Annotated in this window: 53 protein-coding genes and 1 pseudogene (2 of these 54 running past the window's edge); 24 read left to right on the top strand and 30 right to left on the bottom strand. The window is 57.4% G+C overall.

From position 1 onward, the window contains the following. The 4 genes in view from IM273_RS14680 to narI are tightly spaced (each overlapping or abutting the next) and all read left to right on the top strand, a layout consistent with a single transcriptional unit that may run on beyond the window. A protein-coding gene (locus IM273_RS14680; RefSeq protein ID WP_193051559.1) for a nitrate reductase subunit alpha crosses the window boundary here: on the top strand, positions 1-2,785 show its 3' portion. 956 nt of this gene lie to the left of the window's left edge; only the last 2,785 of its 3,741 coding nucleotides appear in the window; its start codon lies beyond the left edge, outside the window; it ends in the stop codon at positions 2,783-2,785. Then, complete coding sequence (gene narH, locus IM273_RS14675) at positions 2,782-4,326, top strand: nitrate reductase subunit beta (RefSeq protein ID WP_193051558.1); 1,545 nt, start codon at positions 2,782-2,784, stop codon at positions 4,324-4,326. Before IM273_RS14680 ends, narH begins: the two co-directional genes overlap by 4 nt. Continuing rightward, on the top strand, positions 4,326-5,021 hold the full coding sequence (gene narW / locus IM273_RS14670; RefSeq protein WP_059357611.1) for a nitrate reductase molybdenum cofactor assembly chaperone: 696 nt from the start codon (positions 4,326-4,328) through the stop codon (positions 5,019-5,021). Before narH ends, narW begins: the two co-directional genes overlap by 1 nt. Next, entirely contained in the window at positions 5,018-5,698 is a 681-nt protein-coding gene (gene narI, locus IM273_RS14665) for a respiratory nitrate reductase subunit gamma (RefSeq protein ID WP_022648214.1), read from the top strand. Before narW ends, narI begins: the two co-directional genes overlap by 4 nt. A 78-nt stretch (positions 5,699-5,776) precedes the next feature. On the opposite strand, the gene nhoA is transcribed toward narI, so the two are convergent. Further along, positions 5,777-6,622 carry an N-hydroxyarylamine O-acetyltransferase gene (gene nhoA, locus IM273_RS14660; protein WP_059357612.1) on the bottom strand — a complete coding sequence of 282 codons (846 nt, stop codon included), beginning with the start codon at positions 6,620-6,622 and terminating at the stop codon, positions 5,777-5,779. Between the two features lie 108 nt (positions 6,623-6,730). Here nhoA and IM273_RS14655 point away from each other — a divergent pair, with 108 nt between their 5' ends. Together IM273_RS14655 and IM273_RS14650 are read left to right on the top strand one after the other, a co-directional pair. Further along, entirely contained in the window at positions 6,731-7,303 is a 573-nt protein-coding gene (locus tag IM273_RS14655; RefSeq protein ID WP_193051557.1) for a flavin reductase family protein, read from the top strand. Positions 7,304-7,811: 508 nt separating this feature from the next. After that, entirely contained in the window at positions 7,812-8,237 is a 426-nt protein-coding gene (locus IM273_RS14650; protein WP_193051556.1) for a DUF3828 domain-containing protein, read from the top strand. 69 nt (positions 8,238-8,306) lie between these two features. On the opposite strand, the gene fusA is transcribed toward IM273_RS14650, so the two are convergent. Then, positions 8,307-10,406, bottom strand: a complete 2,100-nt coding sequence (gene fusA, locus IM273_RS14645) for an elongation factor G (RefSeq protein ID WP_193051555.1) — start codon at positions 10,404-10,406, stop codon at positions 8,307-8,309. A gap of 160 nt (positions 10,407-10,566) precedes the next feature. On the opposite strand from fusA, the gene IM273_RS14640 reads away from it, so the two are divergent. Next, positions 10,567-10,881, top strand: a complete 315-nt coding sequence (locus tag IM273_RS14640; RefSeq protein ID WP_041909805.1) for a helix-turn-helix transcriptional regulator — start codon at positions 10,567-10,569, stop codon at positions 10,879-10,881. Between the two features lie 25 nt (positions 10,882-10,906). On the opposite strand, the gene IM273_RS14635 is transcribed toward IM273_RS14640, so the two are convergent. The 11 genes and pseudogenes from IM273_RS14635 to IM273_RS14580 form a co-directional block, all read right to left on the bottom strand. Then, complete coding sequence (locus IM273_RS14635) at positions 10,907-11,908, bottom strand: Kdo(2)-lipid IV(A) acyltransferase (RefSeq protein WP_192986998.1); 1,002 nt, start codon at positions 11,906-11,908, stop codon at positions 10,907-10,909. A 192-nt stretch (positions 11,909-12,100) separates the two neighbouring features. Continuing rightward, on the bottom strand, positions 12,101-12,331 hold the full coding sequence (pptA, locus tag IM273_RS14630; protein WP_028013275.1) for a tautomerase PptA: 231 nt from the start codon (positions 12,329-12,331) through the stop codon (positions 12,101-12,103). 37 nt (positions 12,332-12,368) lie between these two features. Beyond that, a complete protein-coding gene (locus IM273_RS14625) occupies positions 12,369-12,986 on the bottom strand; it encodes a glutathione S-transferase family protein (RefSeq protein WP_193051554.1) in 618 nt (205 codons plus the stop codon). 41 nt (positions 12,987-13,027) lie between these two features. Continuing rightward, a complete protein-coding gene (locus IM273_RS14620; protein ID WP_193051553.1) occupies positions 13,028-13,915 on the bottom strand; it encodes an ABC transporter substrate-binding protein in 888 nt (295 codons plus the stop codon). A 9-nt stretch (positions 13,916-13,924) separates the two neighbouring features. After that, positions 13,925-14,698 carry an amino acid ABC transporter ATP-binding protein gene (locus IM273_RS14615; protein ID WP_193051552.1) on the bottom strand — a complete coding sequence of 258 codons (774 nt, stop codon included), beginning with the start codon at positions 14,696-14,698 and terminating at the stop codon, positions 13,925-13,927. Further along, positions 14,682-15,608, bottom strand: coding sequence for an amino acid ABC transporter permease (locus tag IM273_RS14610; protein ID WP_028013278.1), 927 nt, complete (start codon positions 15,606-15,608; stop codon positions 14,682-14,684). Before IM273_RS14610 ends, IM273_RS14615 begins: the two co-directional genes overlap by 17 nt. Before the next feature lie 9 nt (positions 15,609-15,617). Further along, positions 15,618-16,127, bottom strand: coding sequence for a GNAT family N-acetyltransferase (locus tag IM273_RS14605; protein ID WP_028013279.1), 510 nt, complete (start codon positions 16,125-16,127; stop codon positions 15,618-15,620). Positions 16,128-16,136: 9 nt separating this feature from the next. Continuing rightward, positions 16,137-18,400 (bottom strand): annotated as a pseudogene (locus IM273_RS22485) (NtaA/DmoA family FMN-dependent monooxygenase). 16 nt (positions 18,401-18,416) lie between these two features. Then, positions 18,417-19,538, bottom strand: a complete 1,122-nt coding sequence (locus IM273_RS14590; RefSeq protein ID WP_193051549.1) for an amidohydrolase — start codon at positions 19,536-19,538, stop codon at positions 18,417-18,419. Beyond that, positions 19,535-20,536: an MsnO8 family LLM class oxidoreductase gene (locus IM273_RS14585; RefSeq protein ID WP_126325933.1), complete on the bottom strand. Its 1,002-nt coding sequence runs from the start codon at positions 20,534-20,536 to the stop codon at positions 19,535-19,537. Before IM273_RS14585 ends, IM273_RS14590 begins: the two co-directional genes overlap by 4 nt. 110 nt (positions 20,537-20,646) lie before the next feature. Next, positions 20,647-21,186, bottom strand: a complete 540-nt coding sequence (locus IM273_RS14580; protein ID WP_028013284.1) for an AAA family ATPase — start codon at positions 21,184-21,186, stop codon at positions 20,647-20,649. Between the two features lie 62 nt (positions 21,187-21,248). Here IM273_RS14580 and IM273_RS14575 point away from each other — a divergent pair, with 62 nt between their 5' ends. Next, positions 21,249-21,392 carry a hypothetical protein gene (locus IM273_RS14575; protein WP_154818592.1) on the top strand — a complete coding sequence of 48 codons (144 nt, stop codon included), beginning with the start codon at positions 21,249-21,251 and terminating at the stop codon, positions 21,390-21,392. Here IM273_RS14575 and IM273_RS14570 read toward each other — a convergent pair. Next, complete coding sequence (locus IM273_RS14570; protein WP_045260619.1) at positions 21,389-21,787, bottom strand: cupin domain-containing protein; 399 nt, start codon at positions 21,785-21,787, stop codon at positions 21,389-21,391. The genes IM273_RS14575 and IM273_RS14570 overlap by 4 nt on opposite strands. 108 nt (positions 21,788-21,895) lie before the next feature. Here IM273_RS14570 and IM273_RS14565 point away from each other — a divergent pair, with 108 nt between their 5' ends. Both IM273_RS14565 and ansP read left to right on the top strand, forming a co-directional pair. Next, on the top strand, positions 21,896-22,783 hold the full coding sequence (locus IM273_RS14565; RefSeq protein WP_045260620.1) for a LysR family transcriptional regulator: 888 nt from the start codon (positions 21,896-21,898) through the stop codon (positions 22,781-22,783). A gap of 331 nt (positions 22,784-23,114) precedes the next feature. Continuing rightward, a complete protein-coding gene (ansP, locus tag IM273_RS14560; protein ID WP_028013287.1) occupies positions 23,115-24,611 on the top strand; it encodes an L-asparagine permease in 1,497 nt (498 codons plus the stop codon). 51 nt (positions 24,612-24,662) lie between these two features. Here ansP and IM273_RS14555 read toward each other — a convergent pair whose 3' ends face one another. Next, positions 24,663-25,724 carry a YncE family protein gene (locus IM273_RS14555; protein ID WP_047368641.1) on the bottom strand — a complete coding sequence of 354 codons (1,062 nt, stop codon included), beginning with the start codon at positions 25,722-25,724 and terminating at the stop codon, positions 24,663-24,665. A gap of 243 nt (positions 25,725-25,967) precedes the next feature. Between IM273_RS14555 and pqqU the strand changes: the two genes are divergently transcribed. Next, positions 25,968-28,082 (top strand): TonB-dependent receptor PqqU, encoded by a 2,115-nt coding sequence (pqqU, locus tag IM273_RS14550; protein WP_193051548.1) that lies wholly within the window; start codon positions 25,968-25,970, stop codon positions 28,080-28,082. A 119-nt stretch (positions 28,083-28,201) separates the two neighbouring features. Here pqqU and IM273_RS14545 read toward each other — a convergent pair whose 3' ends face one another. The 3 genes from IM273_RS14545 to IM273_RS14535 form a co-directional block, all read right to left on the bottom strand. Then, positions 28,202-28,870: a GntR family transcriptional regulator gene (locus IM273_RS14545; protein ID WP_028013290.1), complete on the bottom strand. Its 669-nt coding sequence runs from the start codon at positions 28,868-28,870 to the stop codon at positions 28,202-28,204. A gap of 255 nt (positions 28,871-29,125) precedes the next feature. Next, a complete protein-coding gene (locus tag IM273_RS14540) occupies positions 29,126-30,166 on the bottom strand; it encodes an NADP-dependent oxidoreductase (protein ID WP_193051547.1) in 1,041 nt (346 codons plus the stop codon). A 65-nt stretch (positions 30,167-30,231) separates the two neighbouring features. Further along, the gene (locus IM273_RS14535; protein WP_028013292.1) at positions 30,232-30,807 is read right to left on the bottom strand and encodes an XRE family transcriptional regulator; all 576 of its coding nucleotides are present in this window, start codon (positions 30,805-30,807) and stop codon (positions 30,232-30,234) included. 135 nt (positions 30,808-30,942) lie between these two features. On the opposite strand from IM273_RS14535, the gene IM273_RS14530 reads away from it, so the two are divergent. Together IM273_RS14530 and IM273_RS14525 are read left to right on the top strand one after the other, a co-directional pair. Beyond that, a complete protein-coding gene (locus tag IM273_RS14530; RefSeq protein WP_045260624.1) occupies positions 30,943-31,461 on the top strand; it encodes a GNAT family N-acetyltransferase in 519 nt (172 codons plus the stop codon). Then, complete coding sequence (locus tag IM273_RS14525) at positions 31,458-31,907, top strand: DMT family transporter (RefSeq protein WP_028013294.1); 450 nt, start codon at positions 31,458-31,460, stop codon at positions 31,905-31,907. Before IM273_RS14530 ends, IM273_RS14525 begins: the two co-directional genes overlap by 4 nt. On the opposite strand, the gene IM273_RS14520 is transcribed toward IM273_RS14525, so the two are convergent. Both IM273_RS14520 and IM273_RS14515 read right to left on the bottom strand, forming a co-directional pair. Continuing rightward, positions 31,908-32,141: a YdcY family protein gene (locus tag IM273_RS14520; RefSeq protein WP_193051546.1), complete on the bottom strand. Its 234-nt coding sequence runs from the start codon at positions 32,139-32,141 to the stop codon at positions 31,908-31,910. 55 nt (positions 32,142-32,196) lie between these two features. Then, the gene (locus tag IM273_RS14515) at positions 32,197-33,795 is read right to left on the bottom strand and encodes an ABC transporter substrate-binding protein (protein WP_193051545.1); all 1,599 of its coding nucleotides are present in this window, start codon (positions 33,793-33,795) and stop codon (positions 32,197-32,199) included. Between the two features lie 283 nt (positions 33,796-34,078). Here IM273_RS14515 and IM273_RS14510 point away from each other — a divergent pair, with 283 nt between their 5' ends. The 3 genes from IM273_RS14510 to IM273_RS14500 are packed head-to-tail and all read left to right on the top strand — an operon-like array spanning position 34,079 to position 40,576. Then, positions 34,079-35,419 (top strand): SrfA family protein, encoded by a 1,341-nt coding sequence (locus IM273_RS14510; RefSeq protein ID WP_193051544.1) that lies wholly within the window; start codon positions 34,079-34,081, stop codon positions 35,417-35,419. 4 nt (positions 35,420-35,423) lie between these two features. Further along, a complete protein-coding gene (locus tag IM273_RS14505; protein ID WP_193051543.1) occupies positions 35,424-38,405 on the top strand; it encodes a virulence factor SrfB in 2,982 nt (993 codons plus the stop codon). Continuing rightward, positions 38,402-40,576: a virulence factor SrfC family protein gene (locus IM273_RS14500; RefSeq protein WP_193051542.1), complete on the top strand. Its 2,175-nt coding sequence runs from the start codon at positions 38,402-38,404 to the stop codon at positions 40,574-40,576. The genes IM273_RS14505 and IM273_RS14500 overlap by 4 nt, the downstream gene beginning before the upstream one ends. Before the next feature lie 56 nt (positions 40,577-40,632). Here IM273_RS14500 and IM273_RS14495 read toward each other — a convergent pair whose 3' ends face one another. Beyond that, positions 40,633-41,388 (bottom strand): alpha/beta fold hydrolase, encoded by a 756-nt coding sequence (locus IM273_RS14495; protein ID WP_028013300.1) that lies wholly within the window; start codon positions 41,386-41,388, stop codon positions 40,633-40,635. 86 nt (positions 41,389-41,474) lie between these two features. Next, a complete protein-coding gene (locus IM273_RS14490) occupies positions 41,475-41,648 on the bottom strand; it encodes a GhoT/OrtT family toxin (protein WP_014883956.1) in 174 nt (57 codons plus the stop codon). A 244-nt stretch (positions 41,649-41,892) separates the two neighbouring features. Between IM273_RS14490 and IM273_RS14485 the strand changes: the two genes are divergently transcribed. From IM273_RS14485 to IM273_RS14475, 3 genes are read left to right on the top strand one after another with little or no spacing between them, the layout of a single operon-like run. Beyond that, positions 41,893-42,219 carry a DUF1971 domain-containing protein gene (locus tag IM273_RS14485; RefSeq protein ID WP_028013301.1) on the top strand — a complete coding sequence of 109 codons (327 nt, stop codon included), beginning with the start codon at positions 41,893-41,895 and terminating at the stop codon, positions 42,217-42,219. Positions 42,220-42,246: 27 nt separating this feature from the next. Beyond that, positions 42,247-42,600 carry a DUF1971 domain-containing protein gene (locus tag IM273_RS14480; RefSeq protein ID WP_028013302.1) on the top strand — a complete coding sequence of 118 codons (354 nt, stop codon included), beginning with the start codon at positions 42,247-42,249 and terminating at the stop codon, positions 42,598-42,600. A 4-nt stretch (positions 42,601-42,604) separates the two neighbouring features. After that, positions 42,605-42,787 (top strand): DUF1869 domain-containing protein, encoded by a 183-nt coding sequence (locus IM273_RS14475; RefSeq protein WP_003856955.1) that lies wholly within the window; start codon positions 42,605-42,607, stop codon positions 42,785-42,787. A 39-nt stretch (positions 42,788-42,826) separates the two neighbouring features. Here the strand turns inward: IM273_RS14475 and patD are convergent, their stop codons facing one another. The 7 genes from patD to IM273_RS14440 form a co-directional block, all read right to left on the bottom strand. Beyond that, on the bottom strand, positions 42,827-44,251 hold the full coding sequence (patD, locus tag IM273_RS14470) for an aminobutyraldehyde dehydrogenase (protein WP_193051541.1): 1,425 nt from the start codon (positions 44,249-44,251) through the stop codon (positions 42,827-42,829). Between the two features lie 24 nt (positions 44,252-44,275). Further along, the gene (locus IM273_RS14465; protein WP_041909768.1) at positions 44,276-45,082 is read right to left on the bottom strand and encodes an ABC transporter permease; all 807 of its coding nucleotides are present in this window, start codon (positions 45,080-45,082) and stop codon (positions 44,276-44,278) included. Next, a complete protein-coding gene (locus IM273_RS14460; RefSeq protein WP_088205507.1) occupies positions 45,072-46,016 on the bottom strand; it encodes an ABC transporter permease in 945 nt (314 codons plus the stop codon). The genes IM273_RS14465 and IM273_RS14460 overlap by 11 nt, the downstream gene beginning before the upstream one ends. A 1-nt stretch (position 46,017) precedes the next feature. Beyond that, positions 46,018-47,031 carry an ABC transporter ATP-binding protein gene (locus tag IM273_RS14455; protein ID WP_136485703.1) on the bottom strand — a complete coding sequence of 338 codons (1,014 nt, stop codon included), beginning with the start codon at positions 47,029-47,031 and terminating at the stop codon, positions 46,018-46,020. 17 nt (positions 47,032-47,048) lie between these two features. Continuing rightward, positions 47,049-48,194 (bottom strand): putative ABC transporter substrate-binding protein YdcS, encoded by a 1,146-nt coding sequence (gene ydcS, locus IM273_RS14450; protein ID WP_193051540.1) that lies wholly within the window; start codon positions 48,192-48,194, stop codon positions 47,049-47,051. A 270-nt stretch (positions 48,195-48,464) separates the two neighbouring features. Further along, a complete protein-coding gene (locus IM273_RS14445; protein ID WP_049136489.1) occupies positions 48,465-49,874 on the bottom strand; it encodes a PLP-dependent aminotransferase family protein in 1,410 nt (469 codons plus the stop codon). 81 nt (positions 49,875-49,955) lie between these two features. Beyond that, complete coding sequence (locus tag IM273_RS14440) at positions 49,956-50,144, bottom strand: hypothetical protein (protein WP_028013309.1); 189 nt, start codon at positions 50,142-50,144, stop codon at positions 49,956-49,958. Positions 50,145-50,537: 393 nt separating this feature from the next. Here IM273_RS14440 and IM273_RS14435 point away from each other — a divergent pair, with 393 nt between their 5' ends. The 4 genes from IM273_RS14435 to hslJ all read left to right on the top strand — a co-directional run bounded on the left by IM273_RS14435 (position 50,538) and on the right by hslJ (position 53,640). Further along, positions 50,538-51,938: a cytochrome ubiquinol oxidase subunit I gene (locus IM273_RS14435; protein WP_063154243.1), complete on the top strand. Its 1,401-nt coding sequence runs from the start codon at positions 50,538-50,540 to the stop codon at positions 51,936-51,938. After that, positions 51,938-52,948, top strand: a complete 1,011-nt coding sequence (gene cydB / locus IM273_RS14430) for a cytochrome d ubiquinol oxidase subunit II (RefSeq protein ID WP_048999938.1) — start codon at positions 51,938-51,940, stop codon at positions 52,946-52,948. Before IM273_RS14435 ends, cydB begins: the two co-directional genes overlap by 1 nt. Beyond that, entirely contained in the window at positions 52,948-53,076 is a 129-nt protein-coding gene (locus IM273_RS14425) for a DUF2474 domain-containing protein (protein WP_008501283.1), read from the top strand. Before cydB ends, IM273_RS14425 begins: the two co-directional genes overlap by 1 nt. A gap of 126 nt (positions 53,077-53,202) precedes the next feature. Further along, a complete protein-coding gene (gene hslJ / locus IM273_RS14420) occupies positions 53,203-53,640 on the top strand; it encodes a heat shock protein HslJ (RefSeq protein WP_193051539.1) in 438 nt (145 codons plus the stop codon). On the opposite strand, the gene IM273_RS14415 is transcribed toward hslJ, so the two are convergent. Continuing rightward, positions 53,641-53,907, bottom strand: coding sequence for a DUF333 domain-containing protein (locus IM273_RS14415; RefSeq protein ID WP_028013313.1), 267 nt, complete (start codon positions 53,905-53,907; stop codon positions 53,641-53,643). Positions 53,908-54,178: 271 nt separating this feature from the next. Between IM273_RS14415 and nifJ the strand changes: the two genes are divergently transcribed. Continuing rightward, positions 54,179-56,841: the 5' portion of a pyruvate:ferredoxin (flavodoxin) oxidoreductase gene (gene nifJ, locus IM273_RS14410; RefSeq protein WP_193051538.1), read on the top strand. Its footprint extends 862 nt past the window's final position; only the first 2,663 of its 3,525 coding nucleotides appear in the window; its start codon is at positions 54,179-54,181; the stop codon falls past the right edge of the window.

Genomic DNA, 56,841 nt, shown 5'->3' with positions numbered 1-56,841 from the left:
CCTCGAGAACCCGAGCGATTACTTCCTTAACTACTGCCGCCGCTACACCGACATGCCGATGCTCGTACTGCTGGACGAGCAGGTTGACGGTCGCGTGGTGCCTGGGCGTATGCTGCGCGCCTCGGACCTTGTCGACTGGCTGGGGGAAGCCAATAACCCAGAGTGGAAGACCGTCGCCTTCGATATTGCCGGTAACCTGGTGGTGCCAAACGGCTCGATCGGCTTCCGCTGGGGGGAAAAAGGCAAATGGAACCTGGAGCCTCAGGCTGCGGGCCATGAAACAGAACTCACACTCTCACTGCTGATTACCCACGACAGCGTGGCGGACGTCGCCTTCCCCTACTTTGGCGGCAACGAAAACCCGCATTTTCGCAGCGTGAAGCAGGAGCCGGTGCTGACGCGCCGCGTGCCGAGCAAAACCCTGACGCTCGCCGACGGCAGCCAGAAACGCGTGGTCAGCGTTTACGATCTGGTGCTGGCGAACTACGGTCTCGATCGCGGCCTGGAAGACAGTAACGCCGCAGACAGCTATGACCAGATCAAAGCCTACACGCCCGCCTGGGGCGAGCAGATCACTGGCGTGCCCGCGTACCTGATCGAAAAAATTGCCCGCGAGTTCGCCGACACGGCGCACAAAACGCACGGTCGCTCGATGATCATTCTGGGTGCCGGGGTAAACCACTGGTACCACATGGACATGAACTACCGTGGGATGATCAATATGCTGGTCTTCTGCGGCTGCGTCGGGCAGAGCGGCGGCGGCTGGTCCCACTATGTCGGCCAGGAGAAGCTGCGCCCGCAAACCGGCTGGCTGCCGCTGGCCTTCGCGCTGGACTGGAACCGCCCGCCGCGCCAGATGAACAGCACCTCGTTCTTCTACAACCACGCCAGCCAGTGGCGCTACGAGAAGCTCACCGCGCAGGAGCTGCTCTCCCCGCTGGCGGACGCGTCGAAGTTCACCGGACATCTGATCGACTTTAACGTTCGCGCCGAGCGCATGGGCTGGCTGCCGTCGGCCCCGCAGCTCAACCTCAACCCGCTGCATGTCAAGGCGCGTGCGGACGCGGCGGGCATGACGCCGCAGGAGTACACCGTTCAGGCGTTGAAATCGGGCGATATCCGCTTCGCCTGCGAACAGCCGGACAACGGCAAGAACCACCCGCGCAACCTGTTCGTCTGGCGCTCTAACCTGCTCGGCTCGTCCGGGAAAGGCCACGAGTACATGCTGAAATACCTGCTCGGCACCGAGAGCGGCATTCAGGGGGAAGATTTAGGCTCAACGGACGACGTGAAGCCTGAAGAGGTGGAGTGGCAAACCGCCGCCATCGAGGGCAAACTCGACCTGCTGGTGACGCTTGATTTCCGCATGTCCAGCACTTGCCTGTTCTCCGATATCGTCCTGCCGACCGCCACCTGGTATGAAAAGGACGACATGAATACCTCGGACATGCACCCGTTTATTCATCCGCTTTCCGCCGCCGTTGACCCGGCGTGGGAATCGCGCAGCGACTGGGAGATCTACAAAGGCATCGCCAAAGTCTTCTCCGAGGTGTGCGTTGGCCATCTGGGCACAGAAACCGACGTGGTGCTCCAGCCGCTGCAGCATGACTCTCCGGCGGAGCTGTCGCAGCCGTTTGATATTCAGGACTGGCGCAAAGGGGAATGTGACCTGATCCCCGGTAAAACGGCACCGAACATCGCGGTGGTCGAGCGTAACTACCCGGAAACTTACGAACGCTTCACCGCCCTCGGCCCGCTGATGGACAAGCTCGGCAACGGCGGGAAAGGCATTTCGTGGAACACGCAGAACGAGGTCGATTTCCTCGGCAAGCTCAACTACGTCAAGCTCGACGGCCCGGCGAAAGGCCGCCCGCGCATTGAAACCGCCATTGACGCCTCGGAGGTGATCCTCGCCCTCGCCCCGGAAACTAACGGACAGGTGGCGGTGAAGGCCTGGGAAGCGCTCGGGGAACTGACCGGGCGCGACCACACCCATCTGGCGCTGAACAAGGAAGACGAGAAAATCCGCTTCCGCGACATTCAGGCGCAGCCGCGCAAAATCATCTCCAGCCCGACGTGGTCCGGCCTTGAGAGCGAGCACGTCTCCTATAACGCGGGCTACACCAACGTCCACGAGCTGATCCCATGGCGCACCCTTTCGGGCCGCCAGCAGCTGTATCAGGATCATCCCTGGATGCGCGCCTTCGGGGAGAGCTTGGTGGCCTATCGCCCACCGATTGATACCCGCAGCGTGACCCACATGCGCGAGATCCCGCCGAACGGCTTCCCGGAAAAAGCGCTGAACTTCCTGACGCCGCACCAGAAATGGGGCATCCACTCCACCTACAGCGAAAACCTGCTGATGCAGACCCTGTCGCGCGGGGGGCCCATCGTCTGGATCAGCGAAACCGACGCGCGCGAACTGGGCATAGAGGACAACGACTGGATCGAAGCCTTCAACGCCAACGGCGCCCTCACCGCCCGCGCGGTGGTCAGCCAGCGCGTGCCGCCGGGTATGACCATGATGTACCACGCCCAGGAGCGCATCCTGAACATTCCGGGTTCCGAGGTGACCGGTCGGCGCGGCGGGATCCACAACTCGGTCACCCGCGTCTGCCCGAAACCGACGCACATGATCGGCGGCTATGCCCAGCTGGCGTACAGCTTCAACTATTACGGCACCGTCGGCTCCAACCGCGACGAGTTCATCATGATCCGCAAAATGAAAAACATTAACTGGCTGGACGGCGAAGGTCGGGATCAGGTACAGGAGGCGAAAAAATGAAAATACGCTCACAGGTTGGCATGGTTCTGAATCTCGATAAATGCATCGGCTGCCACACCTGCTCGGTGACCTGCAAGAACGTCTGGACCGGGCGCGAAGGGATGGAATATGCGTGGTTCAACAACGTGGAGACCAAGCCGGGTATTGGCTACCCGAAAAACTGGGAGGATCAGGATGAGTGGCAAGGCGGATGGCTCCGCGGCATTCACGGCAAGCTGACCCCGCGCCTCGGCGGCAAAATGGGCGTTCTGTCGAAGATTTTCGCCAACCCCGTCCTGCCGCAGATTGACGATTATTACGAACCCTTCACCTTTGACTATCAGGATCTGCACCGCGCGCCGGAGGGGGATCATCTCCCAACCGCCCGCCCCCGCTCGCTGATCGACGGCAAGCGGATGGACAAAATCGTCTGGGGGCCAAACTGGGAGGAACTGCTGGGCGGCGAGTTCGAAAAGCGCGCCCGCGACCGCAACTTCCAGAAGATCCAGAAGGAGATGTACGGCCAGTTTGAAAACACCTTCATGATGTATCTGCCGCGCCTGTGCGAGCACTGCCTCAACCCGAGCTGCGTGGCCACCTGCCCGAGCGGCGCGATCTACAAGCGCGAAGAGGACGGCATTGTGCTAATCGACCAGGATAAATGTCGCGGCTGGCGCCTGTGCATCAGCGGCTGCCCGTACAAGAAAATTTACTTCAACTGGAAAAGCGGCAAGTCAGAAAAATGCATCTTCTGCTACCCGCGCATTGAGTCCGGCCAGCCGACTGTCTGCTCGGAAACCTGCGTCGGACGCATCCGTTATCTCGGCGTGCTGCTGTACGACGCGGACCGTATTGAAGAGGCCGCCAGCACCGAGCATGAAACCGATCTGTACGAGCGCCAGTGCGACGTGTTCCTTAACCCGAACGATCCGGCGGTGATTGAGGAAGCGCTGAAGCAAGGCATTCCGCAGAACGTGATTGATGCCGCCCAGCGTTCGCCAGTCTACAAGATGGCGATGGACTGGAAGCTGGCCCTGCCGCTGCATCCTGAATACCGCACCCTGCCGATGGTCTGGTACGTGCCGCCGCTGTCGCCGATTCAGTCCTACGCGGATGCGGGCGGTCTGCCGCAGAGTGACGGCGTCCTGCCTGCCGTGGAAAGCCTGCGCATTCCGGTGCAGTACCTGGCAAACATGCTCAGCGCGGGCGATACCGGCCCGGTGCTGCGTGCACTGAAGCGCATGATGGCGATGCGTCACTATAAACGCTCCCAGACCGTGGAAGGCGTGACCGATACCCGCGCCATTGAGGAAGTGGGCCTGACCGAAGCGCAGGTTGAGGAGATGTACCGCTATCTCGCCATCGCTAACTACGAAGACCGCTTCGTGATCCCGACCAGCCACCGCGAAATGGCGCGCGACGCCTTCCCGGAGAAAAACGGCTGCGGCTTCACCTTTGGCGACGGCTGCCACGGCTCCGACACCAAATTCAACCTCTTCAACAGCAGCCGCATCGACGCGATTAACATCACCGAGGTGCGCGAACACGGGGAGGGAGAATAATGCAGATCCTTAAAATCATCGCGCTGCTGATTGAGTATCCCGATGAGCTGCTGTGGGAAAACCGCGATGAGGCGCTTTCCCTTGTTGAGCAGGACGCGCCCATGCTGCTGCCGTTTGCGCAGCAGCACCTGAGCGCCCCGCTGCTGGATAAGCAGGCCGAATGGTGCGAAGTGTTTGAACGCGGGCGCGCAACGTCCCTGCTGCTGTTCGAGCACGTTCACGCCGAGTCCCGCGATCGCGGTCAGGCGATGGTCGACCTGATGAGCCAGTATGAGAAAGCCGGGCTGGAGCTGGACTGTCGCGAGCTGCCCGACTATCTGCCGCTCTACCTGGAATACCTCAGCCTCGTCACCGACGACGAGGCGCGTGAAGGATTGCAAAATGTCGCGCCGATCCTGGCGCTGATTGGTGGTCGCCTCAAGCAGCGCGGCGAGGCGCATTACCAGCTGTTTGACGCCCTGCTGACGATGGCCGGTACGCGACTTTCCAGCGACAGCGTGGCGAAGCAGGTGTCCGGTGAAAAACGGGATGATACCCGTCAGGCACTGGACGCCGTGTGGGAAGAGGAACAGGTGAAGTTTATCGAAGACAACGCCACATCGTGCGACAGTTCGCCGATGCAGCAATATCAACGACGCTTTAGCCAGGACGTCGCGCCGCAGTACGTGGACGTCAGCGCCGGAGGCCCAAAATGACGCATTACCTGAACGTGTTTTTCTATGATATTTACCCGTATATCTGTGCTACCGTTTTTTTCCTCGGCAGCTGGCTGCGCTACGACTACGGGCAATACACCTGGCGGGCCTCATCGAGCCAGATGCTCAGCAAGCGCGGGATGAACTGGGCCTCTAACCTGTTTCATATCGGGATTCTGGGGATCTTCTTCGGGCACCTGTTCGGCATGTTAACCCCGCACTGGATGTACGCCTGGTTTTTACCCGTCGCGGTTAAACAGCAGCTGGCCATGATTGCGGGAGGCATTTGCGGCGTACTGACGCTGATTGGTGGGTCAATGTTGCTGATCCGCCGCCTCTTCAACCAGCGGGTACGCGCCACGTCCACCACGCCGGATATTATCATCATGAGTATCCTGCTGCTTCAGTGCATCCTGGGGCTGTCGACCATTCCTTTCTCCGCGCAATATCCTGACGGAAGCGAGATGATGAAACTGGTCGGCTGGGCGCAGGGGATCGTAACGTTTAAGGGGGGCTCGTCGGAGATGTTGAGCGGCGTCGCGCCGATCTTCCGCGTCCATCTGGTGCTGGGGATGACGATCTTCCTCATCTTCCCATTCACCCGTCTGGTGCACGTGTGGAGCGCACCGTTTGAGTATTTTACCCGTCGGTATCAGGTGGTGAGATCGCGCCGTTGATTCTGTCGGGTGCGGCTACGCCTTACCCGACCTACGTTCACACTCCCGTAGGCCCGGTAAGGCGTAGCCGCCACCGGGCTATTTCCCTGCCTGCGGATGCGTATCAAACCCCGCCATCACTGCCGTCAGCTCGGCCAGTGTAAAGCCGTGTTTCGGATCATCAACGCCAAGGCCAAACCGCTCCTGCATCAGCTTATACAGCGCCTCCGCATCCGGCAAATGGATCTGCTCCTCCACGTGACCGTTCTGCCAGTGGGTAAAGTTGAAGTTAGTCAGCGTCAGCTTGCCGCCGTCCGGCAGGTGGCGACACATCAGCAGATGATGACGAAAATGGGACTGCGGCCAGTGCGCCGACCAGAAGTTCCCCATCACGTAATCGCTGAAATACTGCGTCGTCAGGTCAAAGTGGTACATCGACTGCCAGTGCTCGTGGTGACGGAACTGCAGCACCCAGTCGTTGCCTTCGCTCAGCAGTCGATACATACCGTGCGGCGTCCCCTGCTCCTCGTTGGCGAGCAGGCGAATCGGCGCCGTCAGCGTCTGTCCACCAAACCCCACGTCGGCAATCCAGCGCTCGCCGTTCAGCTCAACCAGCAGCAGGCGGTGCGTGCGCGGCGGCATCTGCGACGGATTTGCCAGTACGACCCGCCCCAGCACGCTGCGCACGTTAAACCCGACTTCACGCAACACGCGCTCGAAAAGGCCGTTTTGCTCAAAGCAATATCCTCCGCGTCGCGCCGTCACCAGCTTGTCGACCAGACATTGATCGTCAAGATGGATTTCGCGCGGCAGGACGACATCAATATTTTCGAACGGGATCGCACAGTTGTGGTGTAAATGCAGCGCGCGCAGGGTGTCTATATCAACCCGTGTCGGTTGCGCCCACCCAATGCGGGCAAAATAGTCAGTCAGAAAGGGGGACATACATCATTTTCCTTTGATTGTGATGTTCTGTTTATAAACTAATTTTACGCACTCACTTTGATTTACGTGCTTTTTCGTCATACTCATCGTTACAGATGAGGAGATCCTATGAGCCACTTTCGCCCTGTTGAATTACGTCATGCCAGCCGTCTGCTAAATCACGGCCCTACCGTGCTGATCACCAGCCGCGATGAAACCCTGGACAGACGTAACGTTATGGCCGCCGCATGGTCAATGCCCGTTGAGTTTGAACCGCCGCGCATCGCGATTGTGGTGGATAAAAGTACCTGGTCACGTGAGCTGATTGAGCACAGCGGGAAGTTTGGCATCGTCATCCCCGGCGTGGCGGCAGCTAACTGGACATACGCTGTCGGCAGCGTCAGCGGGCGCGACGAGGACAAATTCAACTGCTACGGGATCCCGGTCGTGAACGGCCCTGAGCTCGGGCTGCCGGTGATTGAAGAAAAATGTCTGGCGTGGATGGAGTGCCGGTTATTACCCGCCACATCCGCGGCAGAGAAATACGACACGCTGTTTGGAGAAGTGGTTTCAGCGGCAGCCGATGAGCGCGCGTTTGTCGCCGGGCGCTGGCAGTTTGACGGGGATAAGTTGAATACCCTGCATCATCTCGGCGCGGGGACATTTGTGGCAAGCGGGAGGATGGTGAAGGCGCTGGATTGATTTCCTAAATTATATCCTACTGAATTATAGTGAATTTCTATGGCATTTTATGTTTACTATTGCGTTGTAAAACGGAGGATATTTCCAGAGTTGCTGCATTAGCACTCTCGCGTTAAGGAAATATCAATGACATGGAATAAAGATGGCGCAATCGCGTATGCCAAATCACGCGCCCAACCGAAGAGTACTGGGTATTGTGCTCACTACGTCACCGAAGCGATCAGAACGGGTGGAAGATTAAAAATCCCCAATACGCGTCTGGCAAAAGACATGGGGCGGACATTGGTTAACGCTGGATTCCGCCTTGTATACGATCAACCCCATGCAGGCGACGTCGCAGTTATTCAAAATATTGTTGGTCATGATAGCGGGCACGTTTGCATATACGATGGTCAGCAGTGGATCAGCGATTTTGTTCAACGCACCCTGTACCCAGGGCAGGCTTACCGCAATATACAACCACATTACGAAATATACAACCACATTACGAACTGTTCAGGCATGACTAATGAAAACACTTTGGTTTTTTCTTTTTGCCCTTTCTCCGCTCGCGGCCGCAGAAAACGTTTATGCACCGGGTCAGGCGGCGCTTAAATTCAATCAATGGTATATCGCGCAGTTAGATCAGCACAAACCGCCCGTACTTAACCCAGATATTATGAATTATTACGTTGCCTCGGGGACAATTGCAGCAATAAAAGAGTTGTATTCAGGTGACAGTAACGAAAAAGATATGCCCGATGCGGATATGTTCATCAAATCACAGGATTGGGATGAGGACTGGAATCAGATAACCATCCTGCACTCTGATTTTGACGCCGTTTGCACAAACGTTTATATCGCGTTTGGTAAGAAGCAAGATCACGTTGTTGCAGATTGTCTTATTGAAGAACAAGGGAAATGGAAAGTCCGCTCGGCAACGCTAATTAAATAACATGGGTTATCTCCGTGTCGTAAAAAAAAGCACATGGTAGCCCACCGACTACCATGTGCAATTAATTAACTACTTCGCACGCCGCGCAATAATCTCATCCGCAACATTCCGCGGAGCCTCTGCAAAATGGTGGAATTCCATCGTGTACGTCGCGCGTCCCTGGGACATCGAGCGCAGCGTCGTGGCGTAGCCAAACATCTCGGCCAGCGGCACATCGGCGCGGATAATCTGGCTTCCGTACTGCTCCGCCATTCCCTGCACCATGCCGCGTCGGGAAGAGAGATCGCCCATGATGTTCCCGGCGTACTCTTCCGGCGTTTCCACCTCCACGTGCATGATCGGCTCAAGGATCACCGGATCCGCCCTGCGAGCGCCCTCCTTGAAGCCGAGGATCGCCGCCATGCGGAACGCCATCTCCGAGGAGTCGACGTCGTGATACGAGCCAAACGTCAGCGTCGCCTTAACATCTACGACCGGATAGCCCGCCAGCACGCCGCTGTTCATCGCTTCCCGCAGCCCTTTCTCCACGGACGGGATATACTCACGCGGCACCACGCCGCCCTTGGTGGCATCTTCAAATACAAAACCACTTCCGGGCTCCAGCGGCTCCAGGCTCAGGACCACATGACCGTACTGCCCTTTCCCGCCGGACTGTCGGACAAATTTCCCTTCAATATCCCTCACCGCCTTGCGCAGGGTTTCCCGGTAGGTTACCTGCGGACGACCAATGTTCGCCTCGACGCTAAACTCACGCTTCATGCGGTCGACGATTATCTCCAGGTGTAACTCACCCATCCCGGAGATAATGGTCTGACCGGACTCCTCGTCAGTGTGCAGGCGGAAAGACGGGTCTTCCGCCGCCAGACGCTGCAGCGCAATGCCCATTTTCTCCTGATCGCCTTTGGTTTTCGGCTCAATCGCCAGCGAGATCACCGGATCCGGGAACTCCATGCGCTCAAGCGTAATGACGGCGTTCGGATCGGTGAGCGTGTCACCGGTGGTCACGTCTTTTAACCCGACACAGGCAGCGATATCCCCGGCGCGCAGTTCATCCACCTCATGGCGATCGTTGGCATGCATCAGCACGATGCGCCCGATGCGCTCTTTCTTCTCTTTCACCGGGTTATAGACCGCGTCGCCTTTGCGCAGCACGCCAGAGTAGACCCGGATAAAGGTCAACTGCCCGACGTACGGATCGCTCATCAGCTTGAACGCCAGCGCCGAGAACGGCTCATCATCACTCGGATGACGCTCCGCGTGCTGTCCTTTTTCATCCACGCCATCAATGGCCGGCACGTCCAGCGGGGACGGCATCAGCTCAATCACCGCATCCAGCATGCGCTGCACACCTTTGTTTTTAAAGGCGCTGCCGCACAGCATCGGCTGGATTTCGCCCGAGATAGTGCGAATGCGCAGCCCCTGGACAATTTCCGCCTCCGTCAGGTCGCCCGTTTCCAGGTACTTGTCCATCAGCTCATCGCTGGCTTCCGCCGCCGCGGAGACCATTTTTTCCCGCCACTCCTGGGCGGTACTGACTAAATCGTCCGGCACGGGGGCATAGGTAAACACCATACCCTGCGTCGCATCGTCCCACAGAATGGTGCGCATCTTGATAAGATCGACCACGCCGGTGAAATGATCTTCGGCACCCACCGGGATGACAATCGGCACCGGATTGGCCTTCAGGCGCTCCTGCATCATCCGCACGACGCGGAAGAAATCGGCACCCGGACGGTCCATTTTGTTGACGAAGGCCAGACGCGGTACGTGATATTTATTGGCCTGACGCCAGACGGTTTCCGACTGCGGCTGCACGCCACCCACGGAGTCATACACCATCACCGCGCCGTCGAGCACGCGCATGGAACGCTCCACCTCAATGGTGAAGTCCACGTGCCCCGGGGTGTCGATGATGTTGATCCGGTGCGGCTCAAAGCCTCTGTCCATGCCTGGCCAGAAGCAGCTGACCGCCGCGGACGTAATGGTGATCCCGCGCTCTTGCTCCTGCGCCATCCAGTCGGTGGTTGCCGCGCCATCGTGTACTTCACCCAGCTTGTGGCTCATCCCGGTATAAAACAGGATGCGCTCAGTGGTGGTGGTTTTACCGGCATCGATATGCGCGGAGATACCGATGTTGCGATAACGTTCGAGAGGAATGGGTCGGGGCATGATATTTCCTTAGTCACTATGACGTGTTTGTGACGACCGGGATGGTCGTGCATTGGTTCGTTTGCTATAATAGTTCTATTGTACGAGTATTATCGAACTATTTTTTAAGGATTGACCTATTGTTGATATAGCTCAATCTGACATCACGCGCAGGAAAACGATGATCCCTAACCACCCTGAAACTGAACAAATACTGCTGGAAAATGTGCTGTTTGCCCTCGGCAACCCGCTCCGGCTATCGATTATTCGCCGGCTCGCCGACGGCAGCGAACTCAGCTGTAACGCGCTGCGCCCGGAAGATGTGGTGAAGTCCACGATGACCCACCACTGGCGCGTGTTGCGCGACAGTGGGGTCATCTGGCAGCGTCCGCAGGGACGAGAAAATATGATTTCACTGCGTCGGGAGGATCTGGATGCCCGTTTTCCCGGGCTGATGGAAATACTGCTAAAGGCCAAAAGCGCTGCCGGAAACTAGCTCCAGCAGCCTTTTGCGTGGCGTTTTAGTGCTGCATGCCCGACTGCTGCGAGAATTCATCGTCGGTTAAGCCAGCCCGAGGGGGCGCGGAGATTTTTTTACGGGCATATCTGTCCGGCACGCCCTCAGGACGCGTCTTGAAGCGACGGTGCAGCCACATATACTGCTCCGGCGCCATCAGCACCGCGCGCTCGATCGCCCGGTTCATCTGGGTTGCGACAGACTCTTTATCCGCACCCTGCAATGACGCGCTGATATCTTCAAGAATAATCAGCTCGTACCCTGTACCGTCCTCTCTGCGGCGCGGCACAAACGGAATAACGGCAGGCTTAGCGCTTTTGACCAGCATATAGCTGCCCGCCGTCGTGGCGGCATCCGGGACGGCGAAGAATGGCGCAAACACGCTGTTGGCTTTGCCATAGTCATGATCCGGCGCGTACCAGAGAATTTCATTCTGCTTCAGGGCACGGATCATGCCTTTTAAATCATGACGATCCAGCATGGTTTTATTCGAACGCAGACGACCGCGCGTTTGTAGCCAGTCCAGGAGCGCATTATTGTTGGGACGATAAACCCCAATACCGGGGTTAAGCATGCCAAATATCCGCGCGCCCAGCTCAAGCGTCAGAAAATGCATGCCAACCAGCACCACGCCCTTTCCCTGCGCCCTGGCCTGCTCCATATGTTCGTAACCGCGCACGGTAAAGCATTTACGCACCCGCCATTCAGGCCAGAACCACGCCATGCCGGTTTCGATAACCCCCATTCCCACGGATTCAAAATTTCGCTGCAGCAAAGATTCACGCGCTTCTGCTTCCATCTGCGGGAAGCACAGTTCCAGATTACGGCGGGCAATCTCGACACGGCGCGGTAGAAGGCGCATGGCCAACCGGCCCAGAGCGTGTCCGAGTCTGAACAACAGCGGGTAAGGCAGCAGCATGATAAGCCACAGGGCGGCGATGCCTGTCCAGCTTAGCCAGTATCGCGGGTGGAAAAAAGCAGGTGAAAACCGGGGTAATTTTGTCATGAGAAAATTATCCTTTAATGTGACTGTCCTTAATTGATTCTGTTGTCGATCTTTCCTAAGGATTGATTAAATGTCGGTCGTGAACGTTAAGTGTAACGGATCAGATAAAACTTAGTTTTATCGTTTTTTGCGAAAAGAAGGCGTAAGCGGCAGGAGAAACCGGGTAAGACGATGACCTCACCCGGCGAAAGATTACATTGAATACCCGGGCTTTTTAATCAACTCGTCCAGCTTCGGCCCGATTTCGGTATCCCAGACCTGTGCTTTCCAGTCTTCCGGGTTTACCTGGTTCAACGCCACCGATACTGAACCGTCTTTGCTGTTGAAATGGCGAATTATCACCTCGGCGATATCTGCCGCCAGCGCGGTTTTTTGCTCGTCGTTAAGATCGCGGGGAAAACATTTGATATCTACGTGTGGCATATGCAGGCTTCCTGTTATGTGTGAGCATTCCACGTTATCAGATAATGTTGTTTGCCTTTAACACCTTGTGCAGTTCCGGCAGCTGACACACGGTATCCGCAATCGCCGTAAGCTTCGGCGTATTTGTCGCAAACCACTCATGGCGAGGCCCCCAGGTGCGCGCCACCGCAATATACACATCCAGCAGCGTCAGCCGTTCACCCAGCGCAAACGGCGCGGCCTTAAGCTGATTTTCAAACCACAGATAGAGCGATTTCCGGTATTCAATGCAGTTTTTCTGCAGCTGTTCCGGCGCATCAGGCACCCAGCGTTCGGGATAATCGGCATAGGTAAAGGTGGGATAGACGTTCGCCACGAACCAGATAAGCAGACGCTGAAACTGCTGACGCTCGGCCTGCCCCACGGGTGGAGCGAGATCGGGACATCTGTCGAGAACCATCAGGGCAATCGCCGCCGTTTCGGTCATGATGGCGCCATTTTCCAGCTCCAGCGTGGGCACCTGGCACAGCGGGTTGAGTTTTTGCAGCAGTTCACGCTGCGGGCCGGGCTGGTCAAACCCGTCAACGTTCACAAATTGATAAGAAATATCAGCCAGGGTCAGCATCACTTCACTGATTGCCGAGCCCCAGCCGGGTACGCCATAGAGTTTCATCATGTTGCCCCCTCAGGAGTGAAAATCCTAAGTGTAGAGCACCATTAGTAGGTTATCCCAGGCGGGTTGACCTCCGATTGCGCCATCGTTTCGCCCTGTTCGCCCCAGCGCGCCAGCACCTTCTGGTACTCTCCGCGCTCAATCGCCCCGTTCAGCGCGGCCTGCAGCGCGTACACCAGCCCATTGCCTTTTTTGGTCGTGGTGGCGACATAAGCTTTTTTCGGACCTAAACCGACCACGCGGGTTTTGCCGGTGAGCGCCGCTTTGTAAGCTGAAACCGACTGAGGGCCAAAGAACACGTCCGCCCTACCGGACTGGATATAGAGATTGCCCGAGGCATCGTCGTGGAGATAGACCGGCAGCGCAGGCGCTCGCCCCGCCTTTTTATTCTCTTCGTTCCAGCCCAGCAGGATGCGCTCCTGATTGGTGCCCGAGCCGACAATCACCTTTTTTCCGGCCAGATCTTCCGCGCTTTTGATTGATTGAATCTCGCTGGTGGACTTCACCGAAAACGCCAACGAATCGACGCGGTAGGTCGCAAAATCAAACTTCTCTTTACGCTGTTCGGTCACCGCAATGTTCACCAGCGCCACGTCGTAGCGCCCGGAAGCGATGCCCAGCGGCCAGTCTTCCCACGCCGTTGGCACCAGCTTTAGCTTCAGCCCCAGGCTGCCCGCCAGCAGGCGGGCGATATCCGGGTCGCTGCCAATCCGCGTGCGGTTATCGCTGGCCAGCAGCGCCAGCGGCGGGGAGTTCAGCATCGAGACGGCGACCGTCAGCGTACCCGGCTCAACGAATTTATAACCGGCGGGGATCTTCGCCACGGCCTGCCGATCCACCGTCACCGGCAGCGGCTGCTCGTTGGCTTTCAGATCGATGCTGGCGTGGCTTGCCGTTGTGAAGACCAGCCCCGCCAGAAGTCCGTATTTCATCTGCGCTCCTTACAGCACTTTTGACAGGAACTGGCGCGTTCGCGCATGCAACGGACGGTTCAATACCGCGTCGCTGCTGCCCTGCTCCACGATTTTCCCGTCGACCATAAACACCACCTGATCCGCCACCTCGCGGGCAAAGCCGATCTCGTGGGTGACCACCACCAGCGTAGTGCCGGACCGGGCCAGTTTTTTGATCACGTCCAGCACCTCTCCCACCAGCTCCGGATCCAGCGCCGAGGTAGGTTCATCAAACAGCATCACGCGGGGGCGTAGCGCCAGCGCGCGGGCAATCGCAATGCGCTGCTGCTGCCCGCCGGAGAGATGGCGAGACCAGGCATCGGCTTTATCCCGCAGCCCGACCACATCCAGCAGGCTGTATGCCCTTTCCACCGCCTCTTTTTTGCTGAGCTTCTTATGCGCGATGGGCGCCTCAATCAGGTTTTCCAGCACCGTGAGGTGAGGAAAGAGATTGAAGTTCTGAAAGACATAGCCCACGTTGACGCGCTGCTTGAGGATCTCTTTCTCCTTCAGCTCATAGAGCTTGTCGCCCTGACGACGGTAGCCAATGTAGTCCCCGTCGATCTGAATAAAGCCTTCGTCGACGCGCTCCAGATGGTTAATGGTGCGCAGCAGCGTCGATTTGCCCGAGCCTGAGGGCCCGAGAATGACCGTCACGGAACCGGGCGGGATCTCAAGCGAAACGTTGTCGAGCGCCTTATGGCGACCAAAAAACTTGCTGACACCGGTAATCGAGATATGTCCTTCAGGAGAGGCTTGCATGGATAGGCTCCTGTGCTGGCGTGGTGGTGACGGAACGGGTGCGACGGGCGGCACGGTTCTGATTAACCGCAGAGCGGCGTTCGCTGCGGGCGAGTGCGCGTTCAACACCGTACTGGATAGCGGACAAGACGGTGGTAATCACCAGATACCAGGCGGCACCGACCATCAGCAACGGGATCACCTCCTGCGTGCGGTTGTAGATCATCTGGATGGTATAGAACAGCTCCGGCATTGCCAGGACATAGACCATCGCCGTCCCCTTGGCGAGGCTGATAATTTCATTGAACCCGGACGGCAGAATAGTGCGCAGCGCCTGAGGCAGGATTATCCGCACCGTACGTCGCCAGGCCGGCAGGCCAAGCGCGGCGGCCGCTTCATACTGGCCGTGATCCACCCCGAGGAAACCCCCGCGAATAATCTCTGCGGTGTAGGCGCTCTGCACCAGCGTCAGCCCCACCACGGCGGTGGAGAACTGCCCGAGCACGTTGATGGTTTCAAAGCTGCCCCAGGTGATGCCGGTGAACGGCACGCCGAGGGAGAGCGTGTCGTAGAGATAGGAAAAGTTGTAGAGAATGATCAGCACCACGATCAGCGGCAGCGAGCGAAACAGCCAGATATAGCCCCACGCCAGGCTGCTCAGCAGCCATGACGAGGAGAGTCTCGCCAGCGCCAGCATGCCGCCCAACACCACGCTCAGCGCGGTACCGATCAGGGTAAGCAGCAGAGTCTGCCCTACGCCTTCGAGAATAACCGGGTCGAAGAACCAGCGGGCAAACACCGCCCACTCCCAGCGCGGGTTGAAAGCGACGGACTGGATCACGACCGCCAGCACAAACAGCGCCACCGCGGCGCCGACGGTCCGCAGCGGATAACGCGCCGGGACCACCTTAATGGTTTCAACGTTGCTCATCGTCGTTCCTCATGCGGTTTTACTGAACGCTTCGCGTACCAGCGTTTTAGTGAAGCGCAGCCGACCGTCAAACGGCGGCTGGCTGTACTCTTCCGGATCCCGGTTCAGATCAAACTGTGGCTGGTAGCCCTGGCTGAGATAGAGCCTGACCGCTTCCGGCTGGCGAAAACCGGTTGTCAGGTAGATCTGGCTGTAACCTGCCAGCACCGCCCTGCGCTCCAGCTCCTGCACTACGCGTCCGGCAAGCCCCTGCTGACGCAGGGTTTTGTCCGTCCAGATGCGCTTGATTTCCGCGGTGCGTTCGTCGAAGGGTTTGTACGCACCGGTGGCGATGATTTTTCCGTCACGCTCCAGAACGATAAACAGCCCCTGCGGCGCTAAATACCACTCGGTGAGTTCCACTTCCGCGTCTTTAGAGAAGTAGTCACCGTAGCGAGCGGCATATTCACCGAACAGCCCCTCGATAATGGGCTGAAGTTCGGCATCTTCCGGTGAAACGTCACGAAATTGTTCACGCATAGCACCTCCTTAATCACCCAGGCCATCAGGATTCACTTCTGACTGCGGAATACGCTCAACGCCTTCCCCCCAGCGGTTCAGCACTTTGTCGTAATCGCCGTTTTTGATGACGCCGTTCAGCGCGGTTTGCACCGGCTCAACCAGCCCGCTGCCTTTCTTCAGCGTCACCGCAATGTGCGCCGCCTTCGGCCAGCCGCCGTCGACGCTGCCGACCAGTTTAGTTTTCCCGTTCAGCGCCGCCTTCCATGCGCCAATCACGTTCGGGCCAAAGTAGGCATCCGCGCGCCCGGACTGGAGCGCCAGCGTTTGCGCCGCATCGTCTTTGGTGTAGATCGGGGTAAACGGTTTCAGCCCCTTCTTCAGGTTTTCAGCATTCCATGCCAGCAGGATGGCCTCCTGATTGGTCCCGGAACCAACGATAATCCGCAGCCCGGCGATGTCCTCAGCCTTCTGAAGCGATTCGATCGGGCTGGTCGATTTCACGTAGAAACCGAGGGAGTCCTTACGGTAGGTGGCGAAATCGAACTTCTCTTTGCGCGCTTTGGTAACGGTAATGTTGCTGATGGCGGCATCGTATTTCCCGGACGCCACGCCCAGCGGCCAGTCTTCCCACGACGTTGGCACCACGTTCAATTCAAGCCCGAGGCTGTCAGCCACCAGACGGGCGACGTCAACTTCACTCCCGAGCAGCGTTTTGTTGTCGTCGGAAAATACCGTCAGCGGCGGTTGATTGAGGCCCGCCACCGCCACGGTAAATTTCCCCGGCACGGCAAAGCGATAGTCTTTCGGCAGCTGCGCCACTGCATCGCTGTTTTTGGCGGTGTTAATCGGCGTTTTATTGGCCTCGATGCTTACGCCGGTGCCGTTAATATTCACATTCTCTGCCCAGACGGCAGGGGTAAAGGCCAGCGCGAGCGCCAGAATAAGCAATGTTTTTTGCATAGCGGAGTTCTCTTTTATTGTTGTGTGAACTGGTTTTTCGGTTGGTCTAAGCCCAGGCTTTCGCGCAGCGTGGTTCCCGGGTAGTCGGTGCGGAACAGGCCGCGGGCCTGTAAAACGGGCACCACCTGGTCAACAAAGCGCGGAAAGGTATCCGGCGTACCGCCCTGGATGATGAAGCCGTCTGCGGCATAGCCTTCAAACCAGGCCTGCAGACCGTCGGCGACCTCCTCCGGCGTGCCGGAAAAGCGCGGGCGCGGCGATGCGGCCTCAAGCGCCACCTGGCGCAGGGTTAAGTTGCGCTCGCGGGCATTTCGCTTAATTTCATCGGTGGTGCTGCGGAAGCTGTTTTTGCCTAAGTCACCGATATCCGGGAACGGCTCGTCGAGCGGATACTGGCTGAAATCGTGATGTTCAAAATAACGCCCGAGGTAATTGAGGGCGTCGTTAATCGACACCAGCGCCGCCGTGGTTTGATACTGGTTTTCCACGTCATCGGCATCTTTACCCACAATCACGCTGACGCCCTGGAAAATATGGAGATCCGACGCGCGGCGACCGTTTGTTTCCAGCTGCTGTTTTACGTCCTGATAAAAGGCTTTAGCCTCGTCAAGGGTCTCGTGGTGGGTGAAAATGGCGTCGGCATGTTTCGCCGCCAGTTTTTTCCCGTCGTCAGAGGCCCCGGCCTGGAAGACAATCGGTCGCCCCTGCGGCGTGCGGCCAATATTCAACGGACCGGCGACCTGGAAGAAATCACCGTGATGGTCGAGCGTATGCAGTTTGGCCGGGTCAAAAAACTGGCCGCTCTCTTTGTTGCGGATAAACGCGTCGCCTTCCCAGGAATCCCACAGCCCTTTCACCACGTCGAGATACTCATCGGCAATCCGGTAGCGCAGCGCATGCTCGGGGTGTTTTTCGCGGGAGAAGTTTTTCGCCGACCCCTCCAGCGGTGAGGTCACCACGTTCCAGCCCGCGCGGCCGTTGCTCAGGTGATCGAGGCTGGCGAACTGGCGCGCCGTCGTAAAGGGCTCGCTGTAGGAGGTGGACAAGGTTCCCACCAGCCCCAGGCGCGAGGTGATGCTGGCCAGAGCGGAAAGCACGGTTAACGGTTCAAAGCGATTCAGAAAATGGGGAATCGATTTCTCGTTGATATAGAGACCATCGGCCACGAAGAGAAAATCGAGCTTCCCTTCTTCGGCCTTTAACGCCGTCGCTTTCACAAAGTCAAAGTTAATACTGGCGTCGGCGATCGCCGCAGGATGGCGCCAGGCGGACATATTCCCGGATGCACCATGCAGAATGGTGCCCAGCCGCAGTTGTCGGGTTGCAGACATCTTTACCTCTCCTGAATTAAACGTGTTGCAGGGCTTTTTCCGCAAGCTGTGCAAAATAGCGGGCAGCGGGCTCAATCAGTGCTTCATCCGGATTAAAGGCCGGGTGATGTAAACCAAACGGGCTGTTGCTGCCAATGCTGACAAACGCGCCGGGAACAGACTGCAAATAGACCGCAAAATCTTCCCCGCCCATATGCAGTTCCGCGTGCCGGGTTTCATAACCGGCCTCACGCGCGACCGAGGTGGCGAAGTCGGCCCAGCGTTCGTCATTCACCAGCGCGGTAGGCCCGGCATACCAGGTGATGTCAATCTGCGCGCTGAAGGCGCTGGCAAACCCGGCAGCAATTTCACCCACGCGGGCTTTCACATTCTGCTGCACTTCCGTGCGATGGGTACGCAGCGTGCCTTCCAGCTCGACGCTTTCCGGCAGCACGTTCCAGGTGTTGCCGCCTGCGATGCGGGTGACGCTCAGCACCACCGAATCCAGCGTGTTGACGTTGCGGCTGGCGACGCTTTGCAGCGCCGTCACCAGCTGGCTCGACAGCACAATGGCGTCGTTGCCTTCGTGTGGGCGGGCCGCATGTGCGCCCTTGCCGGTGATGCGGATCACGAAGCGATCGACGTTGGCATAAAACGGTCCGCCGCGGGTGGCGAACTCACCGACCGGCAGGCCCGGCTCGTTATGCATGCCGAAGATGGCGCTGACGTCACGCAGGGCACCGGCACGCACCATGCTCTTCGCACCGCCAAAGTTCTCTTCGGCAGGTTGAAACAGGATACGCACCCGGCCGTTAAGTGAGGCTTCCCGCTCTTTGAGCTTTAACGCGGCGCCGAGGATCACGCTGGTGTGGATATCGTGTCCGCAGGCGTGCATCACGCCTGCATGCTGCGAGCTAAACGGCACGCCGCTGCGCTCTTCAATTGGCAGGGCATCAATGTCTGCCCGCAGCGCAATCAGCTTGCTACCGGTTCCAATTTCCGCCACCAGCCCGGTCGGCAGATCGTAAGGCTGCGGGGGAATACCGGCATTCGTCAGCCACTGGCGCAGGCGAGCGGTGGTCTCCACTTCCTGGCCGGACAGCTCCGGGTTCCGGTGCAGCTCACGACGCCAGGCAATCAGTTGTTCGCCGAAGCTCATACGGTAACCTCCCTGTTAAGACGCGCCTCGGCCAGCAGACGCAGAGACGCGACGCGCGTTGCCCCCTCCGCGACCGGCGTGTCGATGATAAATTCGTCAATGCCCCACTGTTCGTGCAGCGCGTTAAGCTGTTCCAGTACCGACTCAGCCGTGCCCGCCAACAGCGACTGGGCCCGACGGGCAATACGCACCGGCTCGCTCCCCGCCTGACGGGCAAAGGCGTAGGCCTGCTCCTCACTGGCGACGGTTACGCGCTGGCCGTTTGCCAGCTCAACGCCCCACACTTCGACCTTCTGCGCCAGCGCGTCCGCTTCGGCCTGGGTCGGCGCGACAACCGCCTGCACAGCCACTATCACGTCCCGCGCGCTGTTCTCACGCCAGGTCGATACCACCTCGCGCAGCAGCTCCGGATCGCCGTTCAGGTGTGCGGCAAACACAAAGTGCCAGTTGAGCCTGGCGGCCAGCAGCGCGCTTTCGATGCTCGCGCCCAGCAGGAAACCCTCAGCGGGCAGCGGCGGCAGCGGCGTGGCGCGGACGGCCTCCTCAGCAGAGAGATGCTCAGGACGGATCCAGCGGTCGAGCTGGGCCAGCTGTTCGGCAAAGCTGCCCTTTTCCTGCTGATTCAGGCCCTGCTGAAGCGCGCGGGTTGAGAGCGGCAAACCGCCGGGGGCTTTCCCGACGCCCAGATCCACGCGACCCGGCGCCAGCGCGGCCAGAACGTTAAAGTTTTCAGCGACTTTATAGGGGCTGTAGTGTTGAAGCATGACGCCGCCAGAGCCCACGCGGATGCGCTTTGTTTGCCCGAGGATCCAGGCAATCAGCAGTTCCGGCGAGGGGCTGGCGAGTTGCGGGGTATTGTGGTGTTCGGCAATCCAGAAGCGGTGATAGCCCAGATTTTCCGCCTGTTGCGCCAGCGCTAACGTCCGCGCCAGCGCATCGGCAGCCGTTTCATTTTCAGCGATGGGGCTTTTATCCAGAATGCTGATTCGCCATGACATGTTGCGTTCTCGTTTGACTTAACATGTCGACATTATTAAAGGCGTATTTCACCACTGAGAAACAATTAATTTACATTTGGTTTGCCGGAAATCAGATATATAAAACCCGACTAAGAATAAGATTTTAAGGCGGCAATCAGCGTTTCCGCCTGCCCGCGGCGGGTAATATGGACGAAGCGGATATGCCCATATTGCGGGTTTTGCAGATCGGCTTCATAACGCGTGCGGTTGTTACGCCACGTTTTCATCGTCCAGATGAGAATCGACTCTTTACTGAAGAACGCGCGCCGGAAACTCTCTTTGTTCCCGGTTCCGGGCCAAAGCTCGTGTTTATGCCAGGCCCGTTTGATTGCCCTGTTGACGGCCTGCCAGAGGGTGCGGACAAACCCATAATCCACCCACACGACAACGTCTACATTACGCCATTTAACGGGCCGCGTGCGGTTATAGTTGCCGTCGAGTACCCAGTCTGGCGACGCCTGTAGCACCTGCTCAAGCTTTTCCTGAAACTCATCGTCCGGCGTTCCCTGCCATTCGGGTCGCCAGTAGAGTCTGTCCATCTCGATATAGGGAATAGCCAGTTCGGTCGCAATCTGCTTCGCCAGCGTGCTTTTTCCACTTCCGCTGGTTCCGATCACGTTAATTTTCACCTCAGCCTCCCTGTATTTACGAAAATGAGACCGAATCATAACGTTTTCATTCTGTTAACGAAATGCTTCCTGGTATTACCGCGGCGGTGTTACTCTCCTGTCTGGCAGTCTATTTATTCCCTGAGAAACGTCTGCAGCTGGCCAGTCTGGTGCTGCTGTTTGATCAACCGCGCCTGCAGCAGGCGATTGCCGTTTTTGGCGGTTAGCCGTTCGGGTACTGTTCGTCGGTCACTTTTTCCAGCCACGTTACCGGGCTGCCGTTTACCGCTTCGGCGATGGCGATATGCGTCATCGCCGTTTGCGCACTTGCGCCGTGCCAGTGCTTCACGCCGGGTGGGATCCAGGCGATATCGCCCTGATTCAGGATTTCCGCCTCTTCGCCCCACGCCTGTAACCAGCCGCGCCCCTGCGTCACAATCAGCGTTTGTCCCAGGGGATGCGTATGCCAAGCCGTGCGCGCCCCCGGCTCAAAGGTCACGGTTGCCCCGCCGACGCTGGCAGGTTCGCTCGCCTGAAAGGGCGCGTCAATGCGAACAGCGCCGGTAAACCAGGCCTCCGGGCCTGTTGCTGAAGGTAATGAACCGCTGCGGATAATTTTCATCTTTTGCTCCTTGTTGACTGTTGCGTTAACAGTAGCGCAAAGCATTCTGGAGCATTAGGGTACATAATGAGATAGAACACATGACTGAAATTCATAAATAGAACCGCAATGCTAAAAGATAATTTCAACGACCTGCTCTCCTTTATGGTAGTGGCCCGAGAGCGCAGCTTTACGCGCGCAGCGGCGCAGCTGGGCGTCTCGCAATCGGCACTGAGTCATGCGATGCGCAAGCTTGAAGCGCGATTAGACGTTCGCCTGTTAACCCGCACAACCCGCAGCGTGGTTCCGACACCCGCGGGTGAGCAGCTCTTTTCGCGCCTCAGCCCGCATCTGCAGGAGATCGAACAGGAACTCACGGCGCTTTGCAGCACCCGCGACAAACCCGCAGGCGCTATCCGCATCGTCGCCGGCGAGCACGCGATGGACGCCGTGCTCTGGCCGGCACTGAAGGCTTTTATGCTGCAGTATCCTGAAATCAACGTCGAAGTGACGGTCGACAACGGCCTGACAGATATCGTCGATGGCCGCTTCGACGCGGGGGTACGCCTGGGTGAACAGGTGGCAAAAGATATGATTGCGGTGCGGATAGCGCCGGACATGCGCATGGCGGTCGTCGGCTCCCCGGATTACCTGGCTCGTTTTGGCGTGCCGCTCGTGCCGGAGCAGCTGGGTGAACACCGCTGTATCAATCTCCGCCTGCCCACCCGAGGGGCAGTGTATGACTGGGAGTTTGAGCGCGACGGGCGCGAGCTTCGGGTGCGGGTTGAAGGACAGCTTACACTGAGTAATCTGTCGCAGCGCATCGACGCGGCGGAGAGTGGCCTCGGATTAGCCTACGTGCCCGAGTCCTCGGTCCTGGACGCCCTTCAGTACGGACGGCTCGTCAGGGTCCTTGAGTCCTGGTGCCCCACGTTTGAAGGATATCACCTGTATTATCCAAGCCGTCGACAGCACACAACCGCGTTCAGGTTGCTTCTCGATGCCCTGCGGCAGTAAAAATTTATACCATCTGGTAATAATTAAGGGAATCTGATGATTAAATAAACAACGTCGCGATTGTTTTGACTAAAAACTCATCACGATTCAGCGTGTTGTGATCCCCCTCTGCTCTGACCACACGATTTCCTTCGACGTGCATCACTTTCGGCACGGTTATATTTTGCGTCGCTTATGAATTGCAGGTAGGATGCCTCGCCATGTTTCGCCTTATCCATACGCAGAATGACTGGGAAGGCGGCATGTGTTTGCGCAGAAGCAATCGTTTGTATTGCGCTCTGCCAGGCAGGACTATCACGATAATGGTTCAGACAGGCAAACAGGTAACTCAATGAAAACAAGCAATAAAAGCGCAGCCGATCATCACGCTGCGAAACGTCGCTGGTTGAACTCCCACGAAGAGGGCTACCACAAAGCGATGGGCAACCGTCAGGTTCAAATGATCGCCATCGGCGGCGCTATCGGAACGGGTCTGTTTTTAGGTGCTGGCGCGCGTCTGCAGATGGCAGGCCCGGCTCTCGCCCTGGTCTATCTGGTGTGCGGGATCTTCTCTTTCTTCATTCTTCGCGCGCTGGGTGAACTGGTACTGCATCGCCCTTCCAGCGGAAGCTTTGTCTCTTACGCCCGAGAATTCCTCGGTGAAAAAGCCGCCTACGTGGCAGGCTGGATGTACTTCGTCAACTGGGCGATGACCGGTATCGTCGATATCACCGCCGTTGCGCTTTATATGCACTACTGGGGCGCGTTCGGTGATGTGCCGCAGTGGGTCTTTGCCCTTGGCGCGCTGGCGATCGTCGGTACCATGAACATGATCGGCGTGAAGTGGTTCGCCGAGATGGAGTTCTGGTTTGCGCTGGTCAAAGTGCTCGCCATTGTGATTTTCCTGGTGGTCGGTACCGTCTTCCTCGGCAGCGGCAAGCCGCTGGATGGCAATGCTACCGGCTTCCACCTGATAACCGATAACGGCGGTTTCTTCCCGCACGGTCTGCTGCCTGCGCTGGTTCTGGTGCAGGGCGTGGTCTTTGCCTTTGCCTCTATTGAGCTGGTCGGTACCGCTGCGGGCGAATGTAAAGACCCACAAACGATGGTGCCAAAAGCCATTAACAGCGTGATCTGGCGTATCGGTCTGTTCTACGTCGGCTCCGTGGTGCTGCTGGTTCTGCTGCTGCCGTGGAACGCCTATCAGGCCGGCCAGAGCCCGTTCGTCACCTTCTTCTCGAAGCTCGGCGTGCCTTACGTGGGCAGTATCATGAACATCGTGGTGCTGACGGCGGCGCTCTCCAGCCTGAACTCCGGACTTTACTCTACCGGGCGTATCCTGCGCTCCATGTCGATGGGCGGTTCAGCGCCGAAGTTCATGTCGAAGATGAGCAAGCAGCACGTGCCTTACGCGGGCATTCTGGCCACGCTGGTGGTGTACGTCTTCGGCGTATTCCTGAACTATCTGGTGCCGTCTCAGGTCTTTGAGATCGTTCTGAACGTGGCCGCACTCGGCATTATCGCTTCCTGGGCCTTTATCGTGGTCTGCCAGATGCGTCTGCGTAAAGCCATTAAAGAAGGCAAAGCCGCAGATATCAGCTTCAAGCTGCCGGGCGCGCCGGTGACCTCCTGGCTCACCCTGCTCTTCCTGTTCAGCGTGCTGGTGCTGATGGCGTTCGACTACCCGAACGGCACCTATACCATCGCCACCATCCCGCTGCTGGCCGTGCTGCTGATCGCTGGCTGGTTCGGCGTGCGTAAGCGCGTTCACGAAATTCACAGCACCGCGCCGGTTCATCCAGACGATGAAAAACACGACGCGCCGCTGGTGGAAGAGACCTCGCGTTAAGCATCACACAGGCATTAAAAAGGGAAGGCATATGCCTTCCCTTTTTTTATATTACAGCGCGATACGAATCACATCGTCAGGCTGGGTCGCTTCCTGCTGGCGGGTAGATTTTTGCTTCACCGTCACGTAAAGCGTTTTGCCATCCGCAGAGAGCGCCAGGCTGTTCGGGTAGACCGGCGTATCGAACGTTTTCGTCACTTTGTAGGTCTTCGCGTCAATCACGCTCACCTTGCCGGCCTCACGGTGCGTCACGTAAGCTTCATTGCGAGCCGGGTTAAACAGAACGGCCAGGGATTCAGGCGCGGCGATTTTCTCGATCACGCTGCCGTCTTTCAGGCTAACCGCCAGCACTTCCGGCTGTTTTGAATCGGTCAGGAACGCGCGCTGACCGGCGGTGTCCAGGCTCAGGTTCAGATAGAAGTGCTCTTTTCCGTCGTCCTGCACTTTTTTGCGGCTCAGGATTTTGTTGGTGGCGGTATCAATGGTGACCAATTCACCGTCTGCATTGGTGGTGTACAGGCGTTTCGCCTTTGCATCCAGCGCCAGACCGGTACTGTATGTGCCGGTGTTGGCAATGGTCTCTTTCAGCTTCAGCGTTGCGCCATCCACGACCCAAATCACGCTCTCTTTGCCGACTCCGGTGATGTAAATCGTGTTGCTCGCGTCATCCGCCACCAGCTGGCGCGGCTGCAGCGGCTTGACGGTTTCACTGCGCTGGCGGCTATCAAGCACCAGTCGCCCTTTCACGTCGCCCGTTTTCGCATCAATGGCCGTCACTGCGCCGTTGATCGTATTACCCAGCCACAGGGTTTGCGTCGCGCCGTCGAGGGTGGCGCCAAACGGTTTGAGATCGCTATGAATGGCCTGCGTCACCTCCAGCGTAGCAGGATCGAGGCGATAGATAACGCCACCCTTGTCGAGTTTACGGCTTTGCGACGTCGCAACCCACAGGGCGTTCTCCTGCTGGCTGACCGCCATTTCATAAGCACCTTTACCCACCGCTTTACGCAGCATCTCTTCGGCGGCATGCGCCTGGAAGGTTCCGGCAAACAGTAAAGCGGCAGACAGCAAAGACGTACTCAGGCGTGGCGAGCACAGATGGCGTAAAGACATAACAATTCCTTTTTTGAAAATTGGGGGTACTGCTGACATCGCTTCCGGCTGGCAACGTCATGGCATTGCCGTTTTGATAATGAGAATAGTAATCATTAATAAGTTAAAAGTGGAGTTTTTCTTTTCCCTATTGCCTTTCATTAACGCAATGTGCGGTTATAGTTTTCAAAACATTTACAAAACCTTTAACATGTATGGACATGTTCCATTTGGTTCGTTTATACATCACAACCGGTTTTACTCATGAAAATCATATCTGCCCGTAAGGCATCTCTCCCGCTGCTGCTGGTTCCCGTTGTTTTTGCGCCTCTTAGCGCGATGAGCGCAGAGGAACAGACCATGATCGTCAGCGCCACGCCGCAAACCGTATCAGAGCTTGATACTCCGGCGGCGGTCAGCGTCGTGAATGGCGAGGATATGCGCCACGCCGCGCCGCGCATTAATCTCTCCGAATCGCTTGGCAGCGTTCCGGGACTACAGATTCAGAACCGTCAGAACTATGCTCAGGATCTCCAGCTTTCGATGCGCGGGTTTGGTGCCCGCTCAACGTTTGGCGTGCGCGGCATTCGCATGTACGTCGACGGTATTCCAGCCACCATGCCGGACGGACAGGGCCAGACCTCCAACATCGATCTCTCCAGCATTGACAGCGTTGAGGTGCTGCGCGGTCCCTTCTCCGCCCTGTATGGCAACGCCTCTGGCGGCGTAATTAACATCAATACGCAAACCGGGCAGCAGCCGCCGACCATCGAGGCAAGTAGTTATTACGGCAGTTACGGGACATGGCGCTACGGCATGAAAGCCACCGGCGCAATGGGCGATGGCACCCATGCCGGGGACGTGGATTACACCGTATCCACCACCCGCTTCACCACTAAAGGCTACCGCGACCACAGCGGCGCGCGGAAGAATCTCGCTAATGCCAAACTGGGCGTACGCATTGACGATGCCAGCAAGTTAACGCTGGTTTTTAACAGCGTGGACATGAAAGCAAACGATCCGGGCGGGCTGAGCTATCAGGAGTGGCAGGATAACCCGCGTCAGTCCCCGCGCGGCGATCAGTACAACACGCGCAAGACCATCAAGCAGACTCAGGCGGGGCTGCGCTACGACCGCCAGCTTAGCGCTCAGGACGATCTCAGCGTGATGATGTACGCCGGCGAGCGTGAAATGACCCAGTACCAGTCGATTCCCTACCAGCCGCAGCTGAGGCCTTCTCACTCCGGCGGCGTGATCGATATGCAGCGTCATTATCAGGGGGTTGATACCCGCTGGACGCACCGCGGCGAGCTGCTGGTGCCGGTCACCTTCACCACCGGTCTGAACTATGAAAATATGAGTGAAGATCGTCGCGGGTACGAGAACTTCGTGATGAACAACGGCGTGCCGGATTACGGCGTGAAGGGTGATAAACGCCGGAACGAACGTAACCTGATGTGGAACGTCGACCCTTACCTGCAGACCAGCTGGCAGCTGACGCAGAAACTGTCCGTGGATGCGGGCGTGCGTTATAGCTCGGTCTGGTTTGATTCTAACGACCATTACGTTACGCCGGGCAACGGCGACGACAGCGGTGACGCGAGCTATCACAAGTGGCTCCCGGCGGGCTCCGTGAAGTATGCGGTGACGGACGCGTGGAACCTCTACGCTGCCGCAGGGCGTGGGTTCGAAACGCCAACCATCAACGAGCTTTCGTATCGCGCCGATAACCAGGGCGGCCTGAATATCGGCCTGCAGCCTTCCACGAACAACACGTATGAGGTGGGCAGCAAAACCCGCATTGGCAATGGCCTGCTGACGGCAGCGCTGTTCCGCACCGATACGGATGACGAGATCGTGGTGGATGCCAGCTCTGGTGGCCGCACAAGCTATAAAAATGCCGGAAAGACCCGCCGTCAGGGAGTCGAAGTGTCTCTCGATCAGCAGTTCGCTGAAAACTGGAAGCTGAAAATGGCGTGGACCTACCTGGATGCCACCTACCGGACTAACGTCTGCAGCGACGCAGACTGTAACGGTAACCGTATGCCGGGTATTGCGCGCAATATGGGCTTCGCCTCGTTTGGCTGGCAGCCGGAGGAAGGCTGGTACGCGGGCACGGACGTGCGCTACATGAGCGATATCATGGCCGACGATGAAAACACCGCGAAAGCGCCGTCGTACACGGTGGTCGGGCTGAATACCGGGTATAAATTCAACTACGGCAACTGGGGCATGGACGTCTTTGGCCGCGTAGATAACCTGTTCGACAAAGAGTACGTTGGCTCGGTTATTGTCAACGAATCCAACGGGCGTTATTACGAGCCAGCGGCTGGCCGTAACTACGGTGTGGGTCTGTCGGTGTCTTATCGGTTCGAGTAACAAATAAGTAAAGTTTATTTTATACTGAAAATAACGATCCTGATGGCAAAATGCCATCAGGAGTTATTCACCAGATAAATAAATAGACGCGGTATATAGTCGCTCTGTTAAATTATCTCTCAGTTAAAATATTGTCGCTGTAAAAGCGTATTCGCTTCATCAATCGATTTTTCAATCGCCTTCTGGCTGGCGTCGACATCCCGGCGTTCCAGGGCTGAAAGCAGTTCGTCATAGTGATACGTCGCTTCCTTAATGTCATTAAGCTCCTGGTGCAGATAGTTAATGCAAGGCCCGATGCGCACCCAAAGCTGTTCAATTAAAGCATTTAGCGTGGGCATTTCCGCGTACTGATAAAGCGTAAAGCGGAAAATGCGATTTGCCTGCAATGCCTGCTGAACGTTCCCGTTGCGCATGGCCTCATGAAACGCTTCCGACAATTTGCGCAACGTCTCGATCTTTTGGTCAGACATATTCTGACAGGCTGCGGCAACCGCCATGGGTTCAAGCTGCTTGCGAATAGCGTTGATTTCGTTATAACGGTCCAGCGTCACCTCCGGCACCAGAAATGCCTGTGCCGGCGTGGCATGTAATGCCCCTGCTGACACCAGACGCAGCAGCGCCTCGCGCACTGGGGTAATGCTGGTTCCTAATTTGTCGGCGATCTCTTTCGTAATCAGTCGTGCACCCGGTTTAAGGGAGCCTGTAATTAACGCTCCTTTCAAACTGAGTTCAACTTGCATGGTAAGACTGATCCTTTGGGCTTTTTCTAAGTGATCCAAATCAAGCATGTTCAATTCCTGTAGCTAAAACTTAATGCTATTTTTAAACGCCAGTTTTAATAAAACGACGCTGGTCCGATATATCCTGTATCGTCATGCCTGGTGGTGGGAAGTACGTAAAACAGCAAAAAATGCAAAATGTGTTTTTTTTATCGGTTTCGGGCTCATCCGGGATGATGGCGCGAAAAGCCATGTCCGTTAATTAAAGACAATATATCGTATCTTCACAAATAAATATGGCGGGAAACCCCGCCATAGTGCCTTTTATTTATTGTCACCCGCGACGCGAATCACGACTTTACCGAAGTTTTTTCCTTCCAGCAGGCCAATCAGCGCTTCAGGCGCGTTTTCCAGCCCGTCCGTCACCTGTTCACGATAGTGAATTTTGCCCTCCAGCACCCAGCGCCCCATCTCTTCCTGAAACTCATGAATGCGGTGGCCGTAGTCCTGGGCAATGATAAAGCCCTGCATCCGGATGCGTTTCTTCAGAATGGTCCCCATCAGAAGCGGCAAACGGTCTGGCCCCTCAGGCAGCCCCGTTGCATTGTAGCCGCTCACCAGGCCACACACCGGCACGCGCGCGGAGGTATTCAGCAGCGGCAGCACGGCGTCAAACACTTTCCCGCCGACGTTTTCATAGTAGACATCAATGCCTTTCGGGCAGGCGCGTTTCAGCTGCTCAGCGAAATCCGCCGCGTGGTGATCGAGACACACGTCAAACCCAAGAACCTCAACAGCGTGGCGGCATTTTTCTGCCCCACCGGCTACCCCGACCACGCGGCAGCCTTTGATTTTACCGATCTGCCCGACTGTCGCCCCAACCGGGCCCGTCGCGGCGGCGACCACCAGCGTTTCACCCGCTTTCGGTTGTCCGATATCCAGCAACCCCATATAGGCGGTAAAGCCCGGCATCCCAAGAATGCCCAGCGCCCAGGAGGGATGGGTGGGATTATCGCCCAGCTTGACCAGGCCGCTGCCGTCCGAAAGCGCGTACTCCTGCCAGCCGCTGTAGCTCAGCACCCATTCACCCGCTTTAAAGTCGGGGTGGTTTGACTGCTCAACGCGGCTAACTGTTCCCCCTACCATCACCGCACCAATCTCAACCGGCGGAGAATAGGATGGCGCATCGCTCATGCGGCCCCGCATGTAAGGGTCCAGCGACAGCCATACGGTGCGAAGCAGCAGTTGCCCCGCCTGAGGTGCAGGAACGGGCTGCTCTTCCAGACGAAAATTCTCCGCCACCGGCGCGCCCTGTGGGCGAGAGGCCAGCACCCAGCGGCGGTTTTGCGAAACAGATTGATTCATCGGATTCTCCTTCTGGTACAAATGTCATTACAGCCTGGCTCACGATCGGCATTATCGCCTTAACATTACGAGGCAGACTGGTTAAGCCGGACCACAAGATAGATGCAGGTTTCGTTCGTTTCGTTGATAAAACGGCAGTCGTTTGGCGGCCCCAGCTCCAGACAGTCTCCGGCCTTCATCTCGTGGCGAGTATCGCCCTCCTGAAATACCAGCTCGCCGGACTGCAGCCAGATCAGCTGCCGCGCGAGCGCGTAGGAGGACGCCGGCATCGGGACGTCGCTCCCCGCGGGTAACTCAATCTGAACGAGGTCGATAGGCAGATCGGTACGGGGAGAAACGTGGCGACGAAGGTAGTGGGTTTGCGGATCGCGCCAGACGGGCTGGTTCGCCAGGCGCAGGAGTTTTCCCTCCTGCATCTCGGCTCTGGCAATCAGGGTCGACATGCTGATCCCAAACGCGCCTGACAGGCGGGCAAGCAAGGTTGCCGTCGGGCTGCTGTCGCCGCGCTCTATCTTGTGGATCATGGCGCGAGATACGCCTGCCCGCTCGGCCAGCTCGCTAAGAGACCAGCCGCGTGATTCACGTTCGAGGCGAATTCTGGCGCTAATACGCTGATTCATTGTGTCTGTTATTGTGTTCATAACGTCATACTAAAGCGTATGAACGCCGTTTCAATGGGGCTCATAATCATTCTCACGTAGCGCTCTGACGATACAGTTGTGTAATATCATATCTATAGCGTAATACTATAGTAAACAACATACAGAGGTTTAATCATGATCGTTCGTCACGCCTGTAAAGAAGACTGCGCTGCGATAGGAGAGATCTATAACCATGCGGTGCTGCATACTGCCGCGATCTGGAACGATAAAACCGTTGATACCGATAACCGAATCGCCTGGTTCGAGGCCCGCACGCTCGCGGGTTACCCGGTTCTGGTGGCTGAGGAAAATGGTGTGGTTACCGGGTACGCCTCTTTCGGCGACTGGCGCGCCTTCGACGGCTTTCGTCACACGGTTGAGCATTCGGTATATGTCCATCCGGAGCATCAGGGTAAAGGCATTGGCCGCACGTTAATGAAAGCGCTGATCAACGAGGCCCGCGCCATCGGCAAACACGTGATGGTGGCCGGCATTGAAGCGCAAAATAAGGCCTCGATTCACCTCCACGAAACGCTCGGTTTTGTGACCACGGGGCAGATGCCTCAGGTGGGAACCAAGTTTGGCCGCTGGCTGGACTTAACCTTTATGCAGCTGCAGCTGGACGAGCGCAGCGACCCGGACGCAATCCCATGAATCAGTCGCTGACGCTGGCGTTCCTGGTGGCGGCGGGGATCGGTCTGGTGGTGCAAAACACCTTAATGGTGCGTATCACCCAGTCCTCCTCCACCATTCTTATCGCAATGCTGCTGAACTCCCTGGTCGGCATTGTGCTGTTTGTCAGCATTCTGCTGCTGAAGCAGGGCTTCGCCGGGTTCAGTGAGCTGGCCGCAACGGTGCGCTGGTGGACGCTGATCCCGGGGCTGCTGGGGTCGTTTTTTGTGTTTGCCAGCATCAGCGGCTACCAGAACGTGGGCGCGGCAACGACCATCGCGGTGCTGGTCGCAAGCCAGTTGATTGGCGGGCTGGTCCTTGACGTGCTGAGAAGCCATGGCATTCCCCTGCGCGCGCTGATCGGCCCGGTATGCGGCGCGGTGATGCTGGTCGTCGGGGCCTGGCTGGTAGCGCGACGCCAGTTTTGATTACAGTATGGTGCCGCCCTTGGTCAGCTGTTCCTGGCGCGCGTCCATCTCCTCTTTGTGCAGCTTACCGTGGTGCGAAATCGCGGTACGCAGACGCTGCTGTTGGGCGTAACGGTCTTCACGGCTGAGATCGGCATCATCGCTCAATGCAATCAGCAGTTCGTTCATGTGGGCGATGACACTCTCTTCGATGGCGGCATCCACGCGGGCGGTAACTTCGTTTAAATGTGACATTGTCACTCCTTGTTTTTGCCGGGTGGTGGCTTACGCCTCACCCGGCAATAAATGCTTAGTTCAGCTTCGCTTTAGAGAAATCGCTGCCCATCAGGCTCACGCTGTATCCGGTCACGTTGCTGCGGGTTGCAAAGAACGTTTTGCCGTTTGCCAGCGCGATCCACGGTGCCTGCTGGTAGAAAATCTCCTGCGCCTGGGCGTACAGTTTCGCACGCTCGGCCGGATCGCTGGTCAGCTTCGCTTTTTGCACCAGGGCATCATAACCCTTATCGCACCAGCGCGCGGCGTTTGACCCGGTTTTAATGCTGTTGCAGCCCAGCAGCACATCGGCAAAGTTGTCCGGGTCACCGTTATCGGACATCCAGCCGAACAGCGCGGAGTCGTGCTCGCCTTTGCGCATCCCGGAGAGGTATTCGCCCCACTCATAGGAGACAATTTTGGCCTTCACGCCGACTTTCGCCCAGTCGCTCTGGATCATCTCCGCGATACGACGCGAGTTAGGGTTATACGGACGCTGAACCGGCATTGACCACAGCGTGACCTCTGCGCCCTTCTCCAGCCCGGCCTGCTTCAGCAGCGCTTTTGCTTTATCAGGATCGTAGCTGTAGTCCTGCAGATCTTTATTAAAGCCCAGCATATTTGGCGGGATCGGCGATTTTGCCACCGTACCGGAGCCCATAAAGACCGCATTAACGATAGCCTTCTTGTCGGTCGCGTAGTTCAGGGCCTGACGCACCAGCACGTTATCGAACGGCTTTTTCTCGGTGTTAAACGCCAGATAGCCGACGTTCAGCGCATCGACAGAGTGCAGCGTCAGGTCTTTGTTCTTTTTAATCACGTCAAACTGAACCGGAGACGGCGCAGGAATAATCTGACACTCGTTGGTCTGCAATTTCGCCAGGCGGGTTTCCACGTTTGGCGTGATGGAGAAGATAAGATGTTTGGTCGGCACCTCGCCATCCCAGTAGTTCGGATTAGCGACGTAGCGGATCAGCGAGTCCACCTTGTACTGCTGGAGCACATAGGGCCCGGTACCGATCGGCCAGGTATCTACGTTCTCAGGCGTGCCTTTTTTCAGCATCACATCGGCGTATTCGGCGGAGAGGATCGATGCGAAATCCATTCCCCAGTCGGCCAGGAACGCGGCGTTGGGTTCACTCAGGGTGAACTGAACGTGGTAGTCGTCGACCTTTTTAACGTCCTGAATCAGCTTATCGAGCCCGACATCGTTGAAGTATTCGTAGTTGCCCTGGGACACATTATGGTACGGGTGTTTAGGGTCTTTCTGACGCATCACCGAGAAAATAACGTCATCGGCGTTAAAGTCGCGCGTCGGCTTGAAGTATTTGTTGCTGTTGAACTTCACCCCTTTGCGCAGGGTAAAGGTATAGGTCTTGCCGTCCGGTGAAATCGTCCAGGATTCCGCCAGTGACGGTACCGGGGTATTTTTCACCGGGTCGAAATTGATCAGGCGGTTGTACAGAACCTGAGAGCTGGCCACGAACGACGGGCCGGAGCTGGCGATTTGCGGGTTGAACGACTCTGGCGATGCCTCGGAGCAGTAAATAAGGGTGTCGTTGTTTGCCGCCCATGCGGCACCGGCTGGTAAAAGAGCGCTCAGCGCAAGGGTGAGCAGCGTTTTCCCTGTAGACATAGTTATAACCCTGACAGTTTTATTATATAGGTCAGTAATAACAGCACAGCCCTTATCACCTGGCAAATAACGAAACACTATCAGGTTATTCTAAAGCCGCGTTTTTTGCCGGTTTTGCCGCCAGTGCAAAAAAAGGTGATTTGCCTTAAGTGACGTTATTCGTCAAGCACAACCGTCACGATCTATGCCGCAAGAAATCGGCGCTTTTAGCGTCTCTTCCTCCGTTTGTTTGCTTCCTCGTTTCGTTAAAGTAACGGTGTGAAGAAGTATATGGGATCATATCGTGGCAAAAACTCTTTTACGCAGCGGTAATCTGGATGATTTTCAGGCCGTTGGCGGCGGCGGACAGGCCGTTTTTGAATCAGCGTTACAAATCCGGGAAGCGCTTCGATTGCGCAAACAGCAGGCCATAGTGGACTGTCTGGCTATTCCTCAGGTCAACGACAGCGGCGACCGCGTGGACTGGTATTCCCCCGTTGAGGGAAGCGTCACCAGCTGGAAGGCGGCCAGTGAAGACGACCGCTATCGTGCCCTGCGCTATCTGGAAAACACGCTTGCCAGCGTTGAGTCGTTAAGCAAGAAATGCCTCCAGTCGCCCAAAACCGCGCAGCAGCTTTTCGGCTCGCTGCTGTCGAAAGCGTTTCAGTTTCCCGGCGAGAATTTTGTTTTCCTGGTCGCAGGAAAGCCGATTATTTGCTTCTGGGGTTTTGTAAACCTGAACGAAAATGCGCGCGACGATGTCCTCGACTGCCTGCGTGAAGCGTTGATCCCCGAGCCTGCCCCCGTTGTGATTGAAGAGCCCGAGCCAGAACCCGCGCCCGAACCGTCCATCACCTTTGAAAAAGCAGACGAGCCGCTGATTGCGCCCGTCGCCGCCGTGCGTATTACGCCGGAAGAACTGTATGAGCCGGAGCCCGCGCCGGTTGTTGCGCAACCCGCTCAGGAACCTGCGCCTGTTGCCGTCACGAAAAAACGTCGCGTTCCCCTGTGGACCCTGCCGGTTGCCGCCGTGATTGTGGCAGCCGTTGCCGCGCCGCTGCTGTGGCCAAAACAGGCCCCTTCGGCAGAGCCCGCTCCGGCACCGGCTCCTGAGCCCGTGGCTATTGCACCGCAGCCGATCAAAGCAGTAGAGCCGCTGGCTATGAATCTCCCCCTGCATCAGGCTGAGGTCGTCGCCAGTAAAGAAAAAGAACCCGCTCCTGCACCTGAAGCCGCACCGGTGGTAATTGTTCCGATCCCGAAAGATGCCATGGTGATGGAAGCCAGTCAGGTGAAAGCCGGGTCGACGCGCTTCCTGAACGGTACCTGGCGCGCGGTTCTCGACGTGAAAGATCCGGTCACCGGCAAGCCGCCGTCAATGCGCTATCAAATCCAGAACAATAAAGGTTTCGCCCGCGTCGTGCACGGCGACAACATTGTCTGCCGCGCGGAGATTTTCTCCGGGCTGCAAAGCAATGGCGAACTGATGATTAAAAGTCGCGGCAATGCTCGCTGCACCGACGGTTCCCGCTATCCGATGCCGGAAGTCGCCTGTAAAGCCGGGGCCAGCGATATCGCAGAATGTCGCGCTCGCTATGACGCCAACACCGTCGTCCCACTGACGTTCAAGAAAGCAGGTGCCTGATCCTATGCTGGTAAATCTTTGCGACTATAAACAAAGCGTCACGCTTATTGCCAACAGCGGCGTGCAGTTCCTGGATTTCGGCCTGACGCCGCAGGACACCGCGAGCAATGGGCGCTTCGTACGTAAAACCGCGAACGGCCCCCTTTTGCGACTCGATTTCGACCTGGTGAACGGGCGCTATACCCTGCCGGGGACGAACGGCGGTCAGCCTGAAGTGGTTAAACCGGAAACCACCATTCCGCTGCATCAGTCCCTTGCCGTGCTGGACGGCGTCTGGCTTCCCGTGCCCTTCCTGCGCTTCAATCCACCGCGAACCTTTGTGGAAGGACCGGATAACTGGGCGCGCGTTCAGGTACGCAAGCTCGAGAAGCCCGACACGGCAGGCAACTCGCACCGCGTCACTCTCGCGCTCGACAGCCAGATCGCGGAGCATGCCACCTCCGCCCTGTCGCCGGTTGAAAACGATATTCTGAACGGAACCCGCTTTGCGCTGGCGTGGCGCGATAGTGAGGTAGAAAGCTTCCTCGACCAGACCTGGATTGACGGCTGGCTGCGCGAGGCATTTACTCAGTATGCCGACGGCGTTGAAAACCGCTCTGAACGCGACCTGCATCAGGCGATGCGCAGCTTCGAATACCAGGCCCACTGGCTCAACCTGCTGACCATGCTCGGTGAACAGATCACCATTCCGGAAGTGAAATTTGTCACCCATACGCTCAGCACGCCTGCCATTCCGGTCGACCTGATCCTCGACGTGGGCAACACCCACACCTGCGGCGTCATTATCGAAGACCACGGCGATGCAAACGACGGGCTTCGGCAGACCGCCGAGCTGCAGGTTCGTTCGTTAAGCGAGCCGCAGTTCCTGAACGAGCCTCTCTTTACCAGCCGTCTTGAATTCTCCGAAGCGCGTTTTGGCAAACAGCACTTCTCGGTGGAAAGCGGTCGCGAAGATGCGTTTGTCTGGCCGTCGATTGTTCGCGTGGGCGATGAAGCCCGCAAGCTGGCGATGCAGCGCCTGGGAACCGAAGGTAACAGCGGCATCTCCAGCCCGCGCCGCTACCTGTGGGATGAAACGCCTGTCGTGCAGGACTGGCGCTTCAGCCAGATGAACGGCAAAACCCAGCGTGAACCGCTCGCCACGGCGTTTCCGCTGATGAACCTGATGAACGATGACGGTGAGCCGCTGTTTACGCTGCCGCAGGACGAGCGGCTGCCGGTCTTTTCGCCGCAGTACAGCCGCAGCACGCTGATGACGCACATGCTGTGCGAGCTGCTGGCGCAGGCGCTGGGCCAGATCAACAGCGTCGCCACCCGCCTGCGCCTGGGCTTCCCGGCCTCGCCGCGCCAGCTGCGCACCCTGATCCTGACCCTGCCCTCGGCCATGCCGAAGCAGGAGCGCGAGATTTTCCGTCGCCGCATGTTTGAAGCCATTGCCATCGTCTGGAAAGCGATGGGCTGGCACCCACAGGATGAAGATTTTGCCACCCGCAAGCAGCAGGAAAAAAGCGTGGTGCCGGTCCCTGAGATCCAGATGGAGTGGGATGAAGCCAGCTGCGGTCAGCTGGTCTGGCTGTATAACGAAGCGATTTCCCGTTTTGGCGGCCAGACGGAAGCCTTTTTCGCCTCCCTCGCCCGCACGGATCGTGAACCTGAGCCGGGCGTGCAGCCGGGCCGCGCATTACGCGTCGCGTCTATCGACATCGGCGGTGGCACCACGGATATGGCAATAACCCACTACCAGCTTGATGACGGCTCCGGTAATAACGTCAAAATCACCCCGCAGCTGCTGTTCCGCGAAGGGTTCAAGGTGGCGGGCGACGATACCCTGCTGGACGTGATTCAGCGCTATGTCCTGCCCGCCCTGCAAACGCAGCTGCAGAAATCCGGCATTGCGGACGCCTCGCTGCTGATGGCGTCGCTGTTCGGCGACTCCGGGCGTATTGATACCCAGGCGGTACTGCGCCAGCAAACGGCGCTTCAGCTCTTTATGCCGATTGGCCACACCATTCTTTCCGCGTGGGAAGCCAGCGATATTGACGATCCGCTGGCGGGCCTGCATGCCACCTTTGGCGAGCTCCTTGCGCAGAAACCAACCCGCAACGTGATGAACTATCTTCAGCAGGCAATCGATCATGCCCTGCCGGCGGGCTCAGAGGCGTTCGACCTGTTCGCCGTGCCGCTGCACGTGAACTTCCGCGAAATGCAGGATGCAATGCTGGCCGGTCAGTTTACGCTGACCTCGCCGCTTCACGCGGTGTGTGAAGCGATTTCCCATTACAGCTGCGATATTCTGCTCATCACCGGGCGCCCGGGCTGCCTGCCGGGCGTTCAGGCGCTGATTCGGCATCTGCAGCCGGTGCCGGTCAACCGCATCGTCTGGCTGGATAAATATCAAGTTCACGAGTGGTATCCCTTCAGCCAGCAGGGGCGCATAGGCAATCCGAAATCGACCGCCGCGGTGGGGGCCATGCTCTGCAGCCTGGCGCTCGATCTGCGTCTGCCGCGCTTTAACTTTAAGGCCGCTGACATTGGCGCCTATTCCACCGTGCGCTATCTGGGCGTGCTGGATAACACCGTCAATACCCTGCGCGAGGAGAACGTCTGGTATCAGGATATCGATCTCGATAAACCCGGCGCGAAGCTTGACGCCCGTCTGCACTTCCCGCTGCGCGGTAACGTTACCCTCGGCTTCCGCCAGCTGGCGAACGCGCGCTGGCCCGCCACGCCGCTTTATACGCTCAGCATCAACTCGGCTGAACTGGCAAAAGCGATTGCCGGCGACGGCGTGCTGAACGTGCGGCTTAAGCTCTGCGGCGGCAGCAAATTAGAGGGCCCTGAGTCCTTCGAGCTCAGCGATGCCTGGCTTCAGGACGGCACGCCGGTTGCGCCTGACGCGTTAACCTTCAAACTGAATACCCTGGCCGATCGCCGACACAGCGGTAGCCACTACTGGATCGACAGCGGGAGCGTATACCTGAAATGACAGCGACCACGACCACCACTCAGGCCTTAATCGGGTGGATTAATGAGACGCGCCTGACCGCCCCTGTGCTGGATAACGATGCTGATGCCCTGCTTGCTCGCATCAACGCGGCGCAGGCGCGGGAGCAGGCCATTGAACACGCCCTGACCCGCCGGAGCAGCATTGGGCTTTACGGCCATTCTCAGAGCGCCAAAGCGCACCTGCTGCTGTCGCTGTGCGGCAGCGGTAACGGGCGCCTGAACGTGATGCCGGGCCAGCGCACCTTTGACTATTTTTCGCATATTAACCCAGGGCATGCCCTGACCAACATGGCCGTGCGCTTCACACGAGACACCCCGGAGGTAGCGGATGAGGCGTTTCCGCTGCGTCTGAGCCTGGTCACCGAGGCCGAACTGGTACAGCTGTTTATTGCCCGCACGACGCTGCACCCGCAGATGCGCGCGGTGGATAAGGCGGTCATTGAGACGCGTCTGGAGAAATGGCGCGGCCTTCGCCAGCCGCAGAGCGTGCCCGGCATCACGGCGCAGGATGTGGGTGCGATTTCGCGTTTCTGGCAAAGCACGGTACCCGCCGCGAGACAGCAAATTGATGACGCCCTGTGGCATGAGTTTGCCCAGCTGGTGCCATCGCTCGATCTCAGCACCCGCGCCAGCGTCTGGTCGCTGCTGTGGGGCGAGCAACAGGAGTTAACCCAGCAGTGGCTGAAGCTTGCCCACGTGCTGCATCAGACCAGCCATGCGAGCGAGCTGGCTGCGCCGCTGAGCCTGCTGGTGGACAGCTTTGGTCTGCCTGGTGAAGGGTTCCTGACGCACGGTACCTTAACCCAGCAGGAAACTCAGGAGACGCTGCTTCATCCGCTGAACAACGGTGAAATGCTCAACGCCATCAGCATCCCGGTCGACGTGCTTGCTTTCCTTACCCGCGAGCTGGTCTTGCCGGTTGAGAATGGCGCGCTGGATAACGTTGATATCATTGATATTCCGGTCTATGAAGACGGCAGTGCCGATCCTTTAGTACAGGCTAAATGTCAGTGGCTGCTTGAACATTACCGCCAGCAGCTCCAGCCGGATGTGCTGGTTATCTGCAACGCGACAGCGCGGCACGAGCAGACGGCCAAAAAAGCAAAAGTGTTAATTAACTGGATTAAAGAGACCCAGCCTGCCGAGGAGTCTGCCCTGCCGGGGCTGGTGTGGGCGATCACCCCGCATGACGCTCGTTTCACTACCCGACAGAATCTCGATGAAGCCGTACAGCATCTGCTGGGCAAGCCAGGCCTGCGCTGGGGAACTCTGCAGGCGCTGGACAGCCACAGCATGCAGCGCGTCATTGAGTGGTTGTCTCAGGCGACGCTCCCGGCACAGCGGCAGAAGCGTCTTGGCACGCTGAAAAACCTGCTGCGGCAGGAGATCGCGTCGCTGATGCAAAGCTATCTGGCGCCGCTGGTTGAGGAACCGGGTACGCGACGTGCTCAGGCCGAAAACATGGTGCGCACGCTGCAAAGCAGTGCCGCCCGTCACGGCGAGCTGCTTGAGGGCCTGCTGCCGCCGCTGAAAGCCTTTGAAACGCTGCTCGCCGTTCAGCAGCCGCGCGAGGAGCAGGTGAACGGGCTGTTCACGGACACCATCGATCTGTTCGCCGATAACGCCCAGGAAAGCGCAGGACGATTCCAGACAAAAGACAAAGCGCGCCTGGCGCACAGAGTATGGATAAATCATCTGCGCCAGTGGAGCCGCAATGAAGCTACCGCCGCCCGTCTTGGTCTGGAGCCCGCGGTGCTGCAGCAAATCGCGGATGTGCTGGTGGTAACCAGCTACCGGCTTAATCTGCCGCAACAGCTTCAGCGCATTGTCGACGCGGATAAAAGCAGCGCGGCGCAGCTGCATGCGGTGATAGGGAATTTCGTTGGCTGGCTGGGTTACGACCAGACCCCGTCAGCAGAACGCCCCGCAAGCCGCATTCGCAAAGGTCAGGCAATCTTTGTTACGCCCGTCGTCAGCAGTGCCGCACCGCGCCTGACGCGTCTGGGGGAGCAGCCTGTTCATGCGGCCACCGCGTACGTTTACGACTGGCTGGTTGCCCTCTATAGCCGGGCAATCGAAAACATTGATTATCAGCATCCGCATGATGTTCAGCCTGACGCACGTCGGGCACTGCGGGCTTTAATCCTGTAGCGGCCTATCTTGCCGGGTAGCGCTGCGCTTACCCGGCCTGTATTCCGCGACGATAATCACGCCGCCATACACTCCGCTAACGCCTGCGCCAGTGCCGACGGGTTTTCCCACGACATGGAGTGCCCCGCCGCAGGGATGATTTTGACCTCAACGCCCTTCAGCTTCAGATTATCCACATCGTCATCCGGCAGTGAGAGCTCACCAAAAATCAACGTCACCGGGCAAGGCAGCGACAGAAATTGCGCTTCCCAGTCCGGCTCAACACCGGCGACCAGGCTTGATGCGCCGCGCCAGACGGCATAGGGTGCATTGCTTTGCAGGCACCCGGCCCAGGCGGTGGTCTCTTTACGGAGCATGGCATTATAGCCCTGCGCCACAAACTGGTGTTCGGTTTGCGCCGCAATAGAGCGGCTAAACATCCCCCCACCGGCGTGAAAATTGGGCTCCGACACCATCAGTCCCTTCACGCGCGGTGCCAGCAGCCCCGCCGTTTCTATAGCAATGCTGCCGCCCATGCTGTGACCGTATAACCAGAAGGCATCCAGCTGAAGATGGTCAATCAACTCCGCCACGACGCGCGCCTGTTCAGTCGTTTTATAGCTGTAATGTTCAGGCTTATCGCTGTAACCGCTGCCGGGTAAATCGATGAGAATAGCTCTGCGCCCGCCAAACTGAGGGTCTCGGACGACGCGAGGATATTCATAGGAAGAGGCGCAGCCCAATCCGTGGATAAAGACTACGGGATCGCCAGAGCCGGGCAAATCATGCCAGCGCACGGTGCAACCCGCATGCTGCGAGTAAAAACTGTTCATAAGCACTCCTTTTACGATGCACTGTGTATTTATACAGCTATCGTAACTGGAATGCTATGTTCATCTTTCGAACTTGGAAGGATGCTTCAGAAAAGAGAAATCAGCAGCGCAACGGGGAAACTCATCGGCCAGGTCGACCCGACCAGAAACGCGCTAAGCAGGCGGATACGCTTGCGGTCTTTAGAAAGGAACCAGGTAATTAATGCACAGATGGAAGCCATCACTGCGTAAAAAACCAACATCTTTTGATACAACGTCATTCTGTATACCAGAGCCGAAAAAATAACCGCAGGCAATATGCGTCATATGTTGATACAGATCAAGTTTTTTCATTACATAATAACCACTTAAATATTAAGGCTAATAACAACTGAGTATTTTGTATTACAAACAGGGGGAGCCACCCATTATCTTTATTGATAACATGCAAGTTAAATGCACTTTTTGATAAATTCTCTCTTCCGCAAAGGCGTCTAATAAAGGCAGACATACATGGGAGGCAATATGCTACGCATTCCGCAAATCTGTATTCATACCCGCTCTACCCCTTTCTGGAATAAAGAAACCGCCCCCGCCGGGATCTTTCAGCGTCATCTCGATACGGGTACCCGTCCGGGCGTTTATCCCCGCCTGTCCGTTATGCAGGGTGCCGTCCGTTACCTGGGTTATGCTGATGAACATGTCCCTGAGCCTGACAGCACACTGATTATCAGGGCCGGCCACTTCGGTGTTTTTCCCCCTGAGAAATGGCATCACATCGAGGTGATGAGCGACGACACGCTGTTCAATATTGAATTTTTCGTCGAACCAGAGGTGTTGAAGTCGCTTTAAGCGGCTTTTATTTACGAGGTAACCCTTATGCTACGTATCCCTGAGAATTTTGTTCATACCCGCTCCACGCCATTCTGGAACAAAGACACCGCGCCAAAAGCCCTTTTCACCCACCATAATACGAAAGCCAGCGTATATGGCCGTTTGTCGGTGATGCAGGGTGCGGTGCGCTATTTTGGTTTCCCGAACGCTGACGCGACCGAACCGGATCTGGAACTGGTGATTGAAGCCGGATCGTTTGGCATCTCGCCGCCGGAGAAATGGCACCGCATCGAGCTATTGACCGACGATACCTATTTCAATATCGACTTTTTTGCCGATCCTGACGTTACGCTTCAGGGCGCGGGCATCGGCAAAGTGGTCAATACACATAAGGAGTAACCGCGTGGGTAAAGCAACGTACACAGTGACCGTGACCAACAACAGCAACGGCGTCTCGGTGGATTATGAAACAGAGGCCCCCATGGAGTTGCTCATCCCCGACGTCGCCGCAGACGTGGTAAAAGATCTGGTGAATACCGTCCGCGCTTACGACACGGAAAATGAGCACGAGGTGTGTGGCTGGTAAAGCAAACGCCCGGCGATGCAGACCGCCGGGCATGATTTCCTAGTGTTTTATCATCACATGCCGGACAACCGTATAATCCTCAAGCCCGTACACCGACATATCCTTTCCATAGCCAGACAATTTCATGCCGCCGTGCGGCATTTCGCTCACCAGCATAAAGTGGGTATTGACCCAGGTGCAGCCGTACTGCAGGCGCGCGCTCAGGCGATGGGCGCGTCCCACGTCTTTCGTCCAGACCGACGACGCCAGGCCGTACTGCGAATCGTTCGCCCAGGCCAGGACCTGCGCTTCATCGTCGAATTCGGTGACGCTCACCACCGGTCCAAACACTTCGCGCTGAACGATGGCATCCTCCTGTTTCGCCCCGGCCAGCAACGTTGGCTGGAAGTAGTAGCCCGCCCCCTCTTTTTTGCTCCCGCCCGTCACCACGCGGATATGGCCAAGGGCTTTCGCCTCGTCAACCGCCTGACAGACGCGTGAAAGATGGGCAGCCGAGCTGAGCGGACCGAGTTCAGTAGATTCATTCTCCGGGGGACCCATTTTGAGACTGGCGACCGCGGCACCGAGCTTTTCCACCAGCCGGGCATAGATCCCCTTCTGGGCATAGATACGGCAGGCCGCCGTACAGTCCTGCCCGGCATTGTAGAAACCAAACGTCCGCACGCCTTCTACAACCGCATCCAGGTCGGCGTCATCGAACACGATAACCGGTGCTTTACCGCCCAGCTCCATGTGGGTGCGCTTAATGGAGGACGCCGTGTGGCCGATGATATGCTCCCCGGTGGCAATCGAACCGGTCAGCGACACCATGCGCACTTTTTCATGTCCGGTGAGCGGGTCGCCCACCGTTTTCCCGCGGCCAAACAGCACGTTGAGAACGCCAGCCGGGAAGATATCTTTCGCCAGCTCCGCCAGCTTTAACGCCGTTAGCGGCGTGATTTCAGACGGCTTGATGACCACACAGTTACCGGCCGCCAGCGCAGGCGCCAGCTTCCATGCCGCCATCATCAGCGGGTAGTTCCACGGTGCGATAGAGGCAACCACGCCCACCGGGTCGCGGCGGATCATCGACGTGTGGCCGTCAAGATACTCACCCGCGGCCAGCCCGTTCAGGCAGCGGGCCGCCCCGGCGAAGAAACGGAAAACGTCGACCACTGCCGGAATTTCATCGCCCAGCGCACAGTGCAGCGGCTTGCCGCAGTTGAGGGATTCGAGCCGGGCAAACTCTTCGCCATGCGCTTCAATCGCATCCGCGAGCTTCAGCAGGCACTCGGCGCGCGTTTTCGGTGTCGTTTGTCCCCACTCAGCAAAAGCACGGTCGGCGGCCTGAACCGCCGCGTCGACCTGTGCCGCTGACGCTTCAGCAATCTCCAGCAGCACCTCTCCGGTGGCCGGGTTATAGACAGGCTGTTTCTCTCCCTCTCCGGCAACCAGTTCACCCTTTATCAGCAGATGTGTTTGCATAGCATTGTCCTGTTCAAATCAATGTTATTTCCCGCCGCCGGCGATGTTCTCGCCGTCGCGGGTTAGCCACCAGGCTCCCAGAATGGGGATGGTTGTTACCAGCATCACCAGCAGTGCAACGACGTTGGTGACCGGCACGTCGCGCGGACGGCCTAGCTGATTGAGCAACCACAGCGGTAACGTGCGTTCGTGTCCCGCCGTAAAGGTTGTGACGATAATTTCGTCAAACGACAGGGCAAACGCCAGCATTCCCCCGGCCAGCAGCGCGGAGCCCAGGTTGGGCAGCACCACATAGCGGAAGGTTTGCCATCCGTCGGCCCCGAGATCCATCGACGCTTCCACCAGACTCCAGGAGGTGCGTCTGAACCGGGCAATCACGTTATTGAAGACCACCACCACGCAGAACGTGGCATGCCCAACCACGATGGTGAAAAACCCCGGCTCAAGGTTGATTGTTTTGAACGCTGTCAGCAGCGCCAGACCGGTGATGATCCCCGGCAACGCAATCGGCAGCAGCAGCAATAGCGAGATCGCGTTTTTGCCAAAAAACTCGCTTCGCCAGAGCGCCGCTGCAGCAAGCGTGCCAAGCACCAGGGCTATCGCGGTGGATAGCGCGGCAACCTGAAGTGACAACGTCACCGATTCGATGATATCGCCGCGCCCCGCCGCCGCCGTAAACCACTTCAGCGTCAGCCCCTGAGGCGGAAAGCTGTAGGCAGCATCTTCGGTATTAAAGGCATAGACTGCGATAATCAGCAGCGGGAAGTGCAGGAAGATGACGCCTCCCCACGCTGCCACTTTCAGGAACAGCGGTGCGCGTTCAGAGTGCATCGAATGCTCCCAGACGCTTCACGAACGCCAGATAGAGTGAAATCAGCACGATGGGAACCAGCGTGAACGCGGCGGCCATGGGCATATTGCCGATCGCCCCCTGCTGGGAGTAGACCATGTTACCGATGAAAAACCCCGGCGGCCCGACCAGCTGCGGTACGATGAAATCCCCCAGCGTCAGGGAAAAGGTGAAGATTGAGCCCGCGGCAATGCCCGGGATAGCCAGCGGCAGAACGACATAGCGGAAGGTCTGGCGCGGGCGCGCGCCGAGATCGGCTGAGGCCTGCAGCAGCGAAGCCGGCAGACGTTCCAGCGCCGCCTGAACGGGCAGGATCATAAACGGCAGCCAGATATAGACGAAGACCAGAAACCGCCCCAGCCCGGAGGTGGATAAGGTGTTGCCGCCTACCGCGGGTAGCGTAAGGATCGAGGTCAGGAGCGGCTCCAGCCCCAGGTGGTTGAGGAACCATTGAGCCACGCCGTCCTTCGCCAGCAGCAGCGTCCAGGCGTAGGCTTTGACGATGTAGCTCGCCCACATTGGCAGCATCACGGCGATATAGAAAAACGCTTTCCACTTGCCGCGGGTGTATCGCGCCATGTACCAGGCCATCGGGAACGCCAGAATTGCGCTGGCAATCGTCACCGCAATCGCCATCGTTAACGTGCGCAGGATGATGTCGTAGTTTGCCGGATTGAAGAGCGCCAGTATGTTCGCCAGGGTCAGATCCGGCGTGACCGCCATGGTGAAATCGTCAAAGGTGTAAAAACCCTGCCACAAAAGGGTCAGCAGCGATCCTAAATAGACAATGCCAAACCACATCAGCGGTGCAAGCAGAAGCAGGAACAGTCCGAGCGACGGTTTACGCCAGAACAGTGCGGTCATGCGGCTTATGCGGCCGCGCGGGGCGGGAGGGTGCGCGACACTCATAGCCATTTCACCTCTCCTCCTGCAGGCGAATCATCGCCTCGCGCGACCACGACGCCGTGACGGCCTGCCCCGGCGCAATGCCGCTTAGCGGCGAGAAATCACTGAGATTGGCCTGGCTCACCAGCAGTTTGGCACCGTCGGCGAGCCTGAGCTCAAGGCGCGTGGCAGCCCCCTGATACTGAACGGCCTGGACGACGCCCTGCACCTGAACCTCACCCCCCTCATTCAGGCGGATATGTTCCGGACGCAGGGAATAGCTGCCCTCCATGCCGCAGATTTTATGTGCAAGGCCTGCATCGAAGACGTTCGAGGTGCCGACGAAACCGGCGACAAACGGCGTGCGCGGGCGCATGTAGAGATCGCGCGGGGTATCGACCTGCTCGATGCGCCCATTATTGAACACCGCCACCCGGTCCGACATGGAGAGGGCTTCACCCTGATCGTGGGTGACGAAAATAAAGGTGATGCCGAGTTCCTGCTGAAGTTTCTTCAGCTCGAACTGCATCTGTTCCCGCAGCTTGAGATCGAGCGCGCCTAACGGCTCGTCGAGCAGCAGGACGCGCGGTTCATTCACCAGCGCCCGCGCGATGGCGACACGCTGCCGCTGGCCACCGGAAAGTTGCGAAGGTTTGCGGGCAACGGCAAAGCTCAGGCCCACTTTTTCCAGCGCGTCGCGAGCCTGCGCATGGCGTTTTTTCTTGTCGACGCCTTTCACCATCAGCCCGTAGGCGACGTTATCGAGGATCGACATATGCGGGAACAGCGCGTAATCCTGAAAGACGGTGTTCACGTCCCGCTCCCACGGCGGCAGCGCGCTCGCCTCTTTGCCAAAGATAGATATCGTGCCGCCTGACAGCTGCTCAAAGCCGGCAATCAGACGCAGGCAGGTGGTTTTGCCGGAGCCCGAAGGCCCCAGCATGGAGAAGAATTCTCCGTCACGAACGGCAATGGTGACCCCATCCACCGCCCGCACGTCACCGTACAGACGGGAAACATCATTAAACTCTACCGCGTACGTCATGTTCTGCTCCCGGATGATTAACGGCCACCCATGATGGCGATGTAATCCTGCGTCCAGCGGCTGTAAGGCACATATTTTTCGCCTTCTGCGATGGGGGTTTTCCAGAACATGATTTTGTCAAAATAGTTATAACCGTTGGTTTCACAGCCCTTGTCACCCAGCAGCGTGCTGGCCTTACACCCTTCAGGCACGACGGGCAGCGAGCCAAACCATGCCGCCAGATCGCCCTGCACTTTCGGCGTGAGCGACCAGTTCATCCACTTGTAGGCGCACATCGGGTGTTTTGCCTGTGCATGCAGCATGGTGGTATCCGCCCAGCCGGTCACCCCCTCTTTCGGGAAGACGGTGGCAACGGGCTGGTTCTCGCCCTTCAGGGCATTCGCCTGATACGGCCAGGCGCTGGAGGCCACGACGCCTTCATTTTTGAAGTCGCTCATCTGGACGGTGGTATCATGCCAGTAGCGGTGGATCAGGGCATGCTGGTCGCGAAGTACCTTGAGCACGGCGGCATACTGTTCTTCAGTGAGCTGATACGGGTCGCTAATACCCAGCTGCGGCTGCGTGGCTTTGACGAACAGCGCCGCATCGGCGATATAAATCGGGCCGTCGTATGCCTGCACGCGTCCCTGATTGGTTTTGCCGTCCGGCAGATCCTGCTTCGTAAAGACCACGCTCCAGCTGTCCGGCGGCGTCGGGAAGGTTTTGGTGTTGTACATCAACAGATTGGGCCCCCACTGATACGGCGTGCCGTAGACCTTGCCGCCCACGTTAAACCACTCGCCCTTCACAATGCGCGGGTCAAGAGTTTTCCAGTTGGGGATCAGTTCCGGGTTAATCGGCTGAACGCGTTTTCCCATAATCAGGCGGAGCGAGGCATCACCTGACGCGGTGACAAGGTCGTAACCTCCCTTCGCCATCAGGCTGACCATTTCATCGGACGTGGCCGCCGTTTTAACGTTGACCGCGCAGCCGGTCTCTTTTTCAAACTGGGTAACCCAGTCATAATTTTTATCCGTCTGTCCGCGTTCGATGTACCCCGGCCAGGCGATAATATCCAGTCGGCCTTCACCGTCGCCAATGGCCTTTGGTGGTTCTGCGGCTTGCGCGGTCATGATAGTCATGCCGAGCGCGCACAGGCTGCTGCGGGCAAATTTTTTGCTCATAAGAGTTACTCCTGTCGCAATGAAATTTAGCGGCAGCCGTGCCGTAAAAATATCTCCCTTATTAAACGTAGACCGCGCAAATGCGCCGCACAGTTCGGCTTAAGGAATTTTCATCAAGGTGTGACCGAGGACGCATTCCCCGTTAACTGGATTATAGACAAGGAGTTAGCCGCGAAAGCCGGTATGCAGATTTCATATGATACGGCACCGCAAAATATTTGCCGTGCCGTCGTCAGGATAAGAAATGATTATTTAAATAAAGGGGAAAAGTTATTCCATCATTGTGCTAATTAATTTACCTAACTGAATGACCGCCTGCTCTTCCCGCTCGCCCCACGCCCAGGACGTATTAAACCGGAAGAACGGCGTCCACGCGTCAGAGGTGGAAAACATCTTTCCGGGCGCAATGCTGATGTGGTGCGTTAAGGCCTTTTCGCTCAGCAGCCCCGCGTCCAGCCGCGCAGGTAGCTCCAGCCATAAAAAGTAGCCGCTGTCGTTGTGGTGGATTTTGACGCCGGCGGGCATATGGCGCAGAAGCGACTGCCACGCCTGTTGTTTTCGCTCGGCGAGAGTTCGTCGCAGGCGGCGCAGATGGGCGTCGTAGCGTTTTGTCGCCAGGTAGTCCACCAGCGCCAGCTGCATGGGGGAACTCGTTGAAAGCGTGCTCATCAGCTGCAGCTGCTGAATGCGGCGCGCGTGTTTTCCTGCCGCCACCCAGCCGATGCGAAACCCCGCCACCAGGCATTTTGAAAAGGAGGAGCAGTGAAGCGTCATATCTACCCGGTCCCAGGCTTTGGCCGGAAGCGGTTTTTCGCGACCAAAATAGAGCTCGCTGTAGACATCGTCCTCGATCAAAGTGACGTTGTGCTCCGTCAGGAGCGCGACCAGACGCGCTTTTTTTTCCGCACTCAGCGTAAAGCCAAGCGGGTTTTGGCCGTTGGTCATGAGCCAGCAGGCTTTTACGGGGTAGTCGTTCAGCGCCTGCTCCAGCGCATTCAGATCGATACCCTCCCGGACGTCTGTGGCGACCGACAGCGCTTTTAGCTTCAGACGCTCCAGCGCCTGCAGCGCGCCGTAAAAACACGGGTTTTCAACAATCACCCAGTCTCCTGGCTCCGTCACCGCCTGCAAACTCAGGTTGAGGGCCTCAAGGGCGCCTGCGGTAATGACGATCTCGTCCGGCGAGATGTTCATCCCCTGCTGCGCATAACGGCGCGCAATGGCGTGACGGAGTTCAGCGTTACCGGGCGGCAGGTTCTCAATCACGCTCATTGCGGTAGCGGTTTTACTGACGTTTGCCAGCGAGCGGTTGAGCTGCTGAAGCGGAAAAAGCCGGGGGTCGGGAAACGCGGAGGCGAAAGGAACAACGGACGGATCGCGGCTGGCCTGTAAGACCTCGAAGATATAGGTGTTGATATCTACCGCTTCATCACGCATCACCTGGGCAGGCGGCGCAGGCTGTTGTGCGGTCGGGCGCGAGGCAACGTAATAGCCCGACTGCGGCCTGGCGACAATGCGCCCCTGACTTTCCAGCATCTGATACGCGTGGCCAACGGTCATAAAGCTCATGCCGCTGCTTGCCACCTGCTCTCGCAGGGAAGGCAGCTTATCGCCCGGCAGCCAAACGCCAAGCTCAATCTGCGAGATAATTTGTTGCGCCAGACGCTGGTATTTTTTCATCAGATTCTCCTTATTGCCGACAGTGTATATCAGCAGGAGAAAAAGAGAAGATTTTGCTAACTGTTATAGTTTAAGAAAAAATTACTTACGGTACTCGGTAACGTGGCTTTGCGCCTGACGCGCAGCGGCCAGGTGATCGAGCGTAATCATTGACGATTTGCAAAAGATGCATTTCGCACCGAGCGGGTTTTTCTCAGATACATCAAAGACTGAGGTACGGTACTGCGAGCCATGACAGCATGGGCAGCGGAAATGGATATAAGAAGTCATAGGATTCTCCTGTGAACGTAAAAACGTAAATTACTCATGAGCCGATCAGGCAATAATGGTTTTAAACAAAACTAATCGGAATGTAGATAAAGACCCAAGAGAGGCTGCGGAGAGGCACAACGTGATGAGAACTGCTTTATGAAACTACGTCAGATATTTTTTTGGACTCAAAACCAGAAGACCATTAACGCACGGCGATGACGACAAAGCAAGCGGTTTAATGCGGAAAATTCATAAAAAGAATGTTTTTATTCCTCGCTGGCGAGGTATATCTGATAGCTAAAGCATACGTTTTATGCCAACTGTTATGGTTAAAAATCACTTTTCTGCGTCTGAAAGTCCGAACGTTGCCCCTATAGCATAACAGTACACCGTTTGACATTGAGGCTGTGCATGTTTGGTTTAGATGCTTTTCACCTTGCGCGGATACAGTTTGCCTTTACCGTATCCTTTCACATTATTTTCCCGGCCATCACCATCGGCCTGGCCAGCTATCTTGCCGTGCTCGAAGGGCTGTGGCTGAAAACAAAAAATCCGGTCTGGCGCTCGCTGTACCATTTCTGGTCGAAGATTTTCGCCGTCAATTTTGGCATGGGCGTGGTCTCCGGGCTGGTGATGGCCTACCAGTTTGGCACCAACTGGAGCGGCTTTTCGCAGTTTGCAGGCAGCATTACCGGCCCGCTGCTGACCTATGAAGTGCTTACCGCCTTCTTCCTTGAAGCCGGGTTCCTCGGCGTGATGCTGTTCGGCTGGAATAAAGTGGGGCCAGGGCTGCACTTCTTCTCCACCTGCATGGTGGCGCTGGGCACCATTATCTCAACCTTCTGGATCCTCTCCTCGAACAGCTGGATGCAGACCCCGCAAGGCTACGAGATCGTCAACGGACAGGTGGTACCGGTGGACTGGTTCGCCGTGGTATTTAACCCCTCCTTCCCCTACCGCCTGCTGCATATGTCGATTGCGGCATTCCTGAGTAGCGCCCTGTTTGTCGGTGCATCCGCGGCATGGCATCTGCTGCGCGGGAATAATACCCCTGCTATTCGGGCGATGTTTTCGATGGCGCTGTGGATGACGCTGATTGTTGCCCCCATCCAGGCCCTGGTTGGCGATATGCACGGGTTGAACACCTTAAAGCATCAGCCCGCCAAGATTGCCGCTATTGAAGGCCATTGGGAAAATCCGCCGGGCGAGCCTACCCCACTGTTGCTGTTTGGCTGGCCTGACATGGAGCAGGAACGCACCCGCTTTGGACTGGCGATCCCGGCGCTGGGTAGCCTCATCCTGACGCACAGCCTGGATAAACAGGTCCCTGCGCTAAAAGAGTTTCCAAAGGAAGACCGTCCTAATTCCACCATCGTCTTCTGGTCGTTCCGCATTATGGCGGGTTTAGGGATGCTAATGCTGCTGCTTGGAGTAGTGGCGCTTTGGCTGCGTTATAAAAAGCGGGTTTATTCTTCGCGTCCGTTCCTGTGGTTTGCCCTGCTGATGGGGCCATCCGGGCTGATTGCCATTCTGGCCGGATGGGTCACCACCGAAGTCGGCCGCCAGCCGTGGGTGGTCTACGGACTCCAGCGAACGAAGGATGCGGTTTCAGCCCATGGTGACCTTCATATGAGCGTGAGCCTGCTGGCCTTCTTCGTCGTCTATACCTCGGTATTCGGCGTGGGCTACAGCTATATGGTGCGCCTCATCCGAAAAGGCCCGCAGCCGCATGAATCGTTCGCCACCGAGTCCGATGGACGCCCGGCACGCCCACTATCTGCCGTCACAGCTGAACATAAGGAGCAGCCATAATGGGTATCGATCTTTCCATTATCTGGTTTGTCATCATCGTCTTTGCCACGCTGATGTATATCGTCATGGACGGGTTTGATCTGGGGATCGGTATTCTGTTCCCGGCAACACAAAACGCCGACGATCGCGACGTGATGGTCAACAGCGTCGCACCGGTCTGGGACGGCAATGAGACCTGGTTGGTGCTGGGTGGTGCCGCCCTGTTCGGTGCATTCCCACTGGCCTATGCGGTGATTATTGATGCTCTGACCATTCCGCTGACGTTAATGCTGATCGGACTTATATTCCGCGGCGTGGCGTTTGAATTTCGCTTTAAAGCCACCCCGGCCCACCGTCCTTTCTGGGATAAGGCGTTTATTGGCGGTTCCGTTCTGGCGACCTTTACCCAGGGCGTGACGGTAGGTGCCGTCATTAACGGCTTTAGCGTCACTGGCAGAACGTATACCGGTGGACCGTTTGACTGGTTTACCGCGTTTAACCTGTTCTGCGGCGCGGGTCTGGTGGTGGCCTACGCGCTGTTAGGCTCAACCTGGCTGGTGATGAAAAGCGAAAATGCGCTGCAGCAGCGGATGCGTGAGGTATCGAAAACGCTGTTAATCGTGCTTCTGGCGTTTATCGCAGCGATCAGCCTCTGGACGCCGCTGGCGCACCCGGCCATCGCGGCGCGCTGGTTTACGCTGCCGAATCTGTTTTATCTGCTGCCAGTCCCTGCCCTGGTCATCATGTTTAGCTTCTACCAGTGGCGCTGCCTGAGTAATCCTGACAGCCATGCTCGGCCGTTTATTCTGACGCTTGGGCTAATATTTCTCGGCTTTAGCGGGCTTGGGATCAGCATCTGGCCGCATATCATACCGCCGTCGATCACCCTGTGGCAGGCCGCCGCGCCGACGCAAAGCCAGGGCTTTATGCTGGTGGGCGCGCTGTTGATCATTCCTGTTATTCTGGTCTACACCTTCTGGAGCTACTACGTATTTCGCGGCAAAGTTCAGCCTGGGGAGGGTTATCACTGATGCAACAACCTGTCTGGAAAAGATTGCTGTGGCTGGCCATTATCTGGGGCGGCAGCGTTCTTGCGCTGGCAGCAGTCAGCATGCTCTTTCGCATGCTGATGACGGCTGCCGGGTTTAAATCGCATTAAACTTCATTCCGGGCAGCCCTGCGCTGCCCGGCACCACCCCGCACTTTCAGATAAACCCCATTAACGCACCGCAGAGTATTGTTACACTGGTAAAAGATTCACAGAATTTATTATTTGAGAAGAAAAATGAAAAAGCTCATCGCGTTAAGTGTTATCAGCCTTGTCCTCAGCGGCTGCGTTAATCCGGGCAAAGCATCCGTTCAGCCGGATCAGCTGAAGAGCCACCGTTTTGTTCTGGAAAACGTGGACGGCAAATCCGTGAAGGGCATTACAACGCAGCCTGAGATCGCTTTTAACGCGCTTCCCGACATTAGCCTCATTGATAACATTAGCGTTTCGGGCCAGATGTGTAACCGCTTCAACGGGCAGGGAAAGCTGTCCGAAGGTGAGCTGAAAGTGAAAACGCTGGCGATGACCCGCAAACTTTGTACCGAACCACAGCTTAACGAGCTGGATCAGGCCATCGGCGACATGCTGCGCAAAGGGGCGCAGGTCGACCTGACTGAAGACCAGCTGACGCTGGCGACGGCCGATAAGACGCTGATGTTTAAGCGAGCAGAATAATCAGTAGCTACCGCAGCTTCCAACGGCAAGCGACTGTTCACTGCAGCGTTTGCCGTTTGGCAAGGCGCACATCCCAATAGCCGAACCATCAAGCTGGCGGGCAACAGACAGCGAGCCGCCAATCATGGCGCAGTTGGCCTGGCCTGAACTGGACATTGCCGCTTTCATTCCCGGCGCCACATGGGCCGCCGTGGCCTGCTGCACAGGTTCACTGCTACATGCCGACAACAATAACGCGGCACACCCTACCCAAAATGCTGAACGCATGCTCTCTTCCCCGTAATTAGTGCGAAACCTAAGCATAATAGGCATCACATCCCGTGTCGTCGAGAGCGGAAGGGCGTATTTATGCGCCGCTGAAACAATTTCTCGCAATTTTTTCGCCCTAAGTTTGATCTAACCATTGATGGTGGGAATACCGAGGACACAAAAGCGAAAATCGTAAAACCCCCTGTTTGCTAGACTACACAGATAATATTCAGGGTTTGTCGCCTTATGACAGCCCCCTATTTTTTGCGCAATGTAAGGGTGTCGTCCTATGCAAACTATTGACGGTAATGGTGCAGTTGCCTCAGTCGCGTTTCGCACCAGTGAAGTTATCGCCATCTATCCGATCACGCCAAGTTCAACTATGGCCGAGCAGGCGGATGCCTGGGCGGGAAACGGGTTAAAAAACGTCTGGGGCGATGTCCCGAGAGTGGTTGAAATGCAGTCTGAAGCGGGTGCGATTGCTACGGTCCACGGTGCGCTGCAGACTGGCGCGCTTTCCACGTCGTTCACCTCCTCTCAGGGATTGCTGTTGATGATCCCAACGCTGTACAAACTCGCGGGACAACTGACCCCCTTCGTTCTGCACGTCGCGGCGCGTACGGTGGCCACCCACGCACTCTCAATTTTTGGCGATCACTCGGACGTGATGGCCGTGCGCCAGACCGGGTGCGCGATGCTGTGTGCCAGCAGCGTTCAGGAAGCGCAGGACTTTGCCTTAATTTCGCATATCGCCACGCTCAAAAGTCGCGTGCCGTTTATTCACTTCTTTGATGGTTTCCGTACCTCTCACGAAATCAACAAAATCGTCCCGCTGGCGGACGAGACTATCCTGGATCTGCTGCCACAGGCGGAAATCGACGCGCATCGCGCCCGCGCCCTGAACCCGGAACATCCGGTAATTCGCGGGACATCGGCAAACCCGGATACTTATTTCCAGTCACGCGAGGCCACAAACCCGTGGTACAACGCGGTTTATGACCACGTCGAGCAGGCAATGAATGACTTTGCCGCCGCAACCGGACGCGAGTACAAGCCGTTCGAATACTACGGCCATCCGCAGGCCGAGCGCGTGATTGTGCTGATGGGATCTGCTATCGGCACCTGTGAAGAAGTCGTTGACGAGCTGCTGACCCGCGGCGAAAAGGTTGGCGTGCTTAAAGTGCGTCTTTACCGCCCGTTCTCGGCTAAACATCTTCTCTCTGCCCTGCCGGAAAGCGCGCGTACCGTGGCGGTGCTCGATCGAACCAAAGAGCCTGGCGCACACGCGGAACCGCTGTATCTTGACGTGATGACCGCTCTCGCTGAAGCCTTTAATAACGGCGAACGTGAAACGCTACCGCGCGTTATCGGCGGTCGCTATGGCCTGTCTTCCAAAGAGTTTGGCCCGGACTGCGTGCTGGCCGTGTTTAACGAGCTAAGGGAAGCGAAACCCAAGCCGCGTTTCACGGTCGGTATTTATGATGACGTAACGAATCTTTCCCTGCCTTTACCGGAAAATACCCTGCCTGCGACAGCCAAACTTGAAGCGCTGTTCTACGGCCTGGGCAGCGACGGCAGCGTCTCGGCCACCAAAAACAACATCAAGATCATCGGCAATTCAACCCCGTGGTACGCTCAGGGTTACTTCGTCTACGACTCCAAAAAAGCCGGCGGTCTGACCGTTTCTCACCTGCGCGTCAGCGAGCAGCCCATCCGCTCGGCCTACCTTATTTCTCAGGCCGACTTTGTTGGCTGCCATCAGCTGCAGTTTATCGACAAGTACCAGATGGCTGAGCGCCTGAAGCCCGGCGGTATTTTCCTCCTCAATACGCCATACAATGCGGATGAGGTCTGGGCACGCCTGCCGCAGGAAGTACAGACGGTGCTGAATCAGAAAAAAGCCCGATTCTATGTGGTTAACGCGGCGAAAATTGCCCGCGAATGTGGCCTGGCCGCGCGTATTAATACCGTCATGCAAATGGCCTTCTTCCATCTGACCAATATCCTGCCGGGCGACAGCGCGCTGGTGGAACTTCAGGGCGCCATCGCCAAAAGCTACAGCAGCAAGGGGCAGGAGCTGGTAGAGCGAAACTGGCAGGCGCTGGCGCTGGCGCGCGAGTCCCTGTTCGAGGTGCCGCTACAGCCGGTCAATGACGCCAGCCCGAATCGCCCTCCGGTGGTCTCGGATTCCGCACCTGATTTCGTGAAGACCGTCACGGCCGCCATGCTGGCCGGGCTGGGTGACGCCCTGCCCGTCTCTGCGCTGCCGCCGGACGGAACCTGGCCGATGGGCACCACCCGCTGGGAAAAACGCAACATCGCCGAAGCGATCCCCATCTGGAAAGAAGAACTCTGTACCCAGTGTAACCACTGCGTCGCGGCCTGCCCGCACTCGGCCATTCGCGCCAAAGTGGTGTCACCGGAAGCAATGGAAGATGCCCCGGCCAGCCTGCACTCTCTGGATGTAAAATCCCGCGACATGCGCGGCCAGAAATACGTTCTGCAGGTCGCACCGGAAGACTGCACCGGGTGTAACCTGTGCGTTGAGGTCTGCCCGGCAAAAGATCGCCAGAACCCGGACATCAAAGCCATCAATATGATGTCGCGCCTTGAACACGTTGAAGAAGAAAAAGTGAATTATGACTTCTTCCTGAACCTGCCGGAAATCGATCGCAGCAAGCTGGAACGCATTGATATTCGTACCTCGCAGCTGATCACGCCGCTGTTCGAGTACTCGGGTGCCTGCTCCGGCTGCGGTGAAACGCCGTACATCAAACTGCTTACCCAGCTGTACGGTGACAGGATGCTGATTGCCAACGCCACCGGCTGCTCGTCTATCTATGGCGGTAACCTGCCCTCCACGCCGTACACCACCGATGCGAATGGGCGCGGTCCGGCATGGGCAAACTCGTTATTCGAGGATAACGCCGAATTTGGCCTGGGCTTCCGACT

The organism is Enterobacter cloacae complex sp. P13B, assembly GCF_014895915.1.
Taxonomy (GTDB): domain Bacteria; phylum Pseudomonadota; class Gammaproteobacteria; order Enterobacterales; family Enterobacteriaceae; genus Enterobacter; species Enterobacter bugandensis.
The sequence above is the reverse complement of the archived record's forward strand: the minus strand, read 5'-3'. Positions and strand labels throughout refer to the sequence as shown.

Excerpts from the sequence above, each read along its gene's own strand:
- narH (WP_193051558.1), top strand. The coding sequence starts at position 2,782 with ATGAAAATACGCTCACAGGTTGGCATGGTTCTGAATCTCGATAAATGC.
- narW (WP_059357611.1), top strand. The coding sequence starts at position 4,326 with ATGCAGATCCTTAAAATCATCGCGCTGCTGATTGAGTATCCCGATGAG.
- narI (WP_022648214.1), top strand. The coding sequence starts at position 5,018 with ATGACGCATTACCTGAACGTGTTTTTCTATGATATTTACCCGTATATC.
- nhoA (WP_059357612.1), bottom strand. The coding sequence starts at position 6,622 with ATGTCCCCCTTTCTGACTGACTATTTTGCCCGCATTGGGTGGGCGCAA.
- IM273_RS14655 (WP_193051557.1), top strand. The coding sequence starts at position 6,731 with ATGAGCCACTTTCGCCCTGTTGAATTACGTCATGCCAGCCGTCTGCTA.
- IM273_RS14650 (WP_193051556.1), top strand. The coding sequence starts at position 7,812 with ATGAAAACACTTTGGTTTTTTCTTTTTGCCCTTTCTCCGCTCGCGGCC.
- fusA (WP_193051555.1), bottom strand. The coding sequence starts at position 10,406 with ATGCCCCGACCCATTCCTCTCGAACGTTATCGCAACATCGGTATCTCC.
- IM273_RS14640 (WP_041909805.1), top strand. The coding sequence starts at position 10,567 with ATGATCCCTAACCACCCTGAAACTGAACAAATACTGCTGGAAAATGTG.
- IM273_RS14635 (WP_192986998.1), bottom strand. The coding sequence starts at position 11,908 with ATGACAAAATTACCCCGGTTTTCACCTGCTTTTTTCCACCCGCGATAC.
- pptA (WP_028013275.1), bottom strand. The coding sequence starts at position 12,331 with ATGCCACACGTAGATATCAAATGTTTTCCCCGCGATCTTAACGACGAG.
- IM273_RS14625 (WP_193051554.1), bottom strand. The coding sequence starts at position 12,986 with ATGATGAAACTCTATGGCGTACCCGGCTGGGGCTCGGCAATCAGTGAA.
- IM273_RS14620 (WP_193051553.1), bottom strand. The coding sequence starts at position 13,915 with ATGAAATACGGACTTCTGGCGGGGCTGGTCTTCACAACGGCAAGCCAC.
- IM273_RS14615 (WP_193051552.1), bottom strand. The coding sequence starts at position 14,698 with ATGCAAGCCTCTCCTGAAGGACATATCTCGATTACCGGTGTCAGCAAG.
- IM273_RS14610 (WP_028013278.1), bottom strand. The coding sequence starts at position 15,608 with ATGAGCAACGTTGAAACCATTAAGGTGGTCCCGGCGCGTTATCCGCTG.
- IM273_RS14605 (WP_028013279.1), bottom strand. The coding sequence starts at position 16,127 with ATGCGTGAACAATTTCGTGACGTTTCACCGGAAGATGCCGAACTTCAG.
- IM273_RS14590 (WP_193051549.1), bottom strand. The coding sequence starts at position 19,538 with ATGAGCTTCGGCGAACAACTGATTGCCTGGCGTCGTGAGCTGCACCGG.
- IM273_RS14585 (WP_126325933.1), bottom strand. The coding sequence starts at position 20,536 with ATGTCATGGCGAATCAGCATTCTGGATAAAAGCCCCATCGCTGAAAAT.
- IM273_RS14575 (WP_154818592.1), top strand. The coding sequence starts at position 21,249 with ATGCTTCCTGGTATTACCGCGGCGGTGTTACTCTCCTGTCTGGCAGTC.
- IM273_RS14570 (WP_045260619.1), bottom strand. The coding sequence starts at position 21,787 with ATGAAAATTATCCGCAGCGGTTCATTACCTTCAGCAACAGGCCCGGAG.
- IM273_RS14565 (WP_045260620.1), top strand. The coding sequence starts at position 21,896 with ATGCTAAAAGATAATTTCAACGACCTGCTCTCCTTTATGGTAGTGGCC.
- ansP (WP_028013287.1), top strand. The coding sequence starts at position 23,115 with ATGAAAACAAGCAATAAAAGCGCAGCCGATCATCACGCTGCGAAACGT.
- IM273_RS14555 (WP_047368641.1), bottom strand. The coding sequence starts at position 25,724 with ATGTCTTTACGCCATCTGTGCTCGCCACGCCTGAGTACGTCTTTGCTG.
- pqqU (WP_193051548.1), top strand. The coding sequence starts at position 25,968 with ATGAAAATCATATCTGCCCGTAAGGCATCTCTCCCGCTGCTGCTGGTT.
- IM273_RS14545 (WP_028013290.1), bottom strand. The coding sequence starts at position 28,870 with ATGCTTGATTTGGATCACTTAGAAAAAGCCCAAAGGATCAGTCTTACC.
- IM273_RS14540 (WP_193051547.1), bottom strand. The coding sequence starts at position 30,166 with ATGAATCAATCTGTTTCGCAAAACCGCCGCTGGGTGCTGGCCTCTCGC.
- IM273_RS14535 (WP_028013292.1), bottom strand. The coding sequence starts at position 30,807 with ATGAACACAATAACAGACACAATGAATCAGCGTATTAGCGCCAGAATT.
- IM273_RS14530 (WP_045260624.1), top strand. The coding sequence starts at position 30,943 with ATGATCGTTCGTCACGCCTGTAAAGAAGACTGCGCTGCGATAGGAGAG.
- IM273_RS14525 (WP_028013294.1), top strand. The coding sequence starts at position 31,458 with ATGAATCAGTCGCTGACGCTGGCGTTCCTGGTGGCGGCGGGGATCGGT.
- IM273_RS14520 (WP_193051546.1), bottom strand. The coding sequence starts at position 32,141 with ATGTCACATTTAAACGAAGTTACCGCCCGCGTGGATGCCGCCATCGAA.
- IM273_RS14515 (WP_193051545.1), bottom strand. The coding sequence starts at position 33,795 with ATGTCTACAGGGAAAACGCTGCTCACCCTTGCGCTGAGCGCTCTTTTA.
- IM273_RS14505 (WP_193051543.1), top strand. The coding sequence starts at position 35,424 with ATGCTGGTAAATCTTTGCGACTATAAACAAAGCGTCACGCTTATTGCC.
- IM273_RS14500 (WP_193051542.1), top strand. The coding sequence starts at position 38,402 with ATGACAGCGACCACGACCACCACTCAGGCCTTAATCGGGTGGATTAAT.
- IM273_RS14495 (WP_028013300.1), bottom strand. The coding sequence starts at position 41,388 with ATGAACAGTTTTTACTCGCAGCATGCGGGTTGCACCGTGCGCTGGCAT.
- IM273_RS14490 (WP_014883956.1), bottom strand. The coding sequence starts at position 41,648 with ATGACGTTGTATCAAAAGATGTTGGTTTTTTACGCAGTGATGGCTTCC.
- IM273_RS14485 (WP_028013301.1), top strand. The coding sequence starts at position 41,893 with ATGCTACGCATTCCGCAAATCTGTATTCATACCCGCTCTACCCCTTTC.
- IM273_RS14480 (WP_028013302.1), top strand. The coding sequence starts at position 42,247 with ATGCTACGTATCCCTGAGAATTTTGTTCATACCCGCTCCACGCCATTC.
- patD (WP_193051541.1), bottom strand. The coding sequence starts at position 44,251 with ATGCAAACACATCTGCTGATAAAGGGTGAACTGGTTGCCGGAGAGGGA.
- IM273_RS14465 (WP_041909768.1), bottom strand. The coding sequence starts at position 45,082 with ATGCACTCTGAACGCGCACCGCTGTTCCTGAAAGTGGCAGCGTGGGGA.
- IM273_RS14460 (WP_088205507.1), bottom strand. The coding sequence starts at position 46,016 with ATGGCTATGAGTGTCGCGCACCCTCCCGCCCCGCGCGGCCGCATAAGC.
- IM273_RS14455 (WP_136485703.1), bottom strand. The coding sequence starts at position 47,031 with ATGACGTACGCGGTAGAGTTTAATGATGTTTCCCGTCTGTACGGTGAC.
- ydcS (WP_193051540.1), bottom strand. The coding sequence starts at position 48,194 with ATGAGCAAAAAATTTGCCCGCAGCAGCCTGTGCGCGCTCGGCATGACT.
- IM273_RS14445 (WP_049136489.1), bottom strand. The coding sequence starts at position 49,874 with ATGAAAAAATACCAGCGTCTGGCGCAACAAATTATCTCGCAGATTGAG.
- IM273_RS14440 (WP_028013309.1), bottom strand. The coding sequence starts at position 50,144 with ATGACTTCTTATATCCATTTCCGCTGCCCATGCTGTCATGGCTCGCAG.
- IM273_RS14435 (WP_063154243.1), top strand. The coding sequence starts at position 50,538 with ATGTTTGGTTTAGATGCTTTTCACCTTGCGCGGATACAGTTTGCCTTT.
- cydB (WP_048999938.1), top strand. The coding sequence starts at position 51,938 with ATGGGTATCGATCTTTCCATTATCTGGTTTGTCATCATCGTCTTTGCC.
- IM273_RS14425 (WP_008501283.1), top strand. The coding sequence starts at position 52,948 with ATGCAACAACCTGTCTGGAAAAGATTGCTGTGGCTGGCCATTATCTGG.
- hslJ (WP_193051539.1), top strand. The coding sequence starts at position 53,203 with ATGAAAAAGCTCATCGCGTTAAGTGTTATCAGCCTTGTCCTCAGCGGC.
- IM273_RS14415 (WP_028013313.1), bottom strand. The coding sequence starts at position 53,907 with ATGCGTTCAGCATTTTGGGTAGGGTGTGCCGCGTTATTGTTGTCGGCA.